This is a genomic window from Bradyrhizobium sp. MI1.11 (assembly GCF_055811255.1).
The window spans coordinates 1-56,040 of record NZ_JBVVPM010000007.1; the positions used below are offsets into that span (position 1 = coordinate 1).

Genomic DNA, 56,040 nt, shown 5'->3' on the forward strand with positions numbered 1-56,040 from the left:
ACCGCGCCGATCTGCGCCTTACAACGTTCATCGCAACCTCCAAACTCCTGGTGTTGCGACGACCGTTTGAATCCGCCCTGTGTCCCGCGGGAGGTGTGGTGTGACCGCCACAGCCCAAGGCCATCGATCGGCCACGAAAACAAGACCGTCTGCGTTCGCGCGCCATCCGAGGCCGCACAAAAAAATACCCCATATCGAGCCTCACTCCCGCTCGGCCAATTAAGCAAAGCCCTCGCAAGCGGGCGAGGCGACGCACCTGAGTCTTGGCAACATCCGGGCACGCCCGAACTGAATTCGGCTCCTCACGCCGGCTTCAACTCCCGCGCAACCCCATTTTATGGTGGTCGCGGCAGGGCGGCTTTTCGTTTCATCACAGACGTTTAAGATCGGCACGAACCTGCATTCACTTCCGGAGATCATCCGAATGACCGAGACCATCCACATCAGGCGCTTCCATGCGCGGCCCGTGATCGTGCCGATGAAACTGCCGCTCCAGACCTCGACCGGGGCGGTCGCAAGCGCACCGCTGGTGCTGATCGACTGCGAGACCGACCAGGGCGCCGTAGGACACGCCTATCTGTTCTCGATCACGCCCTCGGCCTTGAAGCCGTTGGCGGCGATGGTCGCGGAAATGTCAGAGCTGCTTGCGGGCGACGAGCTGCTGCCGTTCGAGATCGAGCGCAAGCTGACCCAGCGCTTCACCCTGCTCGGCCTCGCCGGCCTGCAGCGGCTGGCGCAATCCGGCATCGACATGGCGGCCTGGGACGCGTTGGCACGCGCACGCGGCCTGCCGCTGGCGCGGCTGCTCGGCGGCGCGCCAAAACCGGTCAAGGCCTACAATTCGAAGGGGCTCGGCATCATGCCGGCGGATGCCGCGGTGGAGGAAGCCCACAAGCTGCTGGCCGAGGGCTTTCAGGCCGCAAAGATCCGCGTCGGCCGCCCCGATGCGCGGGAAGACCTGAAGGTGGTGCGCGCGGTGCGCAAGGCCGTCGGCGACGACGTGACGCTGATGTGCGACTACAACCAGGCGCTGACGGTGACCGAGGCGATGCGCCGCGGCGAGATGCTCGACGACGAGGGGCTGACCTGGATCGAGGAGCCGATCCGTCACGACGATTATGAGGGCAACGCCCGTATCGCGGACGCGCTGCGCACGCCGGTCCAGATCGGCGAGAATTTCGACAGCGCGTTCGCGATGCAATCCGCGCTCTCCGCCGAGGCCTGCGACTTCGTGATGCCCGACGTGCAGCGCATCGGCGGCGTCACCGGCTGGCTGCGCGCCGCCGCGCTGGCGCACGCCGCCGGCATCGAGATGTCGACGCATCTGTTCTCGGAAGTCAGCGCGCATCTGCTCTGCGTGACGCCCACCGCGCACTGGCTGGAATATGTCGATTGGGCCGACGCGGTGCTTTCGACGCGGCTGACGATCAAGGACGGCTTTGCGCTGCCGAGCGAGGAGCCCGGCAACGGGATTGCATGGGACGAGGCGGCGGTGAAGAAGTATCTCGTGAGTTAATCGTTGAAAGCGATGCCTTTCGCGGCCTCGCCCGGAGCACCGGGCTCGGCAATTCCCACGCAATTGCCCTGCGGCTTTTGTCCGGCGAGCATGCCGCGGAAAAACGCGAGCGCATCCGGGAAGGCCGCGTTCAGGCCGCCATTGTGCGTCGCGCCGGGATAAGTCTTCCAGACCACCTCGTTGCCGGCCGCGCACAGCGCCGCGACTTCGGCATATTGCCGTGTCGGGACCAGCGTGGAATCGGCAAGACCGGTCCCGAGCAGCACCGGCACCTTCAGCCGCACGGCCTTCATGTCCGTGATCGGCGTCAACCGCGCCAGCACATTGGCGATGGGCTCGACATAGACGTTCTCGGCGGTAATGCCGTCCTTGCGCGCGACCTCGCGCATCTCAGGCGTGCAGCTTTCACGCGCCGCTTTCAGGACCGGCTTGCCCTTGTCGGAGACGAGATCGTCGGCGGACGGCGCGCCATCCGGCAACGAGCCGCCGAGCATCATCAGCGACGTATAGATCGGCGAAGCGATCGCGGTCGTCTGCGGCGGCTTATAGGGGCCATCGGGGAACGTGGACACCAGGCCCGTCGCCACGGTGGCGATCAGCGGCACGTCGGGCGCGTAGCTTTCCGCGATCACGGTCGCGCCCATTGCCGCGCCCGAGCCTTGCGATTGTCCGGTGACGAAAACCTTTGAAGCGAGCTTGTCGCGATACGCGGCGAGCGCAGCACGCGCGCCGTCGAGCACGGAGCGCCCTTCCGCCTCCCAGATCAGATACGGATGCGGCCCCGCGCCGCCGAGCCCCTGATAATCGGTCGCCACCACCGCAAACCCGTTCTCGAGCCAGCGCTGGATGTAGGTGGCATCGCGCGGCTTGTGTCCGGTCCAGGACGGCGCACAGGAATCCGACACGCCGAGCGTGCCGTGCGCCCACGCGACCAGCGGCCAGCCTCCGGCCGGCGGCTCGCCCTTGGGCAGATAGACCGTACCGCTCACCGGCACGATACCGGCGTGCCAGCGCACATCCGTGGACGTGTAGAGGATGCGCTCGGCGACACCGGCGCTCGTGATCTCCGGCTGCGCAAGCATCGCCTCCCTGCGCAGCATCACGCCGGGGCTTTCTGGGAGGGCTTGGGGCCAGCGATAAAAGCCGGACAGGTCCTGATCGCCGACTTTCGGTCCCACCGGCAGCGACGAATCCGCGTGGGCTTGCGCCATCGCGAGGCCTGTGACGACGGCGAGCGCCATCACGAATTTCGGACTCGGGGTTTTGAACATCGGCGTCTCCAGTTCCCTTGCAGTGTGCCGCATTTTTGTTGGCGGGTTGATTGCCGCAGCAATGCACTTTCCGCGTCGATTATGGAGACGATCGTGCGCGGGTCCAGGTCTATTTGAGGCAAGTCTATTTCAGGCAAGTTTTTTGCAGACACGTCTTTTCGGACACGTCTGTTCAGAGATGGGCAGATGCCGGTCTGCGTAGCTACCAGGTCTCCGCGCCGGGGATTTTCTTGCGCACCGCCCGGCGCTGGATCCAGATGCAACGGCGCACGGCCGTATTGGAGCGGCCGACTGCGGATATTCCTTGGCCGGCCTGCAGCAGTGGCGCCACGTTTTCGCGCAGCGCGCGGCAGCGCTGGAGCTCAGCCTGCCAGTCGATGATGGCTGCGTCGGCCCGCGACGCCATCAGCGACAATATCGCCACGGCAAGACAGCTCCCTCGCATGGTGCGCATTCCCTTCACCGTGATGTGGCCGGATCGCGCCAGGCGGCATCGTGGCCCGGATGTCATCCGAGCTAATGACACTGCAAGACGATAACTCAACTTGACGCCGGCGGCGAGAGCTTGCCGGTTACGTCCCGCGGCATCCGACAGCCTGATCCAACGCATCTGTGATGCAGCTGTGAGCTCTGATCGCGCGATCCTGAAAAATCAGCGAAGCGATCAATGGTATGACAACGAGCATTCAAAACGCCAGCCGGCAAACAACGAGGTGAACATGATCCTTCCGAGGAAGTTTTTGGCCAGCGCCGGGTCACGACCGATTGCGCGACGCCCCCATCTTGCCGTGATGACCGCAGCGCTGTTTTTCGCCGCAACGTTCTGGCCGGTCGGACCTGCGCGCGCTGCCGCAAATGATGCCGAGGCGCGAGCCATCTTCGACAAGTTCATTGCCGCGCAGAATGCGCATAGCGCAAACGATGTGAAGGCCATGCTCTGGAATTCGCCGAGCACGCTGTTGTTTGCGAGAGGGATCGAGACCAGAGGCCGTGATCCGATCGCCGACCGCTTCAAGGCGTATTACGAAGGCACCTGGCACCTCGAACCCGACATGTCGAAATTCCACGTCGCCGTGATCTCGAACGAGGTCATGCAGGTCCTCGTGCCGATCGTCTTTACGCGCGGCCTTCCGGGCAAGCCGCCACAACAGAACACGTTTCTGATCAGCCAGACCTACGTTCAGGACGCGGACGGCTGGCACGTCGCCTCCATCCTTCCGGTCGCGAATACGGAACTGAAATAGGGGGATTTAGCGGCGGTATGTCGGCTGAGGAGGCTGCCGCTCCAGTCCGTCTCCGCTCTTCGAGCTACGCCGGACACGCTTCGCCGTGATTTTCCAGGCTGTGCCACGCGAAGCCGAAGGCGAAGCGTGGTGGGCGCGACAGGGATCGAACCTGTGACCCCTACCATGTCAAGGTAGTGCTCTCCCGCTGAGCTACGCGCCCTAGATGTCGTCTAGATCGGGTCGGGTCCCTATAACGGCTCAGGGGAGCCGGTGCAAGGACGGAAGGCGGCCGATTTAGGCCGCCAGCATCTTGTTCACTTCGCTGACCAATTCGCGCAAATGCACAGGCTTGGACAGCACCTTGGCGTTCTTGGGGGCGTCCGAATCCGAGTTCAGGGCGACCGCGGCGAAGCCGGTGATGAACATGATCTTGATGTCGGGGTCGAGTTCCGAGGCCCGGCGGGCGAGCTCGATGCCGTCCATCTCCGGCATCACGATGTCTGTGAGCAGCATTTCGAACGGCTCTTCCCGCAGCCGCTGATAGGCGGCCATGCCGTTATCGTGGGACGAGACCTGAAAACCGGCGTTTTCCAGCGCCTTGACCAGGAAACGGCGCATGTCGTTGTCGTCTTCGGCGAGCAGGATCTTTGGCATGGCGGAAATGTCGAATCCCCAGAGGATATCAGCAGAGGTCACTAAGCCCGACGGAGGGTAAATTTGGGGTGAAAATCTTTACCCTCAGCCGGCTGTGCTTGCCGGCCCCTTGTGAACCTGAAAGCAGTTCGAAGCAATCGAGCCGTACCTGCCGGTCCCCACCTCGCTGCCCGCAGGGTTAAGACATGTTCCAGCACAGATCTCATCTTTTCGCTTGGCAGGATGGTTGCGATTCCGGACAATGACGACACATAAGAGCCGCCCGATCGGCCGAATCAATGCGTTGAGGCCGGTGCCGGGCTTGTTGGATCGTGCGGCGCCAAGGGCGAAGCCTGATACCAACGGGCAAAGCCTGATTGCCAAGGGACGAAGCCTGACACCAAGGGACGAAGCCTGAGAAGATGACCCGGTTTGACGGCGACAAGTCGCCAGCCTTCGAGATCGTTGAGCCCGCGCAATGGCGCGCGCCAGTAATCTTCAACTCGCCCCATTCCGGCTCGACCTATCCGGACGAATTTCTCAGCGCCTCCAGGATCGACCTGCCGACGCTGCGGCGTTCCGAAGATTCCTTCATGGACGAGCTGATCGGCCATCTCAGCGAGCGCGGCTTTCCGACCGTGCGGGTCAACTTTCCGCGCTCCTATGTCGACGTCAACCGCGAGCCCTATGAGCTCGATCCCCGGATGTTCACCGGGCGCCTGCCGAGCTTTGCCAACACCCGCTCGATGCGGGTTGCCGGCGGACTTGGCACCATTCCGCGCGTGGTCGGCGACGGCCAGGAGATCTATCGCGAGCGCATCCTGGTCGACGACGCGCTGGGGCGGATCGAGACGTTGTACAAGCCCTATCATCGCGCGCTGCGCCGGCTGATCAACAGGGTGCACCAGATGTTCGGCACCGTCGTGCTGGTCGACTGCCATTCGATGCCCTCGGTCGGCGTCTCCCGCGACGAGCCGCGCCGGCCCGACATCGTGATCGGCGACCGCTACGGCACGAGCTGCACGCCGCTATTGCCCGACCGGGTCGAGGAGACCATGGCCGGCCTCGGCTATTCGATCGGCCGCAACAAGCCCTATGCCGGCGGCTTCATCACCGAGCATTACGGCAACCCGGCCAGTGGCCTGCACGCCGTGCAGCTCGAGCTCAACCGCGCAATCTACATGGACGAGCGGCGGCGCGAGCGCAGTCCACGCTTTGCGCAAGTGGCGTCGGACTTCGGCGTGCTCGCCGACGTGCTGGCGACTACGGTCCCGTTCGGCGATCTCGGCCCGTTCCAGGCCGCGGCGGAATAGGCGCAACGTTTTTCTTCTAACGATTGTGTTGGGTGCGATCAGCGCGAACGCGTTTCGCGGCGCGCATTGAAATGAAAGCCGATGCTGAGAGAAAGCAGAGGCTGAAAGAAAAAAGGGCCGCTTCTAATGAAGAAGCGGCCCAAGTCTAGGGAGGAAACGCCCAAGGAGGGCAGCAGTAACGCGAGAAGCGCTACCGCACCGCAACAATATGCGGCCGCGACGCACAAAGTGCAAGGGCTTTCGAGCGATTTCCCATGCAATGAGGACATAGCTCGGTTGCTTCCAGAGAAACCCAGATTCAGTTCCTTTGATAAGGAAATTCAATGGGTTGATAGTCATTTGCATACGAACAAGGCAGGCCCGGAACTAAGGTTTCAACTCAATGATCGATATTTGCCCAGCGGGTGTCTTCGACGAGGCGAATGCTTCCCGCATCCAAAATACCAGGGTGCAAAAGCAAGACAGCGCTGCACGATTCTTCCGATTTGAGCTAGGCAGGAGTGAGCTTCACCCGACTTTCGCTTTTTGAGGATACGCCGTGACGGTGATCGATTTCTCCGCCTTCATCGGACGGCTCGCCACCGCCTCCGGCGAAACCATCCTGCCGTTCTTCCGCACCTCGCTGTCGATCGAGGACAAGAGCAAGACTAGGGAATTCGACCCCGTGACCGAGGCCGATCGCGCTGCGGAGGCGGTGATGCGGCGTCTGATCAAGGCCAACTTTCCCCAGCACGGCATCGTTGGCGAGGAATTCGGCAACGAGCGCGAGGATTCGGACTATGTCTGGGTGCTCGACCCCATCGACGGCACCAAATCCTTCATCGGCGGCTTTCCGATCTGGGGCACCCTGATCGCGCTCCTGCACAAGGGCACGCCGGTCTACGGCATGATGCACCAGCCCTTCATCGGCGAACGCTTTTCCGGCGACAGCGGCTCCGCTCATTATAAAGGCCCCTCCGGCGAGCGCCGGCTCCAGGTCCGGCGCTGTGCTTCGCTGTCGGAGGCGACGACCTACACCACCAGCCCGCTGCTGATGAACGAGCGCGACCGCGCCATCTTCGGCCGCATCGAGCAGGGCGCGCGGCTGTCGCGCTATGGCGGCGACTGCTACTCCTATTGCATGCTGGCGGCAGGTCACGTCGATCTCGTGGTTGAGACCGAGCTGAAGCCTTACGACATCGCAGCCCTGATCCCGATCGTGACCGGCGCCGGCGGCGTCGTCACCACCTGGGAAGGCAAGCCGGCGCAGGGCGGCGGCCGTATCGTCGCGGCCGGCGACGCCAGGGTTCACGAAGAAGCACTGAAACTGCTCAACGGATAGGCGATATAGGAGCCTGCATGACCAACCGGCGCACGCTCCTTCTCGCCGCCTTGCTTCTGGTTCCGACACTGGCCTGCGCCCAGAACTTCCCGGCCAAGCCGATCAAGCTGATCGTGCCGTTCCCGGCCGGCGGCCCCAACGACATCATCGCGCGGGTGATCGGCCAGCGCATGTCGGAGCTGTCAGGACAGCCGGTGCTGATCGACAATCGCGGCGGCCAGGGCGGCGTGCTCGGCACCGATGCCGTCTCCAAGGCTGCACCCGACGGCTACACCATCGCGATCTCCAGCGCCGGCGCGCTGGCGATCAGCCCGAGCATGGAGAGGGTCGCCTACGATACGCTCAACGACCTCACACCAGTGACGCTGGTGGCGACCGTGCCGGAAATGCTCGTTGTCGCCACCAACGTTCCCGCAAAGGACATCGCGGAATTGATCGCGCTCGCCAAGGCGCAGCCCGGAAAGCTCAACTTCGCCTCCTCCGGCCCCGGCAGCCTGCCGCATCTCGCCGGCGAATTGTTCAAGCTGACGGCGAAGATCGGCATCGTGCACGTGCCCTATCGCGGCGCGGCGCCCGCCGTGAACGATCTGCTGGGCCAGCAGGTGCAGATGACGTTCCTGGATCTCCCCGTGCTGCTGCCGCAGGTCAAGGCGGGCGCCCTGCGGCCGATCGCGGTGGGCTCCGCCGAGCGTTCGCCGACGGCGCCTGACGTGCCGACCACGGCGGAAGCCGGCTTTGCCGATCTGCGCATCGAGAACTGGTACGGCATGGTGGCGCCGAAGGGCACGCCGAAGGAGATCGTCGCGGCGCTGCATGCCCTCGCCACGAAGGCGATGGCGGATCCCGCGGTGAAGGAAAAGCTCGCCGCCCAGGGCGCGACGCTTGTCGGCGATGAGCCGGAGCATTTTCGCAGCTTCATCGCGGACGAGACCAAGAAATGGGCGAAGGTGATCAAGGACGCTGGCGTGGAGACCGCGAGGTAGCGCAGAGCTCACACTGCCGCAGACCGCAAATGCTCCACCAGCATCTTTGCCGGGCGCGGCAGCGTCTTGAAGCTTCGCGCGCAGATCACGAGTTTGCGGTTGGCCCAGGTATCGCGCAGGCGGACCATGGCAAGCGGCATCAGTTTCGCGCAGCGGCGGGCCGCGGCTTCGGGCACCAGGGCAACGCCGACATCGGCGGCGACCATCTGGCAGATCGCGTCGAAATCGCGCAGGCGTGCGCGGTAATGCGGCCGCATGCCGAGCCTGGCGGCGTGCTTCGAAATATGCACCTGAAGCGCGGTGGCGCTGGTGAGCCCGACGAAGTCGCAAGCGCCCGCCTCCTGGAAATCGATCGCGCGGCGGCCGGCGAACGGGCCGCGCCTGGACGTCACCAGCGTCAGGCGATCCTCGCTGAAGGCGAATCGCTCGATATGATCGGGCAGCGCGTGCTCGGCTGCGAAGCCGAGATCGGCCGCGCCCGCAGTGATCGCGGCCGCGATGTCGGTGCTCTCGCGCTCCTCGATGTCGATGGCGACGTCGCGATGCTCGCGCAGGAAGCCGGCAAGCGCCTTCGGCAGATGCTCCGAGAGGCCGGAGGTATTCGCGAGGAAATGCACGCTCGCGCGCACGCCGCTGGCAAAGCCGGCGAGATCGCCCCGCATGGCGTCGATCTGGTGAATGACGAGACGGGCGTGATCGAGCAGGCTCTCGCCGGCCGAGGTCAACTCAACGCCGCGGCGCCCGCGCTTGAGCAGCGCGACGCCGAGCGCATCCTCCAGCCCCTTGATGCGCGCGCTGGCCGAGGCCAGGGCCAGATGCGACCGCTCCGCGCCGCGGGTGATGCTGCGCTGGTCCGCGACCGCGATGAACAGCTGGAGGTCGACGAGGTCGAAGCGCATCCCGGGTCCCTCCAGCCTTCGCTCCAGACGAAGGCTTTCTCCGTAAGCTAGAGATTGTGCCGACGCGCGGCATCGGTCAATGTGCAGATATGATCGACCCGCTCCTCATTCTCATCGCCGCCATCTTCCTGCTCGCCGGCTTCGTCAAGGGCGTGGTCGGGCTTGGCCTGCCGACGGTGTCCATGGGACTGCTCGCCGTGAGCATGGCGCCGAGCCGCGCGATCGCCATCGTGATCGTGCCCGCCATCGTCACCAACATCTGGCAGACTTTCGTCGGTCCCCATTTGCGCGACATCCTGCGGCGGCTGTGGCCGCTGATGATCGGCACCGTGATCGGGTGCTGGCTCAATGCCGGCGCGCTCACCGGCCCGCATGCGCGCTACGGCACGATCGTGCTCGGCGTGCTCCTGGTCGTCTACGCGATCATCGGGCTGAACAAATTCCAGTTCCACGTTGCGCCAAAGAACGAGAAATGGGTCGGCGGCGTGGTCGGCGTGGTCACCGGCGTGATCTCGGCCTCGACCGGCGTGCAGGTGATCCCCTCGATGCCGTTCATGCAGGCGATCGGCATGGACAAGGACGAGCTGGTGCAGGCGCTCGGCGTGTTCTTCACGACGGCGACACTGGCGCTCGCCTTCAACCTCACCGCGGGCGGATTGCTGACGCCGGCCAATGCGGTGCCGGGCGCCGTCGGCATGGCATGCGCGTTTGCCGGCATGTACATCGGCCAAACGGTGCGGGCGCGGATGCCGGCGGAAGCGTTTCGCCGCTGGTTCCTGATCGCGATGATCCTGCTCGGCCTCTATCTCGCCGGCAGCGCGCTGCTGAAGGAACTCGCGTAAAAAACGTTACCGCGTCTCCAGCATGGCGACGCGGATGCCGAGATAGATGAAGAGGCCGCCGAGGGCACGGTTGACCCAGGCGACCGCGCCTTCGGAGCTCCGCAGGCGGTGGGCGGCCTTTGCCGCGAACGCCGCCAGCACCAGGCACCACAGCGTTCCCGTGCAGATGAAGATCAGTCCGAGCGTCAGGAAGGCGAGCGGCTTGTGCGCCGAGTCGGCTGCGACGAATTGCGGCAGGAACGCCAGGAAGAACAGCGCGACCTTTGGATTGAGCGCGTTGGTGAAGACGCCCTGGAGGAAAACCCGCCGCAGCGAGCTCTGCACCGGCTCGTCGATGGCCGAGGCCGGCACCGGGCGCGACCACAGCATCTGAAGCCCGGTCACGACGAGATAGGCCGCTCCAACCAGCTTCAGGATCGAGAACGCGGTCGATGAGGCCATCAGCAGGGCCGAAAGCCCGATCGCGGCGCCCGCGACATGGAAAAAGCAGCCGCAACCGATGCCCAGCGCGGCCGCGGCGCCACCTCGCCAGCCCAGCTGCATGCTGCGGCCGATCACATAGACCGTATCGGGCCCCGGCGTGATGTTGAGCAGCACGCCCGACAGGACGAAGAGCCAGATTTCGTGAATGCCCAGCATGTGTGACGTACCTCCGCCGCCCAACCGTGGCCCAAGAGGCCGGCTTAGTGGGTTCGCTCGTCCCCGTCCACTGCCGGGATTGCCGAGGATTTACCTCGAATTTGCAATGCGGTTCGTACTTTCGCTCGGCCTCATCTGCTCTATAAGGAACGGGTTCTTTGAATGCGGGATTCGAGGCGACTGCCACGCCGTGGCCGGTCCTCGATCTCTTCCAAGTCTCTTGCAAGTCTCTTGGAGCTCCGGAATATGGAAAGACGTCTGGCTGCCATTGTCTGCGCCGATGTCGCCGGCTATTCGCGCATGATGGGCACCGATGAGGCCGGCACCCATGCCGCCTTCAAGGCCCATCGCAGCGCGATCCACCCCATCATCCTCAATCACGGCGGCCGCGTCGTCAAAAACACCGGCGACGGCTTCCTGCTGGAATTCCCCTCGATCGTCGGCGCCACCGAGGCCGCGATCGCGATGCAGACGCTGATGGCGGAGCGCAATCACCATCTGCCCGCCGATCGCGCCATGCAGTTCCGCCTCGGGATCCATATGGGTGATGTCATCGCCGACGAGGACGAGGTCTTCGGTGACGATGTCAACATTGCCGTCCGCCTCGAAGCCGTGGCGAGCCCCGGCGGCTTCGCGATCTCGGCCAAGGCCTACAAGGAGGCCGGCAAGCATCTCACCGTGCCGCTGGTCGATGCCGGCAACCACCGCTTCAAGAACATCAAGGATCCGATCGGGGTCTGGACCTGGACGCCTGAGGGTGCACCGGCGCTTGCGCCCGCGCTGAGGGAGGCATCCGCCCTCTCGCAGCAGTACCGCACCGCGATCGTCGGCGTGCTGCCTTTCGCCAATCTCAGCGACGCCCAGGACGAGTATTTTTCCGACGGCCTGACCGAGGATTTGATTCACGCGCTGTCGCTGCAATCCTTCTATCGCGTGCTGAGCCGCAACTCGACCTTCGTGTTCAAGGGCAACAACGTCAGCACCCGCCTGATCGCGCGGGAGATCGACGCTAGCTATCTGATCCAGGGTTCGGTGCGGCGTGCCGGAGCCAAGATCCGCGTCACCGCAGAGCTGATCGCGCCGGAGACCGGCGAGCAGCTCTGGACGGGCCGCTACGACCGCGACATCGGCGATCTCTTCGCCATGCAGGACGAGATCACCACCAACCTGTCCGCCGCCATCGCCACCGAGATCGTCCGGGCCGAGGCCTCGGCGCCGGCGCGGCTGTCGACCGACGTCACCGCCTGGGACCGCTTCCTCAAAGGGCTGTCGCACTATTATCGGCAAACCAAGGAAGACCTGGCCATCGCCGTCGACCTGTTCCGGGAGGCCATCAGGCTTGAGCCCAAGCTGTCGATTGCGCATGCCTATCTCGCCACGATCCAGATCCAGAGTATCCATTTCGGCTGGGTCAAGGGCACGCGCGAGATGTGGGCCGAGGCGATGAAGCTTGCCGAAACCAGCGTCCGGCTCGACCCGCGCTCGTCATTTGCGTTCTCGATCCTGTCCTGGACCCACGCGCTGGAGGGCCATTACGAGGCCGCGATGGATGCCGCCAAACGCGCCGTCGCGCTCAACCCCTACGACAACGGCGCGCGCGGCGTGCTCGGCATCTGCCATTTCGCCGTCGGCGAGCACCGCGAGGCGATCGAGCTGTTCTCGATGGCCGCACAGCGCGACAACAGCGATCCGCGCTACCAATGGGCCGCACTGAACGCCTTCAGCCATTATTTGCTGGGCCAATATGACGCGACCCTGTCATGGGCTCGAGAGCAACTCTACATCAACCCGAACCATTTGCAGGCGCTGGCAATCCGCGCCGCGGCGCTGGCGCAATTGGGGCGGGGCGACGAGGCGATCGAGGCGACCCGCGTGCTCATGGCTAATTACCCGACACTCAATGTCGACCGCCATTTGCGCAATTTCCACTGGAAGCGGCCCGAGGACCTCGCCCATTACCGCGCCGGACTCTTGAATGCGGGCGTGCCGCTCGGCAAACTGACCCTGGTCTTGAGCGACGTCAAACGCGTCGCCGAATCCTGAGGGCCAGCCGCGGCCACCCGGCAATGTCCCCTCCGCCTTTATTGACACGACAGTGAATTCAGCCACACTCCGCTACACGCTGAAGTAGTATAACGTGTTGTCGGTTTGTCAGGACTTTCCGCGCTCTATCGCCGCGTCTGTATTTCACGATTCGCCGTTTTCAGGATTTTGGGCCATGCATGACTCCGCTCCGAAGCCCCCCTTCGCCCCCTCGATCCAGGTCTCGCCGAACAATCCGTGTCCATTCCTCCGCGGCCTCGTCGGCGAAGGGTTTGTTGACGGCGGAACCGTCCCGCTCGGCACGCTGTCGCAAACGATCGCGAATGCAAGCGGCGAGACCGGGCTGAAGAAGGTCTCGGCCCGCATCCAGGTCCGCGGCGTCGCGCTTATCGCCAACGGTCTTGGTCACGTCCTCAAGAGCATATTTTCGGGCGCGCAGCTCGACGCGTTGCGTGGCGGCCCTCTCGACAAGCGCAGTGCCGGCTCGCGCGTGCTCGGCGTCGACGGCAAGGTCGATGAGGACGAGCTTGCGCGGTTTGCGAGCTTCGGCCGGACCTACCAGGATCCGAACGGCGGCGGCTCCGAGCCCGGTCTCAACGCCTCGGAAATCGGCGTCTTCATGCGCGACAACCTCAAGCGCGCCGGCAGCGCCGCGCGCTGGTACTACCCCCTGCTGATGAAGTTCGAATGGCCGATCCTCCTGAAGATCGTGGGCAAGGGCGCGGGTGAGGACCGCTATCTCAGCGTGGCCGACGTGCGCACTCTGTTCAACGAGCGGCAATTCCCTGCTCGCATCAATCAGCGGCTCGTCTCGCAGCCGGTGCTGTCGACCTGCCAGCGCGTGGTGCGGGGCGCCCTCAAGGTTGCGGCCCTGCTCGTCGCCCTCGGTCTCGCCTTGCTCGTTGCGGTCGCCGAATTCCCCGACCAGGTGCGCGCCATGCTGCCGCAAAAGGGAATTCTCGTGAATCTCCTGCCGCCGCCCTTGCCCGCGGTCCCCGAGACGAAGGCGGCCTTTTGGCTCGAACAGAACTGGTCGCTGAAGGACAGGCACTGGTTTCACCATGCCAGCCAGGGCACCGCGACCTTCCCGGTGCCCTATGAATGGTTCATGGCCCTGGAGCAGCCGCGCCTGCATCTGTTCTCGCGGCCGGGCATGATGACGGACAGCGCCTATCTCGAGCGCTTCGGGTTCATCCCGAGCCCGCAGTCGATCCAGACCGACGCGACGTCACTGCGCCGCTTCGGCTACGCCAATGTCTACGAGACGACGCAGGTGCCGGACTGGTCGACGAGGTGGACGCCGGCGGAGAACGTCGACGGCCTGCCGGTCGGCTTCGCACGAATGACCGGGGTCAGCGATCCCGCGACGGGCCGTCGCGAAGAGGACAAGATCGGACTGACCTGCGCGGCCTGCCATACCGGCCAGATCCACTACCAGGGCGTGGACGTGCGTTTCGACGGCGGTCCGGCCATGACCGATCTGAAGAAGCTCGAGCTCTCCACCGGCCTGTCGATCGCCTACACGCTTTACGTGCCGTTCCGCTTCCAGCGCTTCGCTGATCGCGTGCTCGGCCCCGATGCCAGCAAGGCTGACCGCGCCGCGCTCAAGCAGAAGCTCAGCGCGATCGGCAACTTCCTGATCGACTGGGCGCAAACTCAGCAAAAGACGATTGAAGGCAAGAAGACCTGGAACGGCAGACAGCAGAGTGACACCGAGGAAGGGTTTGGTCGCCTCGACGCCCTCAATCGCATCGGCAATCAGGTCTTTTCACAGGATCTCGCGCTGAGCGGGATCAAGGGATTCGAAAAGAACCTGCACGCCCAGGACGCCCCGGTCAGCTATCCCCCGATCTGGACCGTGCCCTGGTTCAAGTTCGCCCAATACGACGCCTCGATCGAGCAGCCGCTGATCCGCAACGCGGGCGAAGCCCTCGGCGTGACGGCGCTGCTCAACCTGTCCGACGCCTACCCGGAGGACAGGTTGTGGCGCTCCTCGGTTCATATCAACACGCTCGGCTGGATCGAGGACATGCTCAGGGGGCCAGATCCGTTCAAGACGGCAAATCCCTCCACCGGTCCGAAGTTCGCCGGCCTGCTGGCGCCGAAATGGCCCTCGCAAATCCTCGGCGACAATTGGAGGCTCGATCAGAAGAAGGTCGACAATGGCCGCAAGATCTACGCTGAGATGTGTTCCGGATGCCATTTGCCGGCGATCGACACCCCGGCTTTCTGGTCTTCGGGACATTGGGAGCCGAGCGGCGACAGCAAGGTGCTGAACGCGGTGACGATCCCCCTCGACGAGATCAAGACGGATCCCGAACAGTCGCTCGTGCTCAGCAACAGGATCGTCGATTTGCCCGGCTTCCTGAAGGTGAATACGGCCGACCTCCAGAAATGGTGGCAATGCGATGTCTCGACCGCGAGTTCGCCGACCGAGATGGTTTATGCGCTGGGGCTCATGACGGTGGTGGATCTCGTCGCCCGCAAATGGATGGACGACGAGAAGACTCCGGACGCCGAGCGGGCGAAATTGTGGAATCTCGCGCGCAAGAACTGCCTCAATCCGGTGGGTGGGGCACGCTATCGGGCACGGCCGCTGAACGGCATCTGGGCCACGGCGCCCTATCTGCACAACGGTTCGGTGCCGTCTCTCTACTGGTTGCTGAAGCCTGCGAGCGAGCGCCCGCAAAAATTCTGCATGGGCCGCCACGACTATGATCCCGTGACCGTCGGCTTTGCGGTCGCGGCCAACGAGAAATGCAAGACGGGTGAAACCGAGTTCTCGGCGGGGTCGGACAAGGATCCGATCCAGGGCAACAGCGTGCTCGGCCATTCCTTCGAGCGCAAACCGGGCGAGGAAAAACGTCCCGGCGTCATCGGCCGCGTGTTCAAGGACGACAACGAGCGCTACGATCTGATCGAGTATCTGAAGACGCTGTAGTCGAGCTCTGTCCCAAGCAGGCCGCCCTCATCCTGAGGAGCCCGCGCAAAGCGGGCGTCTCGAAGGATGGCCGCGGGCGAGAGCCGGGCCTTCATGGTTCGAGACGCGCGTTCCGCGCTCCTCACCATGAGGGTCTTGCGAACTAAGCGGGGCGAGGGAGCGCACCTCGCGCGCAGCAGCCATTCACTTCAAATCCTCACTTGAACAGCGGCGTGCCCGGCACGAAGGCGTCGAAGGCGGCCCAGAATTGGGAACGGTAGCGGTCCTGCTCCTGGAGGATCTCGTGCTTGGCGCCGGCGATCACGAGATGGGAGCCGGCGCGCAAATGATAGGCGAACTCCTCGATCGCCGCGATCGAGACCACGGTGTCGCTGGAGGCCGCCAGCATCAGGATCGGCTGACGGATCTCGGACGGGTAGTTTTTGCCCCTGAAGGTGTTCATCGCGCGGAAAGCGGTATCGGCCCAGGCGACCGTCGGTGACGCCAGCCCGAGGGTCGGATCCTCCTCAAGGATCGCGGCATTGCGCGCATAGCGCACGGGATCGCTGGTCAGCGGATTGTTGATGAAGGGATTGAGCCCGGTGATCTGGTCGCTGCCGCCGGGGACATAGCGGCCGCCCATTCCCAACACGCGCATCGTCTTCAGCAGAGCCCGCGCCGGAAACGAGGTGGCGCGGCCGGGCAGGTCGATCATCGGCGCCGACAGCACCATGCGGTCGAACCAGCGCTTGCCCGCATGCGCCACCCGCAGCATCACGGTGCCGCCCATGGAGTGGGCGAGCGCGAAGAAGGGCGGCGGGCAATCCGGCAGCACCACCTGCTGCACGAAGGTCTCGACGTCGATCTCGAAATCGGCGAAGTCGCGGACATAGCCCTTGCGCGGATCGCGCAGGCGGCGCGAGGAGTGGCCCTGCCCGCGCCAGTCGATCATCGCCACCGCAAAGCCGCGGTCGCGCAAATCGCGCACGGTCTCGAAATATTTCTCGATCTGCTCGCTGCGCCCGGTGAAGACGCAGACCGTGCCCTTGCGGTTCGCCGGTGGCGCCCAGCGCGCAAAGCGCAGCTCGACGCCATCGGGGGTCTTGATGGTACCGCTGACGACGTCTTCGGGAACGGGATTGGATGGTATCGAGACCAGCGTCATGATGGGGAGGGCTTGGGCACGAAGTGCTGCAAATCAGGGGGCGGGAGCGCCGAAAAGGCTAAGTATCCGCCCTCTTGAACGCCGTTCTCCTCAACCCATATCACCTTGGTGCAGGCCGCTACCAGTGTTTCGGAACCGGAACATCAGGCTGCACACAGACGAAAGCCCGGCCCGATTGGCGGGCGGGTTACCAACAGTCGCTCAATGGAGGACTTGACCATGCGTACCTACGACCTGACCCCCTTCTACCGTTCCACCGTCGGCTTCGACCGCCTCTTCAACCTGCTTGACCAGGCCGGTTCGGACGGCAGCCCCGGTTATCCCCCCTACAATATCGAGCGCACCGGCGAGAACGACTACCGCATCACCGTTGCGGTTTCGGGCTTTGCCAAGGATGAGCTCTCCATCGTCGCGAAGGAAAACACGCTGACGATCAAGGGCGAGAAAGTCGCCAACGAGAACTCGAAGGCCGAAGTGCTGTACCGCGGAATCGCCGCGCGTGCCTTCGAGCGCGCCTTCCAGCTTGCCGACTTCGTGCAAGTGAAGAACGCCTCGCTCGAGAACGGGCTGCTTCACGTCGACCTCGTCCGTGAGATTCCCGAAGCGAAGAAGCCCCGCCAGATCGCGATCAACACCGGTGCGCAAGGCGCACAGGTGATCGAGAACTCGGTAGCCGCGTAAATCACGTCGGCCACTTCCAAGTTGCGAAAACGCCCCGGTGCCCCGGGGCGTTTTTTTATGTCGTCCCGGCGAAGGCCGGACCCATAACCACAGGGAGTAGTGTGGCGAAGACTTGCCGTTCGGTACTCCTACCACGAATAACCGAGGGACCTCGCGGTATGGGTCCTGGCCTTCGCCAGGACGACACCGTTGGTGTGACGCGGGCCATCGCATCAAACGCCACGCTTAGTCCAGCCCTTGTGCCGCCGGCATCTCCTGTGTCGGCAGGATCGTCGCGGCAGGCTTGGCCTGACCTACGGTCGGCGCGGCGGCTTGCGGTGGGACCTCAGCGGGCTTTGCCGGCACGGCCGCCACGGTCTGCGTGGTAGGTTGAGCCTGCGCTGCCTGCGCCGCCGCGGGTTCGGCTGGCTTGGCGGCGACCGGCGCCTCGCGTGGCGGAGCCGCCTTCGGGAGCGGGACGGAGCGGCTGGCGACATGTGGGATCGGGGCCGGTGGGCGTGGCGGACCATTGCGGATCATGGTTGGCGGCGGTAGCGCGCTTTGCGGGCGGTAAGGCGCAACCGCAGGCTGCTCGTAGCCCGGCGCCATACCGTAGGCGTCGGCAGCCGGCATGAAGCGCAAAATCCTTCCGTCGCGGGCATCGATCACCAGCCGGCCGTCCTCGCCGCGACGGTCGATCACCGCGATGGTGTAGACGCTGCCGCGCAGGCGCGGGATGCCCAGCGGAGAAAAGCCGTTTTCGCGCAGCACCGCGTAGACCTCGGTCGATGGCAGCAGCACCGGGGCCGGCCCGCGTTCTTCGTAGCCATAGCGCGGCGGCGGGGGCGGCGCGGCCTCCGGCGGCGCATAGGGCCCGTCGAAATCCGAGACCGCGATCATCGCCCCTCGCGCTGGAACTTGCGCTTGTGCGGCGGTCGCGGCCAGCGCCAGCGCGGCGGCAGCCATCCATCCTGTGAAAAACTTCATGATCGAGACGCTCCTGTCAGGCCCCCGGATGGATCGCACTCTTTCGCTTCTTGCGGCGTGGCGCGGCTTCCGAAGGGTTGATCAGAAGCTTCATTGGGGATTCCGGCGTCGGCGGGGCCGGATCAGGGCGCGTTTGCTTCAAAAGCGGGGCCGCGCAACTTTTGGAAAGGGATCGATTGATCTATGGGGAATCGGGACTTGCGCGCGCTTGTGTGATAGACAAAAATTTGGCAAGGTGGCGGTTAGGACAGGAAGACTGTCTCAATTTTGCTTGCGGTTCCGGCATAGGGATTGCAACGAAAGTCGGTGCTTTCGAGCGCCAAGAAGGCAACAGGCAAAGCCGTTCTCGGGGACGAAGAACGCCTTGGCCTGAATTTAAGAAAATGCGGCTCGCGAGCGGACGAGCGGTGACCCAGAAGCGGGTGCCGCGGGACGCCCAAGGTGCGCCGAAGATGGCGGTGAGGCAGCTTGCCGCATGGAGAGGACGAGGACATGAACGGGTCGCAAGTCGAGCGCGGAAACATCGTGGCAGAGCAACTGTCGGCGACGGTCGCCTCGAAAACGACTGATCCGATTCAGGAACACAATTCACGCCCGCCGGCCGTAGGCTTGTACGATCCGAGCCTGGAAAAGGATTCCTGCGGCGTCGGCTTCATCGCCAACATCAGGGGCAAGAAGTCGCACGAGATCGTCGCGGACGCGCTCAGCATCCTGTGCAACCTCGAGCACCGCGGCGCCGTCGGCGCCGACCCGCGCGCCGGTGACGGCGCCGGCATTCTGGTGCAGATCCCGCATGCTTTCTTCAGCCGCAAGGCGAAGGAACTCGGCTTCGCGCTGCGCAATCCCGGCGAATACGCCATCGGCGCGCTGTTCATGCCGCGCGACACCGCCTGGCGCAACGTCATCAAGAGCATCATCGCCGACCAGATCAAGGAAGAGGGCCTGACGCTGCTCGGCTGGCGCGACGTGCCGACCGACAATTCCTCGCTCGGCGTCACCGTGAAGCCGACCGAGCCCGCCTGCATGCAGGTGTTCATCGGCCGCAACGGCACCGCCAAGACCGAGGACGATTTCGAGCGCCGGCTCTACATCCTGCGCAAGTCGATTTCGCAAGCGATCTATCAGCGCCGCGACCGCGGCCTCGCCGGCTATTATCCGTGCTCGATGTCGTGCCGCACCGTGATCTACAAGGGCATGTTCCTCGCCGATCAGCTCGGCAAGTACTATCCCGATCTGCACGAAAAGGATTTCGAGAGCGCGCTGGCGCTCGTTCACCAGCGTTTCTCGACCAATACCTTCCCGGCGTGGTCGCTGGCGCATCCCTACCGCATGATCGCGCATAACGGCGAGATCAACACGCTGCGCGGCAACACCAACTGGATGGCGGCGCGCCAGGCCTCGGTGAGCTCCGAGTTGTACGGCAAGGACATCAACCGGCTCTGGCCGATCTCCTACGAAGGCCAGTCGGACACCGCCTGCTTCGACAACGCGCTCGAATTCCTGGTGCAGGGCGGCTACTCGCTGCCACACGCCGTCATGATGATGATTCCGGAGGCGTGGGCCGGCAATCCCTTGATGGATGAGAAGCGCCGCGCCTTCTACGAATATCATGCCGCCCTGATGGAGCCGTGGGACGGCCCCGCCGCGATCGCCTTCACCGACGGCCGCCAGATCGGCGCCACGCTCGACCGCAACGGCCTTCGTCCCGCGCGCTATCTCGTGACCAAGGACGACCGCATCGTGATGGCGTCCGAGATGGGCGTGCTGACGATTCCCGAGGACCAGATCATCACCAAGTGGCGCTTGCAGCCCGGCAAGATGCTGCTGGTCGACCTCGAACAGGGCCGCCTCATCCCCGACGACGAGATCAAAGCCGAGCTCGCCAGGAGCCATCCCTACACCGAGTGGCTGGAGCGGACCCAGATCGTGCTCGAAGAGCTGCCGAAGGTGCCGACCACCGGCGTGCGCTCCAACCTGTCGCTGCTCGATCGCCAGCAGGCGTTCGGCTACAGCCAGGAAGACATCACCATCCTGATGACGCCGATGGCCTCCACCGGCGAGGAAGCCGCAGGCTCGATGGGCAACGACACGCCGATCTCGGCGCTGTCGGCCAAGGCCAAGCCGCTGTTCACCTATTTCAAGCAGAACTTTGCGCAGGTCACCAACCCGCCGATCGACCCGATCCGCGAGGAGCTGGTGATGAGCCTCGTCTCCATCATCGGACCGCGGCCGAACCTGTTCGACCTGCAAGGCCTTGCCACCACCAAGCGCCTCGAAGCACGCCAGCCGATCCTGACCGACGCGGACCTCGAAAAGATCCGCTCGATCTCCGAGGTCGCCGAGTCGCATTTCAAGTCGCGCACGCTGGACACCACCTTCCACGCCGGCCTCGGCGCGGCCGGCATGGACCAGGTGCTGGACGAGCTCTGCGCGCGCGCCGAGAGCGCGGTGCGCGAGGGCGTCAACATCATCATCCTGTCCGACCGCATGGTCGGCACCGACCGGGTTCCGATCCCGTCGCTGCTGGCCTGCGCCGCCGTGCATCATCATCTGATCCGCACCGGCTTGCGCACGTCGGTCGGCCTCGTCGTCGAATCCGGCGAACCGCGCGAAGTGCATCACTTCGCCTGTCTGGCCGGCTACGGCGCGGAAGCGATCAATCCGTATCTGGCGTTCGAGACCATCATCGCGATGAAGGACCGCCTGCCCGGCTCGCTCGACGACTACGAGATCGTCAAGCGCTACATCAAGTCGATCGGCAAGGGCCTGCTCAAGGTGATGTCCAAGATGGGCATCTCGACCTACCAATCCTATTGCGGCGCGCAGATCTTCGACGCCATCGGCCTGAAGGCGGAATTCGTCGGAAAATTCTTCGCCGGCACGCATACCCGCGTCGAGGGCGTCGGTCTTGGCGAGATTGCCGAGGAGGCGGTGCGCCGTCATGCCGACGCGTTCGGCGATGCGCTCGTTTACAAGACCTCGCTCGATGTCGGCGGCGAATATGCCTATCGCAGCCGCGGCGAGGATCATGCATGGACCGCCGAGTCGGTGGGGCTGCTGCAGCACGCCGCGCGCGGCAATTCGCTGGAACGCTACCGCGCTTTCGCCAAGATCCTCAACGAGCAGTCGGAGCGTCTCCTGACGCTGCGCGGCCTGTTCCGGATCAAGAACGCGGACGAAGAGAAGCGCAAGCCGGTGCCGCTCGACCAGGTCGAGCCGGCCAAGGACATCGTCAAGCGTTTCGCCACCGGCGCGATGAGCTTCGGCTCGATCTCGCGCGAGGCGCACACCACGCTCGCGATCGCCATGAACCGGATCGGCGGCAAGTCGAACACCGGCGAGGGCGGCGAGGAAGCCGACCGCTTCAAGCCGCTGCCGAACGGCGATTCCATGCGCTCGGCGATCAAGCAGGTCGCCTCGGGCCGCTTCGGCGTCACCACGGAGTATCTCGTCAACTCCGACATGATGCAGATCAAGATGGCGCAGGGTGCCAAGCCCGGCGAAGGCGGCCAGCTGCCCGGCCACAAGGTCGATGCGACCATCGCAAAGGTCCGGCATTCGACGCCGGGCGTCGGCCTGATCTCGCCGCCGCCGCACCACGACATCTACTCGATCGAGGATCTGGCGCAGCTCATCTACGACCTCAAGAACGTCAATCCCGACGGCGCGGTCTCGGTCAAGCTCGTCTCGGAGATCGGCGTCGGCACGGTGGCCGCGGGCGTGGCCAAGGCGCGCGCCGACCATGTCACCATCGCGGGCTTCGAGGGCGGCACCGGCGCTTCGCCGCTCACCTCGATCAAGCACGCGGGATCACCGTGGGAGATCGGCCTCGCCGAAACCCACCAGACGCTGGTGCGCGAGCGGCTGCGCAGCCGCATCGTGGTCCAGGTCGACGGCGGTTTCCGCACCGGCCGCGACGTCGTGATCGGCGCGCTGCTCGGTGCCGACGAGTTCGGCTTCGCCACCGCGCCCTTGATCGCGGCCGGCTGCATCATGATGCGCAAGTGCCACCTCAACACCTGCCCAGTCGGCGTCGCGACCCAGGACCCGGTCCTGCGCAAGCGCTTCACCGGCCAGCCCGAGCATGTGATCAACTACTTCTTCTTCGTCGCCGAGGAGGTCCGCGAGATCATGGCCTCGCTCGGCTTCCGCAGCTTCAACGAGATGATCGGCCAGGTGCAGCTGCTCGACCAGACCAAGCTGGTCGCGCACTGGAAGGCCAAGGGCCTCGACTTCTCCAAGCTGTTCGTCAAGCAGAAGGAAGAGAAGGGCCAGAAGATCTATCACTCCGAGCGCCAGAACCATCATCTGGAAGCGGTGCTCGACCGCACGCTGATCGAGCAGGCGACGCCTGCGCTCGACCGCGGTGCGCCGGTGAAGATCGAGGCCAAGATCAACAGCACCAACCGCTCCGCGGGCGCGATGCTGTCGGGTGCGGTCGCCAAGATCTACGGCCATGCCGGCCTGCCGCATGAGACCATCCATGTCAGCCTCAAGGGCACCGCCGGCCAGGCCTTCGGCGCGTGGCTGGCGCAAGGCGTCACCTTCGAGCTCGAAGGCGAGGCCAACGACTATGTCGGCAAGGGCCTCTCGGGCGGCAAGATCATCGTCAAGCCGCCGGCCAACAGCGGCATCGTGCCGGAAGAGAGCATCATCGTCGGCAACACCGTGATGTACGGCGCCATTCAAGGCGAGTGCTACTTCCGCGGCATCGCGGGCGAGCGCTTTGCCGTGCGCAATTCCGGCGCCGTGGCGGTGGTCGAGGGCGCGGGCGACCATTGCTGCGAATACATGACCGGCGGCATCGTGGTCGTGCTTGGCAAGACCGGGCGCAACTTCGCGGCCGGCATGTCCGGCGGCATCGCCTATGTGCTGGACGAGACCGGCGACTTCGACAGGCTGTGCAACATGGCGATGGTCGAGCTCGAGCCGGTGCTGTCGGAAGAGCTGATCAACGCCGGCACCTATCACCACTCCGGTGACCTCGAGGCGCACGGCCGGGTCGACGTGTTCAAGGACCTGCTCGCCTCCGACGTCGAGCGGCTGCATGTCCTGATCACCCGCCATGCCAAGGCGACCGGCTCCAGGCGCGCTGCCGACATCCTGGCCAACTGGAAGGACTGGCTGCCCAAATTCCGCAAGGTGATGCCGGTCGAATACCGGCGCGCGCTGCGCGAGATGGCCGCCAACGCGGACGCCGAGCCGAAAATCGCGATCGGGGCTTAGCTAAGAAAAGCCTCATGGTGAGGAGCGCGAAGCGCGTCTCGAACCATGAAACCACAGCGGGGGCCTTCATCCTTCGAGACGCGGCGCCAAGCGCGCCGCTCCTCAGGATGAGGGGAGAGAAAGCAAACGAATTTAAGCGGCAGGGACTTCGGGTTTAATGGGCAAGATCACGGGTTTTCTCGAAATCGAACGGCATGACCGCAAGTACACCCCGGTCGCCGAGCGCGTGAAGCATTTCCACGAGTTCGTCGTTCCCCTCTCCGAAAAGGAAACGCGCGACCAGGCCGCGCGCTGCATGAACTGCGGCATTCCCTATTGCCACGGCACCGGCTCGGTCTCGCCCGGTACACCGGGCTGCCCGGTCAACAACCAGATCCCGGACTGGAACGACCTCGTCTACCAGGGCAACTGGGAAGAGGCCTCGCGCAATCTGCACTCGACCAACAATTTCCCGGAGTTCACGGGGCGCATCTGTCCGGCGCCGTGCGAAGCCTCCTGCACGCTCAACATCGACGACAACCCCGTCACCATCAAGACCATCGAATGCGCGATCGTCGACCGCGCCTGGGACAATGGCTGGCTGAAGCCCGAGGTCGCCGCCCACAAGACCGGCAAGAAGGTCGCGGTGATCGGCTCGGGTCCGGCCGGCATGGCCTGCGCGCAGCAGCTCGCACGCGCCGGCCACGACGTGCATCTGTTCGAGAAGTTCGCCAAGGCCGGCGGCCTGCTGCGCTACGGCATCCCCGACTTCAAGATGGAAAAGGGCGTCATCGACCGCCGCGTCACGCAGATGGAAGGCGAAGGCGTCACCTTCCACTACAACAGCCATGTCGGCGTCGACGGCAATGTCGATCCGCGCGAGATGCTCAACGAGTACGACGCCGTCGCGCTGACCGGCGGCGCCGAAGCCCCGCGCGACCTGCCGATCCCCGGCCGCGACCTCGCCGGCATCCACTACGCGATGGATTTCCTGCCGCAGCAGAACCGCCGCGTGTCCAATGAACCGTTGAACGGCGTCCAGGAGATTCTGGCCGGCGGCAAGCATGTCGTCGTCATCGGCGGCGGCGACACGGGATCCGACTGCATCGGCACCTCGCTGCGCCAGGGCGCGCTCTCCGTGACCCAGCTCGAGATCATGCCCGCTCCGCCCGAGCACGAGAACAAGGGCCTGACGTGGCCGAACTGGCCGCTGAAGATGCGGACGTCCTCGAGCCAGGCCGAAGGCGCGGTCCGCGAATTCGCCGTGCTGACGCAGAAGTTTTCGGGCGATAACGGCAAGGTCAAGAAGCTGCATTGCGTGCGCGTCGATGACAAGTTCAAGCCGATCGCCGGCACCGAGTTCGAGCTCGACGCCGACCTCGTCCTGCTCGCGATGGGCTTCGTCCATCCCGTGCACGAGGGCCTTTTGAAGCTGCTGTCGGTCGAGCTCGACCCGCGCGGCAACGTCAAGGCCAACACGCTCGACTACCAGACCTCACGCCCGAACGTGTTCACCGCCGGCGACATGCGCCGCGGCCAATCGCTGGTGGTCTGGGCCATCCGCGAGGGCCGGCTGTGCGCCAGGTCGATCGATACGTTCCTGATGGGGAAGACGGATCTGCCGCGCTGAACTTTGCGCGAGCCGCGCAAGCTCGGAGTCAGGCAATAAATCCGCTGTCGTCCTGGCGAAAGCCAGGACCCATACCGCGTGATCCCTCGATCGTTGGCCGGTCGCAGTACCAAACGACGAGTCTTCGCCAAACTACTCCCTGGGGTAATGGGTCCTGGCTTTCGCCAGGACGACACCTCGGGCTTGGTATCGCCAATGGCAACGGCCACACGCGCTAATTCTGCAGCCTCACCCCGACCATCGCCACCGTGCCCTGCGAGCTTGACCCCGCCTGGTTCGAATCCAGGATGTCGTGGCGCAGCGTGCCCTTGATCCAGATGTTGCGGTTGAGCTTGTAGATCAGGTTGCTTTCGAACGAGTAGGTCTTGTCGTTGCGATTCTGGCCCTGGTAGTCGTAGGTGCCGTAGGTGAATTTGCCGACTGCCGTGAGCCAGCGGCGGAAATCGTGATCGACCTCGGCGGCGTAGGTATGCACCAGCACGCCGGAGGAGCCGGGGATAGTGGTCTCGGCGATCTGCGTGTCGGTGGCGAATTTCACCGTGGTGAGGCCGCTTGCGTTCCAGATCAGCGAGCCTGAGGTCAGGAAGCCGGAGAGCTGGCTCAGGCGCGGATCGACATAGTTGCGTGCGGAATAGCCGACCGAGACCTCGCCGGTCAGGATGCGCGAGAACTCGAAGGACGTGCCGACCTTGGCGTAGCCGCCGTTTGAATCGCGGAAGAAGCCGTTGCGGTCGGCGGCCTGGTCGTGCACGCGGGTGTCGCCCTGGATCTCGACGAACGGCTTCAAGCCCGGCTTCAATTCGTAGGAGAAACGCCCCACGCCGCCATACTGGTTGAAGTCGCGGTCATCGTTGCTGAAGGTCGAGCCGTCGGTGAGTTTCGAGTTGGTGTAGGCGGTGCGATCGACGGTCGCGCCAGCCGCGACCTGGAAGCGGTTGAAGGTCTGGTCGAAGCCGACGGTCGTGCCATAGGTGGCATAAACAGGAAATTTCTGCAGGCCGGCCTGCACGTTCGGGCTGCCGGGATTATCGGTGGCGAGCCGCAGGCGCAGCTGCGAGGTCAGCTTGAGATCGCGATTGACGTCGATGCGGCCGTCGACATGGCCGGTGAAATCGGGGCGGTCGACCTCGACCGGCGAGGGCGAGGCAAAGCCGTCGATCGTCGCCGGCATGTTGTTGGTGTAGCCCGAGAACGAGCCGCGCAGATCCGCGACCAGCGCGTGGCGCTCCCAATCGGACGCCACGAGCAGGTCGGGCGCGACGACATAGGCCGGCGAGCCGACCGGCTTGTTCAAGCGCGCCGGGTTGGTGTCGTAGCCTGTGGAGAGCTCGAGCCCGCCCTTGATCAGGAAGCTGCCGGCATAGTCGCCGACCGCGCCGAATGCATCCTCGTCGAGCTTGAGGCGGCGGCGCAGCGGCTGGCCGGGCACGTTGCCGGCCAGCGCCGGCGGCACCGGTGTCTTGTGCGCGGTCTCGGAGGGCGGCGGCGCGATGCGCGGCGGGCCGAGCGTTCGCTCCGGCGTTGCCGGCGGCACCGGCGAGCCGGGGCCGACCGGGCGCTTCGGCTTCGGCTGTCCGGGATAGAGCTTCGGCTGCTGTCGCTTGCGGTTGAGCGAATCGTAGCCGGAGGCGCTGGCGCCATTGGCGGCAGGCAGGCCGTAGATCGGGACCTGGTTGGTCGGGTTTGGGTTGGTCGGGTTTTGGCTGTTCGGGTTCTGGCCTGGGCGCGCCGGCGCCTGCTGGCGCTTGCGCAAATCGGCATTGGGATCTGGCAGCGTCGGCAGTGCATCCGAGGGTGCCTGCGGCACGCCCGCGGTCCGGCGCGTCGGCAGCGTGTCGGGCGATGCGAAGCCACCGCGGTTAGGACTGAACAGATCGGGGGTGAGGCTCTGGGCCGCCCCGGGGGCGCTTCCGAGGACCGTCAGCGCAAAGCACGGCAAAGCCGCGCGCAGAAAATGCGCGCGCTTGCTCCGGCTCGTGCCTGGAGACGACCCCACGATGGAAGAACTCCAACGAAATCAAACACTTTCGCGATCATCCCAGCCGATCGGCGGGAACTATCGTTAATGGAGTTAAAACAATTATGGTTAACGACCGGTTGAGGGTTGGGGCGCCCTCGTCGCCTCGAAGGCCGTGGCGTGCTAAGCAGGCGCCAACGGACGAACGCCCCTCCTCCCTGGACCAGAACATGCCGAGTTCGAAACCGCTGATGACCCAATCATCCGGCCCCATTCCCGACAGCGTCGAATCCGCACTCCGCACGCTGGAAACGGAGAGCGGCGGTATCAACGCGCTCGCCGCCGCCCTGCGCGGCCCGCTTGGCGCGAGCTTCGCCCAGGCGGTCGATCTGATCCGCAACGCGAAGGGCCGCGTCATCGTCACCGGACTCGGCAAGTCGGGCCATATGGGCCGCAAGATCGCGGCAACGCTGGCCTCGACCGGCACGCCCGCCTTCTTCGTGCACACCGCCGAAGCCGCCCATGGCGACCTCGGCATGATCACCACCGACGACGTCATCATGGCGCTGTCCTGGTCCGGCGAGCAGCCGGAGATGAAGACGCTGGTGAACTATTCCGCGCGGTTCGCGATCCCCATGATCGCGGTGACGTCGAACGCGGCGTCCTCGCTCGGACAAGCGGCCGACATCGTGATCGAGCTGCCGAAGGCGCGCGAGGCCTGCCCGCACAATCTGGCGCCGACCACCTCGACCCTGATGCAGGCCGCGATCGGCGATGCGCTCGCGATCGCCCTGCTCGAAGGCCGCGGCTTCACCGCGCTGGAGTTCGCGCATTTCCACCCCGGCGGCAAGTTAGGGGCGATGCTGAAGTTCGTCCGCGACTACATGCGCACCGGCGCGGAGATCCCGGTCAAGCCGCTCGGCACCAAGATGTCGGACGCGGTGATGGAGATGTCGGCCAAGGGCCTCGGCTGCGTCTGCATCGTCAACGATGCGGCCGAGGCTGTCGGCATCATCACCGACGGCGACCTGCGCCGTCACATGCGGCCGGACCTGCTGACGGCATCGGTCGATGACGTCATGACCAGGCAGCCGAAAACCGTGCCGCCCTCGATGCTGGCCACCGAGATGATCGAGGTGCTGAACACCCGCAAGATCACGACGCTGGTGGTGACCGAGGCGGACAAGGTGGTGGGCATCGTGCACCTGCACGATCTGCTGCGGGCGGGCGTGGCGTAGGGGGCCCATCTCCTCCGTCATTGCGAGCGTAGCGAAGCAATCCAGACTGCCTCCGCGGAAAGACTCTGGATTGCTTCGCTACGCTCGCAATGACGACGGTTAAAGCTACGCCGGAAATCTTGCCGCCGTCTCCTCCAGCGGCAACCGCAGTCCGTTCGCCAGATACGAGACCGTGCGGTAGAAGCCGCACAGCAGCATGATCTCCAGGATCTGCGCCTCGTCGTAATGCGCCGACAGCGCGGCGAACTCGGCGTCGTCAAGCGACGCACGGTGATGCAGCGCGTCAACGGCTGCGATCAGCGCCTGCTCGGCCGGGGACCAGCACGATGACGCCGCATCGCCCTGCACGGTCGCACGCACCTCGTCATTGGTAAGCCCCGCCGGCGCGCCGAAGATCGCGACGTGCACGCCCCATTCATATTCGCATTTGTTCAGCGCGCAGGTGCGGTCAATGACGATCTCGCGCTGGCGCAACGAGAGCGGGCCGGGATCGAGCAGGCCGGCGGCGCGAAATTTGTCCCAGGCGCGGGTTTGGCCCGCCATCACCCGGAACAGCAGCAGCGGCGGCGCACCGCGCATGATGCGGTCGAACTGCGCCTGGATCTCCGGGGGATAAGGCGGGGTGAGCGGGGCAATGCGCGGCGTGGCCTGGGACATCGGCCGTCTTCCTTGCTACATTTACTGTAGCATTACGCTACCCTATTTGTAGCGACACGCAAGAGGCCGACAATGGCGAAACAGACCACTTCCAGATCGCGCGGCGTCCGTGGCTCGCGCACCGGGCGGCCGATCATGGTGCTGCTCGACCTCCTGGGACGACGCTGGAGCCTGCGGATCCTGTGGGAATTGCGCGATGCCCCCCTCACCTCGCGCGCATTGCGCACCGCCTGCGACGAGGCCTCGCCGACGGTGCTGCAGGCGCGGCTGGACGATTTACGCGAGGCCGGGTTCGTGGCGCTCGGCGAAGCCAGCGGTTACGGGCTGACGGCGCTCGGACGGGAATTGTGCGAGACGTTCATGCCGCTGCATAGGTTGGCGGAGAGGTGGCGCAGCAAGAGCGGCGCGTAAGTCTGGCGATGCCGTCCCGACAAGCTCGTCATTGCGAGCGAAGCGAAGCAATCCAGAATTTTTCCGCAGAGGCAGTCTGGATTGCTTCGCTTCGCTCGCAATGACGGGGAGGCAACAGCTACGCCGCCGCCACCGTCAGATTCGCGCCATCCACTTGCACCACCTTCACACGCGTGCCCGCCGGCGTATCGGGGCCTGCGACGCGCCAGACCGTGTCGCCGATACGCATGGTGCCGTTGCCGTCAACGATCGGCTTCTCCAGCGTGAACTCGCGGCCGAGCAACGCGTCCGCGCGCTTGTTGAGGAAGGGACTGGCGGCAATTGCATCCGGCTTCGGCCGGGCGAGGCGGCGCCACACCGGCACGGCCGCTGCGGCGAAGATCGCGAACATCACGAGCTGGATCTGCCAGGATATCGCCACTCCGAACGAGATCAGGCCGACCAGCAACGCGGCGAGCCCGAGCCAGAACAGGAAGACTCCGGGCGCCAGCACCTCCAGCGCCATCAGGATGAAGCCGAAGATCAGCCAGTTCCAGGTGCCGAGCGATACGAACATGTCGGTCATGACACGACCTCTTTGAAATGACGCATGCCCTTGTCGGAAAACCGGTGTCCACTTTTCCGGGGCATGCGCTTTACCCCTGACGCGGCGGCACCGCGGGTGGCGTGCTGCCGGTCGTCGGCACCGAGCCGCGGCGGGCGGCAGCGGCCGCGGACGCCGCGCTTTCACCGAACGTTGCCTTTGCAATCTCGCCGATGCCGGCGAGCGAGCCCAGCATGCTCATGGCTTCGACCGGAAGCATGATGACCTTCTGGTTCGGCGATTCAGCCAGTTGCCCGAACGCCTTGATATACTTGTCGGCGATAAAATAGTTCAGCGCCGCGACGTCGCCCTTGGCGATGGCTTCACTGACCATCTGCGTCGCCTTGGCCTCAGCTTCCGCCGACCGCTCGCGTGCTTCGGCGTCGCGGAAGGCGGCCTCGCGTCGACCTTCCGCCTGGAGAATTTGGCCCTGCTTGGCACCCTCGGCGCGCAGGATCTCGGACTGGCGTGCACCTTCAGCCTGAAGGATGTCGGCGCGTTTGACGCGCTCGGCCTTCATCTGTCGGCCCATGGCTTCGACGAGGTCCGCCGGCGGCACGATGTCCTTGATCTCGATACGATTTACCTTAAGGCCCCAGGGCGAGACGGCGGCATCGACCACACGCAGCAGGCGCTCGTTGATTTCGTCGCGATGCGACAACACCTGGTCGAGATCCATCGACCCCATCACCGAACGGATGTTAGTCATGGTCAGCACGGTGACGGCTTGGGTCAGGTTTGAGACCTCGTAGCTCGCCTTGGCGGCGTCGAACACCTGAAAGAAGGCGACGCCGTCGACGGTCACGGTGGCGTTGTCCTTGGTGATCACCTCTTGCTCGGGAATGTCGATCACCTGCTCCATCATGTTGATCTTGCGTCCGACGCGATCGAAATAGGGCACGATCAGATTGAGCCCGGGGCTCAGCGTCTGGGTGTATTTGCCGAACCGCTCGATGGTCCAGTCATAGCCCTGCGGCACCGTCTTTACGCCGGCCACCAGCGTGACGATGACGAGCAAAACCAGGACAATCGCGAAAATGTCGAAACCGCTCATATTTCCTCCAAGGCGGAAAAGATTGTTGGAAAAGGCCCTTTTCCGCGCTGTCATTGGTCGGGATCACGACCCCAAGGGTTCAGTAAAGCGTTCGGTAAAGGATCCAGTGTTCAGCGGTCGTAGATGATTTCGGCATCGGCAGGATTCTACACAAGACGCCGGGAGAGGGAATGGTCGCGATTATGTATTTGCGAGGCGCTCTTGAAAGCGTGCTGGAGCAGACCTAGCGACGACGTTAACGAATCCGGCCGTGCCGGCGGTCGCAGCCAAATCCTACTCGATGACCTCGTTCGCGGTTGCGAGCAGGCTTGGCGAAAGCGTGACGCCGATCGCCCTGGCCGTCTTCAAGTTGATCGCCAGCTCGAACGTGGTTGGATTTTGGACCGGCAGGTCGGCCGCCCGCGCCCCCTTCAGGATGCGATCGATATAGGAGGCGGCGCGGCGGAGCTGCTCGGCGCTGTCGGTGCTGTAGGACATCAAGCCACCCTCGTCGACGAAGGTACGGCTCCAGAACACCGCCGGCACGCGCGCTTCATTGATGGCCGCCAGCAGAAGCGCACGGTTGGACATGGTGAAGAAGTCCGGCAGCACCAGCAGGCCGCCGTCTTTCCGCGAAGCCAGGGCGACGGTCGAGGCCGTGTCATGGATCGGCGCCGGCTCCACCGTCACATCGAGCGCGCGGCCAGCGTCCTCGATCGTACCCAGCATCAGCGGCGCGAACGGCGCGGTGGCGGGATTGTAGACCACGAAGACACGGGACGGTCTTGGCACGACCTGCGTCAGCATCTCGAGCCATTTTCCGGCCAGCGGGCCGTCGTAATCGGTGAAGCCGGTGACATTGCCGCCGGGATGGGCGAGATTCTGGACAAAGCCCTGGCTGACCGGATCGGTGACGACGGCGAAAACGATCGGGATCGTCGTCGTGCGCCGGCGCAGCTCCTCGACCGAGGGCGTGCCGACCGCAAGCAGGATGTCGGGCTTGAGCGCCACGAGTTCGTCAGCGAATTGCGCGATCCGTGCGCGGTCGCCGCCGCCGTTGCGCCAATCGATCTTGAGGTTGTCGCGCTCCTTCCAGCCATGGCCGGCAAGCGCCTGGACCAGGACCGCGCTACGCGTCTGCCCGATCGCATCGTCGGCCGCCGTGACCGAGAGCACGCCGAGCCGGCGCGTCGGCTGCTGCGCCAGCACTGAGGCCGGCAGCGCAGCGGCCACCCCAAGAAGCGCCAGAACCTCGCGGCGGTTCATGGGGCGCTCCTCGGATCCAGGCTCACTCTATCCAGCCCTGGAGTTCGCGCAGCACCAGCGTTCGGATCACATCCATGCCGGGGTTGCTGTCGTTGAGGCAGGGGATCGCGGAAAACTGCTCGCCACCATTGTGCTCGAAGATCTCGGCATTCTCCTGCGCGATCTCCTCCAGCGTCTCGAGGCAGTCGGCGGAAAAACCCGGCGTGATCACCGCGATGCGGCGCACGCCCTCTTTCGCCAGACGCTCCATGGTCTTGTCGGTGTAGGGCTGCAGCCACTCGTCGAATCCGAAGCGCGACTGGAAGGTCAGCAGCAACTTTGTCTCGTCCATCCCCAGCCGGCGGCGCAGCGCCTCCGTCGTGGCCACGCATTGGTCCTGATAGGGATCGCCCTTGTCGACATAGGCCTTCGGCATGCCGTGGAAGGAGGCGACGATCAGCTCCGGCTTGAACGGCAGGCTCGCCAGATGCGTCTCGACCGAGGTGGCGAGCGCCTCGATATAGGCTTCGTCCTCGTAATAAGGCGGCGTCACCCGCAGCGTCGGCTGCGCGCGCAGCCGCGCAAGCACGCGAAACACCTCGTCGCAGACGGTGGCCGACGTCGCAGCCGAATATTGCGGATAGAGGGGTACGGCAAGAATGCGATCGCAGCCCTTCGCAATCAGCGCATCGACGCCCGACTTGATCGAGGGGTTACCGTAGCGCATCGCCCATTCCACCGTCACCTGCTCGCGGTCCGACAGCATGGCTCCGAGCTTGTCGCTCTGCGAGCGCGTGATGGTCTTGAGCGGCGACTCGTTCTTCTCGGTGTTCCAGATCTTGAGATAGTCGCGCGCCTTGGCGCGGGGGCGGGTGCGCAGGATGATGCCGTTCAGCACCAGCTTCCAGATCAAGCCCTGATCCTCGATGACACGGGCGTCCGAGAGGAACTCCTTCAGATAGACCCGCACGCCGCGCGCGTCGGCGGTATCGGGCGTGCCGAGATTGACCAGGAGCACGCCGACGCGCGAGGGGGCGGGCTGCGTGGCCGGCATCGCGGTCTTGAGAGGGGCTAGGGTTGTCATGCCTCGTTGGGTCGCGCGTTGCCCCGAGCTTGTCAAGATCAGGCCGGTTTCGCTAGGGTCGCACCGGGGCGGGGGAGGAAAGATGACACTCGCGGAATGGTGCGTCTTCGGAGCATTGCTGCTCTATTTGGTGACGATCGTCTCGGTCAAATGGATCAGGTTTCGCGGGTTCGACAATTCACGCCCGCGCGATCCCGCCTTCTACGAAGACGCCATCGCGCAGCGCGCGCTCGGCGCCCACCAGAACGGTATCGAGACCTTTCCGTTCTTCGCCTTTGCGGTGCTGCTGGCCGAATTCCGGGACTCGCCGCAGCGCCTGATCGACGAGCTCGCGGTGCTGTTCCTGATCGTGCGGATCGCCTACGTGCTGACCTATCTCGGCAACCGCCCGACGCTGCGCTCGATCCTCTGGAGCATCGGCTTTGCGATCAATCTCGGGATATTCTTCATGCCGGCGTTGAAGCAGTTTCTGCCGGTGTGAGTTCGTGAAACCGTAGCCCGGATGGAGCGAAGCGTAATCCGGGGTCCCCTCCACGGCGGCACTGTCCCGGATTGCGCTTCGCTCCATCCGGGCTACAACACCTGCCGCTCAAAAACACGTCGTCCGTTCGGCCGCGACGTAACCCAACAACAGGCCTGCGCCGAACAGCAGCACGAGGCCGGCGGCGGCGAATTCGATGCCGCGCATGAACAGTGCGCCGCTGCCGTCGCGTCCGGCGCTCAGGCGGGCGGCGATGTCCTTGGCGGAGACGGCGACCACCGCAATGGCCGCGACGGTGATCGCGGTGCCGAGCCCCATCAGCAAGGTCGCGGCGATGCCGGCCCAGAACAGGCCTTGGGCCAGCGCGAACACCAGCACCAGGATCGCGCCCGAACAGGGACGGATGCCGACGGTCAGGATCGCGGCAAAGCCGCGTCCCCAGCCACCCGGGCCGCCGAGTTCGCTCGGGGTGGGGCCGTGGGAATGGCCGCAATGCTCGTCATGGACGTGGTCATGCTGGTGGTGATGATGGGCGTGCGCATGATCATGGCCATGATGATCGTGCACATCATGATGGTGGTCACCGTGATCATGATGGTCCTGCGGCACGCCCGCGATCGCCGGTACCGGCTGAACCGCCTGTAGCGCACGGATGAAGGTGCGGCCCTTGACCCAGACCAGGCGCAGGCCGAACAGCGCGATCAGCGCGTAGCTTGCGATCTCGATCACGCCTTCGGCCTGGCACATGGTCTTGGCGGTCGCATTCAGCACCCAGGCCGAAATGCCGACCATCAGGATCGCCACCAGCGACTGCATCAGGGCCGAGGCAAACGACAGCGCGATGCCGCGCCGCGCGGTCTCGCGATTGGCGACGAGATAGGAGGCGATCACCGCCTTGCCGTGGCCCGGGCCGGCCGCGTGGAAAATGCCATAGGCAAAGGAAATGAACAGCAGCGTCCACACCGCGGAGCCATCGGACTTCGCGGCGCGGATGGTCGCCGACATCTGCCGATAGAATTCCGACTGTTTTGCCAACAGCCAGCCGATCAAGCCGCCGGCCTCGGGCTGGGCAGCTTGTGGCGAACGCGGCGCGCCGAACGGGTTCTGCGCGAGGAGATCGTGGAGCGCCGCATCGGTCACGCCCACGACGAGAAGAACGCCGGCGCAGACAGCGAGCCCGCGTGCCATGGGCGTGAGTTGCGGCTTCAAGGGCAATCCACCGTGATCTTGTTGGCGAACATCATGCCGAAATTGGTGTTCTCGCCGCTCATGAAAGTCTGCTCGTTGAGCTTCTGCGCACTCGCGGTGCCGTCGCTCGGGCGCTCCAGCTTCATCTGGCAGCCGGCGGGCGCGCCGACCAGCTTGACCGGATCGTCCTTGGCCATCTGGAAGTCGATGAAGAAGGAGCGGTCGAACACTTCGAGCATCAATTGCTTCGGCTTGACCGGGTTCTTCAGCGGCAGCGTGAAGTGCAGGGTCAGCACGGTATCCTTGTAGTCGAGGAAATAGTCGACCGGCTCCTGGAACCGCTCCTTCTTGCCGTCGGCTCGCGCGAAGGTGAAGTAGGCATATTCCTTCAGCGACTCGACATTGGTCTGCGCCAGCGGCCCCAGCTCCTCGCTTGTATAGGCGCCCTTGGTCTTGCTCTCGAGCCCCTGCACCGCATAGGCCGAGAACATGTCGTCAAAGGTCCAGGCGTGGCGCACGCCGGTGATGCTGCCGTCCGCGGCATAGAGCAGCTCGCTCATCGCTGTGATCCAGACATGCGGGTGCGCCTGCGCCGCGCCCGAGGTGAGCGACAGGGCGACACCGAGCAGCAGCCCCAACAGGGCCCGCATGCCCATCAGGCCGCCTTCGGAGCGTCGAGCAGGCCGCGGCGACGCAAGAGCGCGTCGGGCTCCGGCGGGCGGCCGCGGAAGGCCTCATAGGCGGCTTCCGGATCGACCGATCCGCCGCTCGAGTAGATGTCGTCATGCAGGCGTTTTGCGACGGCGGGATCGAAGATGTCGCCGGCTTCCTCGAACGCGCCGAAGGCGTCGGCATCCATCACCTCCGACCACATGTAGCTGTAATAGCCGGCGGCATAGTGATCGCCGGTGAAGATGTGACCGAATTGCGTGGGACGGTGACGCAGCGAGATCTCCTCGGGCATGCCGATCTTTTCCAGCTCGCGTCTCTCGAAGGCGCGGACATCCTGCGCGGCGGAGGCCGGCTGGGTGTGGAATTCGAGATCGATCAGCGCCGAGGAGACGAACTCGACGGTGGCAAAACCCTGGTTGAATTTTCGCGCGGCCAGGAACCGTTGCAGCAGATCGTCCGGCAGCGGCTCGCCGGTCTGGTAGTGGCGGGCGAATTGCTGCAGCACCTCGGGCCGCTCCTGCCAGTGCTCGTAGAGCTGCGACGGCAACTCGACGAAATCGGTGAACACGGAGGTGCCCGACAGCGACGGATAGGTCACGTTGGAGAGCATGCCGTGCAGGCCGTGGCCGAACTCGTGGAACAGGGTGCGGGCGTCGTCCGGCGACAGCAGCGAGGGTTCCCCATCCGCGCCCTTGGAGAAGTTGCAGATGTTGAGGATCAGCGGCGCGACCTCGCCGTCGAGCTTCTGCTGGTCGCGCAGCGAGGTCATCCAGGCCCCGGAGCGCTTCGACGGCCGGGCGAAGTAGTCGCCATAGAACAGCGCCTTGTGCTTGCCGTCCTGCCCCTTCATCTCCCAAACCCGGACGTCCGGATGCCAGACCGGCACGTTCTTGCGCTCCTCGAAGGTGACGCCGAACAGGCGCGTGGCACAGTCGAAGGCGGCGGCGATCATGTGATCGAGCGCGAGATACGGCTTGATCGCGGCATCGTCGAAATTGGCGCGCTGAAGGCGCAGCTTTTCGGCATAGAAGCGCCAGTCCCAGGGGGCGAGCTTGAAATTGCCGCCCTCCTCCGTGATCAGCGCCTGCATGTCGTCGCGGTCGGCGAGCGCCCGCGCCCGCGCCGGCTTCCAGACCCGCTCCAGAAGGCCGCGCACCGCTTCCGGCGTCTTGGCCATGGAATCCTCGAGCCGGTAGGCCGCGAAGGTCGGGTAGCCCAGGAGATTGGCGCTTTCCTCGCGCAGCTTCAGGACCTCGACGATGGTCGCGTTGTTGTCGTTGGCATTGCCGTTGTCGCCCCGCGCGGTGAAAGCCTTGTAGACCTTCTCCCGCAGGTCACGCCGGGCCGAGCTCTTCAGGAACTGTTCCACCGAGGAGCGCGACAGCGTGACGATGGCCTTGCCGGCCATGCCGCGTTCTTCTGCCGCAGCCCTGGCGCTGGCGACAAAACTCTCCGGCAGGCCCTGGCGGTCGGCTTCGCCGAGCTCCATGAACCATTCCTGCTCGTCGCCGAGCAGATGATGACTGAAGCTGGTGCCGAGCTGGGCGAGCCGCTCGTTGATCTCTGCCATCCGCGCCTTGGCCTCTTCGGAGAGGCCCGCGCCGGAGCGGTGGAAGCGGGTGTAGGTACGCTCGAGCAGGCGGAGCTGTTCCGGTGTCAGACCGAGATTGGCGCGGTTCTCGTGCAGCTGGGCGATGCGACCAAACAGCACGGCGTTCATCATGATCGGATTCCAGTGCCGCGCCATCCGCAAGGAAACCTCCTTGTCGATCTCCAGGATGGCCGGGTTGGAATGCGCCGAGACGAGGTCGTAGAAGACCGACGCGACCTTGCTGAGCAGCTTGCCCGAGCGCTCCAGCGCCGTGATGGTGTTGGCGAAGTCGGCCGCGGTCGGGTCGTTGGTGATCGCAGCGATCTCGGCGGAGTGGTCCGCGAAGGCCTGCTCGAAGGCCGGCAGGAAGTGCTCCGGCTTGATCTCATCGAAGGGCGGGGTCGCAAATGGCGTCACCCAGGCCTTCAGCAGCGGGTTGGTCTCGGAGTCCGTAGTTTGGCGGGTTTCTGACATTACAAGTCCCGATTTGTAGCTCGATTGTTGCGGCCAGCTATAGCACGCGATGGGGCTTTTTTGGGCCATTTGCCCTTGCTCCCGGCGGCCTTTTCGGGGAGATTGCGGCCCTTCAAAGCCTAGGACCCCTGAGCTCATGAACGCGACTTCCTCGTCTTCCCGTCGGATCGTCTGGCCGAGCGTCATCACCGTCATCAGCGCCGCCATCCTGATCGGCGCCGAGGTGTTCGGCGCGGCGTTTGCCGGCGGCTGGGCGCTCGCGATCCTGTTCGGGCTGGGCGAGCAGGGCACGCACATCCTTCAGGCCGCGCTGTTCGCGCTCGGCGTGCTCGTCATGACTGCCTTCATCCGCGCCGCTCAGCGCGTCGAGCCGTTCACGAAGCGCGGCTGAAGCGCGCACGCGCGCGAGTGACGCGCGCCGCACAGAAAACTTAACGCGCGTTCATCTTCCGCGTCGCTCGCGCAACACTGCGCAAGCAGATGTTAGGCAATTCTGTTCGCAGCCTAAAAAATCTCTTGCGAAGCAGAGTCAAAACACTTATGTGCGGATTGCCCAATTTCGCACGTGCCTGTGGTCGTGTGTCAGTCGGTAGGTATCCGGACAAGAGGCCGGACAGCCGCCAAGGGGCGAAGAAGCCGAGGGGCTCTTCGGAAGTGTGGAAGTCGGAAGGCTCATAGCCGGAAGACGAAAGCAAACCCGGAGCGTCCAGCATCTCTCTCAAAGAGATGCCTTGTCGAAGGTGACTTTGCTCTTTGCAACCGTGACTGGCAGCCGGAGGCGAACCGGCGCACCCCGCTCTCAACGGGGGACGCGACTTAAAGCAACGACGGATCGGGCTTTTTTGGTCTCTACCGGCAGTCCAACGCCGGCGCGGGCTACTGAAAAGGCTTGTCCTTCATTGCCAGGTGTGCGGGCGGGAACATTCCCAACCAATCCACGGCAGCACAGTCTGATCTGAGTCTTTGGCTCGTCGCGCCTCCATCGCGCGATCTGGCCGGAGCGCTCTTATCCGACGTCATTTTTTGAACGGATCCCCGTCGCTGGGCCGTTTGGGAGAGTGCTATGACCGACCGTATCCAGGAATTCCTGCGCAACCGCCGCAGCGAGGGCCTCGACACCGAACCGTGCCTCGTGGTCGACCTCGAAGTCGTGCGCGACAATTACCAGACCTTTGCCAAGGCGCTGCCCGACAGCCGCGTGTTCTATGCCGTCAAGGCGAACCCGGCGCCGGAAGTGCTGGCTTTGCTCGCCTCCATGGGCTCCTGCTTCGACACCGCCACGGTCGCCGAGATCGAGATGGCGTTGGCCGCCGGTGCGACGCCCGACCGCATCTCCTTCGGCAACACGATCAAGAAGGAGCGCGACATCGCGCGTGCCTTCGCGCTCGGCATTCGGCTGTTCGCGGTCGATTGCGCCGCCGAAGTCGAGAAGGTCGCCCGTGCCGCTCCCGGCGCAAAGGTGTTCTGCCGCATCCTCTATGACTGCGCCGGCGCCGAATGGCCGCTGTCGCGCAAGTTCGGCTGCGATCCAGAGATGGCCGTCGACGTGCTCGACGTTGCCAAGCGTCTGGGCCTGGAGCCGTGCGGCATCTCCTTCCATGTCGGCTCGCAGCAGCGCAAGGTGAAGGCGTGGGACCGTGCGCTGGCGATGGCCTCGCAGGTGTTCCGCGACTGCGCCGAGCGCGGCATCAACCTGACCATGGTCAACATGGGCGGCGGTTTCCCGACCAAGTACCTGAAGGACGTGCCGCCGGTGGTCACCTACGGGCGCTCGATCTTCCGCGCGCTGCGCAAGCACTTCGGCAACCAGATTCCGGAGACCATCATCGAGCCGGGCCGCGGCATGGTGGGCAACGCCGGCATCATCGAGTCCGAGGTCGTGCTCATCTCCAAGAAGAGCGACGAGGACGAGGTGCGCTGGGTCTATCTGGACATCGGCAAGTTCGGCGGTCTCGCCGAGACCATGGACGAGTCGATCCGTTACGCCATCCGCACCCCGCATGACGGTGCGGACATGACACCGTGCGTGCTCGCTGGGCCAACCTGCGACAGCGCCGACGTGCTGTACGAGAAGAACCCGTATCCGCTTCCGGTGACGCTCGAGATCGGCGACAAGCTGCTGATCGAAGGCACCGGGGCCTATACGTCGACCTACTCGGCGGTGGCGTTCAACGGCATCCCGCCGTTGAAGACCTACCACATCTGATCCGCCTCTCGTCTGAGGCCTGACGAACCCGGGAGCCGGCTTGCCGGCTCCCTCCCTGACATTTCGATTTCTGACGACGCCTTGGACCGGCGTGCTTTGCGCACGTCGGCTTCAAGCGGGGACTGACGCGCCATGACTGCTCTTCGGAAGACACAGGTTGACCCCACCTCGAAAGCCGCTCCGTTCGCGATCCGTGCGGAGCGTGCTGGCGACGTTGCGATGCGTGAAGCGCTGCTCGATGCGTCCTTTGGCGATAACCGCCATGGCCGCACCTGCCAGCGCCTGCGCGACGGACGCGCACCCGCAGCCGGCCTTGCGCTGGCCGCGATGCGCGAGGGGAAGCTCGTGGGAACCGTGCGGCTGTGGCACGTCAGCGCCGGAGGCAGGCCCGCTCTGGTCCTCGGACCGCTGGCGGTGGACCCTGCTTGCCGCGAGCTCGGGATCGGCGCCGCGCTGATGCAACAAGCGCTGGCTGCCGCCCGGGCGCGCGGGCATGCCGCCGTGATCCTGCTTGGCGATGCCCCTTATTACGCCCGCTTCGGCTTCTCAGCCGCCAACACCGGCGAGCTGTCGCTGCCCGGTCCGTTCGAGCGCGACCGCCTGCTGGCGATCGAATTCGAAGCGGGTGCGCTGGATGGCGCCGCCGGGATGATCGTCCCGGCTGGCGCGGCCCTACCCAAACGGAGGCTAGTTCGCGGCCTCGAGGCGCGCGCGGCGTAAGGGATTGCCATGATCGCGATGACCAAAGCCGCGGCGAGCGGAGATGCTCGCGCGACCCTTTGCTTTAGGGTTGCGCGGGCCTGAGAAACGCCCTTTAACCCGCCAAACGCCCCCTTCAGTCGAGGCCCAAGACCATGTCCCGCCGCCTGATTTCCACCGGCTCTCCGCTTGAGAAGACCGTCGGCTACAGCCGCGCCGTGATCGACGGCGAGTTCGCCTTCGTCGCGGGCACCACCGGCTATGACTACACGACGATGGCCATGCCGGCCGATGTCACGAGCCAGTCACGCAACTGCTTCAAGACCATCGAAGCCGCCCTGCAGGAGGGCGGATTCGAGATGGCCGATATCGTCCGCGCGACCTATTACGTCACCGACGCTAGCTATATCGATGCCCATTTCGCCGTCTGCGGCGAGGTTCTCGGTGACATCAGGCCGGCCGCGACCTTGGTGGTCGTCAGCGGCCTCGCCAAGCCCGAGATGAAGGTCGAGATCGAAGTCACCGCCAAGCGCCGTAGCGCTTGATCCACCCACCCTTTGTCCGCCAGCACGTTCCGGAGAAACCATCCCATGAGCCCCGCCTCGCAGATCTACGCGAAGATCACTGGTCCCATCGTCATGGTCGGCTTCGGCTCCATCGGGAAAGGCACGTTGCCGCTGATCGAGCGGCATCTCGATTACGACAAGTCGCGCGTCACCGTGATCGATCCCAAGGACGAGGGCCGCAAGGCGCATTGCGAGAAGCACAATGTGCGTTTCATCCAGAAGGCCGTGACCAGGGACAATTATCGCGAGTTGCTGACCCCGCTGCTCACTGAGGGCGGCGGCCAGGGCTTTTGCGTCAATCTCTCGGTCGATACCGGTTCCACCGACATCATGGAGCTCTGCAACGAGCTCGGCGCTCTCTATATCGACACCGTCAACGAGCCCTGGCTCGGCTTCTATTTCGACTCCTCGAAAGGCCCGGAAGCGCGCTCCAATTACGCCCTTCGCGAAGCGACGCTGGCTGCCAAGAAGGCGCGCCCCGCCGGCTCGACGACGGCCGTCTCCTGCTGTGGTGCCAATCCCGGCATGGTCTCGTTTTTCGTGAAGCAGGCGCTGCTCAATGTCGCCGCCGATCTGAAGCTCAATGCCCCCAAGCCGAAAACCAAAGCCGAATGGGCGGACTTGATGCGACAGGCCGGCATCAAGGGCATCCACATCGCTGAACGCGACACCCAGCGCTCCAAGAAGCCGAAAGAGCCGGATGTCTTCGTCAACACCTGGTCGGTGGAAGGTTTTCTGTCGGAAGGCGTGCAGCCATCAGAACTCGGCTGGGGCACCCATGAAAAATGGATGCCCGAAAATGCGCGGACTCACGAAGCCGGCTGTGGCGCTGCCATCTATCTGATGCAGCCCGGCGCCAACACGCGCGTGCGCACCTGGTGCCCGACCCGCGGCGCGCAGTATGGCTTCCTCGTCACCCACAACGAGTCGATCTCGATCGCCGACTATTTCACCGTGCGCGACGCATCGGGCACGGCGGTGTACCGTCCGACCTGCCACTATGCCTATCATCCGGCTGACGATGCCGTGCTGTCACTGCATGAAATGTTCGGCCGCGCCGCGAAGATGCAGGAGAAGCACCACATCCTCGACGAGAACGAGATCGTCGACGGTATCGACGAACTCGGCGTGCTGCTGTTCGGCCATGACAACAATGCCTATTGGTACGGCTCGCAGCTCTCCATCGAAGAGACCCGCAAGCTCGCGCCCTACCAGAACGCCACTGGCCTGCAAGTGACCTCCGCCGTGCTCGGCGGCATGGTGTGGGCGCTCGAAAAACCGAAGGAAGGCATCGTCGAAGCCGACGAGATGGATTTCGATCGCCTGCTGGAAATTCAGCTGCCGTATCTCGGCCCGGTGAAGGGGTTTTATACCGACTGGACGCCGCTGACGGATCGTCCGGGACTGTTTCCGGAGGATATCGATACGTCAGATCCGTGGCAGTTCCGGAACGTTCTGGTGCGGTGAGAGCCGTCACCCAACTCTCCGTTCGTCATTCCGAGGCGCGCCACTTGGCGCGAGCCCGGAATGACAGGGGAGCCTACTTCCTCTCAATCGGCGGCGCGATCTTCTCGGCTGGCGCTGGCGGCAATGCTGGTTTAGCCGCACCGGCAGCCCCTTGCGTCTGTGGGTCGGGTCGCGCCGGCTCTGGGGCGGGCGTGGTCGGCCGGTCGCCGCCGGGCTTGGCTTCCGCGGGCTTGTTCTGATCGTCGGACGGCGTGCCCTGAAGGGGTTGCGTCGCCTGGGCCGTCTGCATCCGGGTCTCGGCGCGGATTTGCGCCAGCGACATGCCTGACACCACGACGCCTGCCGCGAACAGCGAGCAGGCAACCATCAGGTCGAGCTTCAGTCTGCGCTTGTCATATTGGCCGGGCATGTCGATCACCGCCTTTGTCCAGGGGATCAACGAAATCGCCGGTCTGCGGTTCCCTGCCCGTGACGGCCGGAACTCGACGCCTGCGCGCTCAATCCGTGGTGCTGACTTCCCAGGTGGCGTGGCGGACGCCGGGCAGGTGCTGGAGATCGGTCGCCACCGCATTCAGCTCGTTCGGATCGACGGCGCTCGCGACCAGCTTTGCCACGATCTCGATCAAATCATCCCCGGTTTCGACCATTTCGATATCGGCCACCAGATATTTTGCGCCCTCGAGCTTCTCGACCAGCCGGTCGCGCATGTCGGGCAAGGCGTCCGGTGCGACCGCGAGCTTGAAGTAATAGGTCGCCTCGGAGGTCTTCTCGTTCAGCGGAATGCGGTTGATGGCGTTGACCAATGGCCGCAACATGGTGTTGCCGGCAATCACGAACACCGTTAGCGCCGCCGCCTGGGCGATCATGTCCGCGCCGGCGCAGGAGCCGACCGCGGCCGAAGCCCATAGCGTCGCCGCGGTATTGAGCCCGCGCACGTCCATGCCCTGCTTCATGATGACGCCGGCGCCGAGAAAGCCGATGCCCGAGACGACGTAGGAGATCACCCGCACCGCGCCGTCGGCGCCGGTCAGGTGCATGGCGAGATCGACGAAGGCGGCGGCGCCGACCGCGACCAGCACGTTCGTACGCAGGCCCGCGGTGCGCTGGCGGTACTGCCGCTCGGCACCGATCAGCGTGCCCAGCACGAAGGCCGTGAACAGACTGACCAGCGTGTCCGCAAAGTCAGCGATCTGGAAGGTCGTCAGAAACCGCATGGCCCCATCTACGGCCGGAACGATGACAGATCAAAGCTCCAGCAGCCCGCCATCCCCATTTTCGTCGGCGAACGCCAGCAGCGTCCCCTTGGCGTTCCAGGCGAGCGCGGCCACCGGCGGCGTGCCATTGCGGCGGACAAGGATCTCGGCGCCGTCCTCCAGACGCACCATCAGCACGGTGCCGTCGCTATAGCCGGCGGCGAAGATGTCGTTCCTGGGATGGCATGCGACGACCGACACGCGCGCCTGGAGCGGCGCGAGCATCGCGGGCTCCTTGCCCATCGGGCCGTCCTTGCTGGCAAACGGCCACAGGATCACCGTGTCGGCGCCCGAGGTCGCCAGCGCCTTGCCGCCCGCGCTCCACGACATCGAGCGGACGCGGCCGGGATAGCCGGTCATACGCATGTGCCTGTTGTCGGCAAGCCGCCACCCGTGCAGCGCGGATTCGTGCATCGTGGTGACCAGGAATTTGTTGTCCGGGCTGAAGGTGACGCCGAGATGCGAGCCAGCCCAGGGCAGGAATTCGGCCGATCCCGCCATGTTGGGAAACCACAGCGTTGCGCCGTTGTAATGGGCGATCGCGAGACGCTGGCCCTTCGGCGCAAACGCGAGGCCGCCAACGGTTGAGGGCACCTCAAGCGACTTCTCCTCGCTCTTGCCGCTCTTGAAGAAAGCGGTCTTGCCGGCCGACCAGGCGTAGGCACCGTCCGGATGCAGCGCCACCGCATCGATCCAGCGCCGTTTCGGGTCGCTCGCAAGCAGCGTCACCTCGCCCTTGGCGTCGAGCGACACGACTTTTCCATCGTCGCCGCCCATCACGAGGCGCTTGCCATCGGAGGCGGCCGAGAGAATGCCGCCGCTGTGCACGGCGACCTTGCTGATCTCGCCCTGGCCATCCACGAACGCGACATTCTCCTCGCCGCCGACGAAGGCAGCGCGGGGCCCAAGGAAATGCACGGAGGTCACGACCATGCCGAGCGCGAGCGGCTTGACGCGCTCGGTGACGGAGACGATCGAGGCGGAATCGGCGGGCGGCGTAAACTCTTTCATCACGAGACGATGCAGCTCTCAAAACCCTGGCGAATGAGATCTTGCGGCAATTCGCGGCCGATGAAGACGAGGCGGCTCTCGCGCGGCTCGCCGTCCTTCCACTTCCGCTGGTGGTTGCCCTCCAGCATCATGTGGACGCCCTGGAAGACGTAACGGTCGTCGTCGTCGTGGAAGGCGAGGATGCCCTTGGAGCGCAGGATCTTGCCGCCCTCCACCTGCACCAGATTCTGGAGCCAGGGCATGAACACGTTGGGATCGAGCGGCTTGTCGGTCTTGAGCGACAGCGATTGCATATCCTCGTCGTGATAGTGCTTCAGGCCGTGGCCGTGATCATGATCGTGATGATGGTCGTGGCCGTGGTGATGATGATCATGGTCGTGGTCATGATCATCGGCATTCAGGAAGCCCGGCTCGATGTCGAGGATGCGATCGAGGTCGAAGGCGCCGCGGTCGAGCACGTCGGCCAAAGCCACCGAGCAGCGCTCGGTGCGGTGCAGCTTCGCATAGGGGTTGATGGCACGGATGCGGGCCTCGACCTCGGCAAGCTCGCCCTTGGTGACGAGATCGGTCTTGTTCAGCACGATGACGTCGGCAAAGGCGATCTGGTTCTTGGCCTCGGGCGCGTCCTTGAGACGGTCGGACAGCCATTTTGCGTCCGCAACCGTGACCACCGCATCGAGACGCGCGTTCTTCTGCACGTCCTCGTCGACGAAGAAGGTCTGGGCCACCGGTGCCGGATCGGCAAGACCGGTGGTCTCGACGATGATGGCGTCGAACTTGCCCTTGCGCTTCATCAGGCCTTCCATGATGCGCACGAGATCGCCACGCACGGTGCAGCAGATGCAGCCGTTGTTCATCTCGAACACTTCCTCATCGGCGCCGATGATGAGGTCGTTGTCGATGCCGATCTCGCCGAATTCGTTGACGATGACGGCGTACTTCTTGCCGTGGTTTTCCGACAGGATGCGGTTCAACAGCGTGGTCTTGCCGGCACCGAGATAGCCGGTCAGGACGGTCACGGGAATTTTTGGGGCGGTCGCTTCAGACATAACAACTCCGGACTTCGGGCTTTTCGCGCGACGCGAGGCGGGGTGGCCCCTGCCCTAGTGGTCAAGCGCGCTGGTCAGGGCCTTTATATTGTGCCTGACCATATCAATGTAAGTGGGTGCAGGCCCCTTTTCGCCGGTCAAACCGTCCGAAATCAGGGTCCCGCCGACTTTTGAGCCGGTCTCCGCCGCGATCCGCCGGATCAGCCGGTCGTCGCTGATATTTTCCAGGAACACGGCTGGGATTTTCTGGGCCTTGATCTGGCCGATGATGGTGGCGATGTCCCGCGCGCTGGGCTCGGTTTCCGTGGAGACGCCGAGCGGCGCGATGAATTGGACGCCGTATTCGGCGGCGAAATAGCCGAAGGCGTCATGGGTCGAGATCACCTTGCGCCGCTCCTGCGGGATTTTGGCCACGGCATCGCGGACCTCGCGGTCAAGCGTTTCGAGCTTTTCCAGATAGGCCTTGGCCTGGGCGCGGAAGAGCTCCGCGTCATCAGGGTCGGCCGCGGCCAGCGCATTGGCGATGTCGGTGACGTAGATTTTGGCGTTGGGAACGGACTGCCAGCCATGCGGGTCGGCGGCCGAACCAAGCTTGAGCGGCGCGATGCCGGCGCTCGCGGTGATCACCTGCGCCTTGGATCCGGAGGACTGCACGAGGCGCGGCAGCCAGCCCTCGAGACCAAGGCCGTTGACGATGACCAGCTTTGCGTCCGCGATCCGCTTCGCATCGCTGGGCGCGGGCGTGTAGACGTGGACGTCGCTGTCGGCCCCGACCAGCGTCGTCAGATTGATCCGGTCGCCGCCGACATTACGGACGAAATCGGCGAGGATCGAGAAGCTCGCAACGACCTTCAGCTGCTCCGCAGCGTGCAGCGGCGAGGCGATCAGCAAGAGCACACAAAGCAGGATGCGCCGCATCGCTGTCACGCTTCCAGATGCCGGCCGGGAAACAGCTGCCTGACGACGCCGCCGACCCGGCCGAACAGGACGGAGACGGTGTAGAGCGCGCTCGCCACCAGAATGATCGCAGGGCCCGAGGGCACACGGGTCTGGAACGACAGCACAAGACCTGCATAGCCGGAGACGGCGGCAGCGACGACCGCGATGCAGATCATGACGGTGAGATCGCGCGACCAGAACCGCGCGATGCCGGCCGGCAGGATCATCAGGCCGACCGCGAGCAGCGTGCCGAGCGCCTGAAAGCCGTTGACGAGGTTGATCACGACCAGCGCAAGGAAAGCGAGATGCGCAGGCCCGCCAGCCCGGCTCACGGTGCGCAAGAACAAGGGATCGACGCTCTCGATCACCAGCGGGCGATAGATCACGGCGAGCACCAGCAGCGTCACCGTGGCGTTGAAAGCGACGACCAGCAGCGTCTGATCGTCCATCGCGAGGATATTGCCGAACAGCACGTGCAGCAGGTCGATATTGGTGCCCTTGATCGAGACGATGGTCACGCCCAGTGCCAGCGAGGCCAGATAGAAGGTCGCGAGCGAGGCATCCTCCTTCAACCCGGTCGAGCGTGCGACGAGGCCTGCGAGGATCGCGACGGCAAAACCCGCGATCAGGCCGCCGGCCGTCATCGCGAACAGGTTGAGACCGGAAAGCAGGAAACCGACAGCGGCGCCGGGGAGGATGGCATGCGCCATGGCGTCGCCGACCAGGCTCATTCGCCGCAACATCAGGAACACGCCGATCGGCGCGCCCGCGAGCGACAGCGCGATGACGGCCGCGAGCGCACGTCGCATGAACTCGAATTCGGTGAACGGGCCGATCAGCGCGTCATAGAGCATCGGATATCAAGCCGCCCGTGAGCGGGCATCATCGGCCGAGCAGGCGGCGGCGCTGTCGTCGAAGGCTTCGCACATCCGCATCGCGACCATAAGGTTTTCCGGCGTCAGCACCTCTGCCGTCGGGCCCCACGCCACGGGCCCGCGCGCCAGCACCAGCGTCTCGCTGAAATGGGTGCGCACCATCTCCATGTCGTGCAGCGCGGCGAGGACGGTGCGGCCCTCGCCATGCCAGTGCTTCACCAGCGCCAGCAGATCGGCCGTGGTCTTGCTGTCGATGGCGTTGAAGGGCTCGTCCAGCACGATCAGCCGCGCGTCCTGGAGCAGCACGCGCGCAAACAGCACGCGCTGCATCTGGCCGCCCGAGAGTGTGCCGATCGGGCGGTTTTCGAAACCGTTGAGACCGACGGAAGCGATCGCGCGGAGGATCTTTTCGCGCGCCGCCTTGCCGATGCCGCCGAACAGGCCGGTCCCGCGCCATAGCCCGGTGGCAACGAAGTCCAGCACCGAAATCGGGAAGCTGCGGTCGATCTCCGCACTCTGCGGCAGATAGGCGATATCGCGGCTGTCGAGCCCGCCGAGATGGATGCTGCCGTCGAGTGGTCTGAGGATGCCGACAATGCCGCGCAGCAGTGTCGACTTGCCGGCCCCGTTCGGGCCGATCACGGCCAGCAACGCGCCCGGGGCGACCTCACCATTGAGGTGGTGCACGGCCGGGTGACGGTCATAGCCGAGCGTAACGTTGTGGAAATGCAGCGCCGCCATGGTCACCTCATCGCCAGGAAGACCACGCCCCAGAGCACGGCGCAGACCACGAGCGCGGCCGCGAGGCGGGCGGCCATCGTCATGCGCAGGATCGACCAGTGCGCCGCCTGAGCCGGATGCGGAGAGGCCGCACCATGGATGTGTGCGTGGGTGTGATCGTGTCCATGCGAATGCCCGTGGTCATGGGAATGATCATGGGAATGGCCATGAGCATAATCGTGATGATGGGCTTGGGAGGCGGCGGGAACCATGCCGAAACGTTATATTATAACATTACCTCTGTCCACGCCGGGCTCTAGGGCTTCCCGATCACCATGGCGATGGCGGCGGCGACGAACGGGAACGGCACCGAAACCGCACAGCGGAACCAGACGAAACGGGCCGGCATGAACGGAATCTCCCACAAAATCACCCGTTGGAAGGCAAACAGGGCCCAGGCGACGACATAGGCGACCACCTGCGGCACCCCACCGCCCGATTTCAACGCCACCGTACCGATCGAGAACCCGATCACCGGGCCACCGGGCGTCGCGGCCCCGGCGACCACGGCAGTCGCGACCCCGAGCCAGCCGCTGTCCGGGCCGAGCCAGCCGCTGATCACCTCCTGCAGGATGATGGCGGCGATGTAGCCGGAGCCGATCACCCCCAGCGCGATCCGGGGCACGATATTGATGAAGTCCATGGAGCCTTCGCGCAGCGAGGACTTGAACACCGGTGGGCCGCGGCGAAAGGCGATCAGGCCGACGCCGAACACCGAGCCCCACAACAGGATGTCGATCAGAAGCGCGGCGCTCAATTCTCGTCGTCCTTCAGGGCTGGCTTCGGATAGAGCCGCACATAGACAAATCGGCCGAGCGCGCCTGCGAGCACCGGCAACGGCAGCGAGATGATGATGCGCCACAGCGTGAAGTCGGTACCCATGATCGGGATTTCCCAGGCCACCGCCCGGCCATAGCCGATCAAGGTCCAGCTCACGACCATGGCGATGGTGGCACCGAAATCGGCACCGACCGCCAGCAGCGCACTCGCCACGGGATAGGCGGTGAAGGGACCGCCGGGCAGGATCGCGCCGAAGGCAGTGCCGATCAGAAGGCCTTTCAGGCCCGATTTCGGCCCGAGCGCGCGCGAGACTTTTTCGTGCGGCAGGATTTCCGAAATGAAGGCGCCGAGCAGGCACCCGGCCAGCACGCGCGGCAGGATGCCGCCGAACAGCGAGAGATCGTGGGTCAGGATCTCGAGAACACCGTCGGTGCCGTCACGCCGCCAGACCAGACCCGCGCTCACCGCCACCAGCGCTGCGATGATGATGGTCGACCAGCCGATCGGCTTGCGCACGCGCCCCGGCCGTGGCTCGGAGTCCGCGTCCGCGGCGGGCGCCGGGTCTTTCGGGGAGGGTTCTGACAACGGGCGCGTTCGGCTCGAGGGTGATGCCCGTCCTGATTAAGGGCGCCGCAGATGCGATGCAAACAGTACGATGACGGGAGCGATGCGCACCTCGCGCAGGGCCATGCGGGGCCGAATTCCGCACAGCAAAAAGGCGGCCGCACGTGCGACCGCCTTCCGTTGTTTCCGTCATTCCGGGGCGGCGAAGCCGAACCCGGAATCTCGAGATTCCGGGTCTGGTGCTAGCGCACCATCCCGGAATGACGGCGTAAAATCTTACGCCTTGTCGAACAGGGACTCGACGTATTCCCAGTTCACGAGGTTCTCGACAAACGCCTTGAGATAGTCCGGACGGCGGTTGCGATAGTCGATGTAGTAGGAGTGCTCCCAGACGTCGCAGCCGAGGATCGGGGTGGCGCCGTGCACCAGCGGATTCTCGCCGTTCGGGGTCTTGGATATCTCGAGCTTGCCGTTCTTGACTTGGAGCCAGCACCAGCCGGAGCCGAACTGGCCGACGCCGGCCGCCTGGAAGTCGGTCTTGAACTTCTCGAAGCCGCCGAGATCCTCGTTGATCTTCTTCTCGATCTTGCCCGGCAGCTTGGTGCCGCCGCCATTGGGCTTCATCCAGCTCCAGAAATGGATGTGGTTGTAGTGCTGGCCGGCATTGTTGAACACCGCGGGGTTCTTGCCGAACGAGCCCTTGACGATCTCCTCAAGGGACTTGCCTTCCCATTCGGTGCCCTTGAGCGCGTTGTTGCCGTTGGTGACATAGGCCTGATGATGCTTGTCGTGGTGGAATTCGAGCGTTTCCTTCGACATGAATTGCCCGAGGGCGTCATAGGCGTAGGGGAGTGGGGGCAGCGTAAAGGTCATGGGTGTTGTCCGCGACTGATGGGGGAACGAGACTTAACGGTCACCCCTTATAGAAGGTTCCGTGGCCGTTAAATACCGCGAATTTTCCAGAAGGCATGGTGCAGCGGCTTGGCCGGATTGCATAAAATCGTCGCAAGGATGTCGGTCGTTTCAACCGGGCCGTAAAATATCATTGCCTTTGAGGTGCTTATGGCAGAACGAAACGCACCCACGGCACGGAGATGCGAAAGAGAGAGCGATGAGCATCGAGATCGACATTTTGAACGGCGACGCCTCATGGCCGATCGCACAGCCCCTGCTCAGCGCCGTCTGGGGACGCGACGCCGTCGAGAAGCCCTCCTGGGCTCACGTCAAATGGGCCAATGCCGGTTTGCGCGTGCTGATCGAGACGCCCGAGGATGGTCTCGTCTGCCATGTCGGCATCTATTTCCGCACCGTCACCTGGAACGGGCAGAAGGTTCACATCGGCGGCATCGGCGGCGTCTGCACGCGGGAGGACCGGCGCGGCCGCGGCTATGCCACCATGGCGATCGACGCCGCGCTGCATACCATGCGTGCCAACGAGGCGGTCCGCTTCGCGCTGCTGTTCTGCGAGCCGCACAATGTCGCGTTCTACCAGAACCGCAGCTGGCTCCCCTTCAAGGGCGAGGTCTATTGCGAGCAGCCGGAGGGGCGGATCCGCTTCACCCACATGGCGCCCTATGTCTGCAACATCGTCAGCGCGCCGACGCTGGGCACCATCGACCTCTGCGGCCTGCCCTGGTGAGCCCTGCGTGAAGCGAGGCTGGCGCCGGCGCCGCACGCCATATAATATGTCGGTCATCATCCAATATTCCGCGCGGTGACACATGACGATCGACGCCTCGATAGACGCCGTGCCGCCGCCTGCCCCGGTCGCCTCCCCCATCGCCGGCTTGCTGACGGCACCGATCCTGCCCACACTGCTGCGGCTTGCGATCCCCAACATGATCGCGATGGTCGGCAGCACGCTCGTTGCGGTCGCCGAGACCTCCTATATCGGCCGGCTCGGCACCATCCCGCTCGCAGCGATCGCGCTGGTGTTTCCGTTCGCCATGCTGACGCAGATGATGAGCGCGGGCGCGATGGGCGGCGGCGTCTCGTCTGCGATCAGCCGCGCGCTCGGCGCCGGCGATCGGACCCGTGCGGCGACGCTGGCGCTGCACGCCGCCATCATCGGCCTCTGCGGCGGGCTTTTCTTCACGGTGACGATGCTCGTCTTCGGCCGCTCGTTCTTCATGCTGCTGGGCGGGCGCGAGCGTGTACTCGAGGAAGCCAGCGGCTATTCGCAAATGCTGTTCTCCGGCGCGGTCGCGATCTGGCTCGTCAACACGCTGGCCTCGGTGATCCGCGGCACCGGCGACATGCGTCTGCCCTCGATGGCGCTGATCGGGACGAGCGTGCTCCAGATCGCGCTCGGCGGCACGCTGGGGCTTGGCCTATTCGGCGTGCCGCAATTCGGCATGCCCGGCGTCGCCGCCGGTCAGTTGATCGCGTTCACCTGTGCTGCGATCTTTTTCCTCTGGTATCTCTGGTCCGGCCGCAGCCGGCTGCCGCTGGATTTCCGCGCCTTCCATTTCGATCGCGCGTTGTTCTTCGACATCCTCAAGGTCGGCGCGGTCGCCTGCCTGTCGCCGCTCCAGACCGTGCTCACCATTTTGATCTTCACCAAGATCCTGGCGACCTTCGGCACCGAGATGTTGGCCGGTTACGGCATCGGCTCGCGACTGGAATTCTTGCTGATCCCGATCACCTTCGCCTTCGGCATCGCATCGGTGCCGATGGTCGGCATGGCGATGGGCGCCGGACAGGTGAAACGCGCGCGGCGCGTGGCCTGGACCGCGGCCGCGGCCTCGGGAATTACGGTCGGCCTGATCGGCCTCGTCATCGCGCTCGATCCGTCTCTGTGGGTTTCGCTCTTCACCAGGGATGCCGGCGTCGCCGCCGCCGCGCACAGCTACTTCCACTGGGCGGGCCCGACCTTTGTGTTCTTCGGCATGGGCGTGTCGCTGTATTTCTCCTCGCAAGGCGCGGCGCGGGTCGGCGGTCCCGTGCTCGCCTCCACCGCGCGCCTTCTGATCGTCGCGATCGGCGGCGGCACCCTCATGATGGCGCAGGCTCCAGCCTGGACCCTGTTCGCACTGGTCGGCGGCGCCATGGTGGTGTTCGGGCTGTCGACCGCAGGCTCGGTCGCCTTGGTGCGCTGGGGCAAATGAGCGCAGGTCAATGCACGCAGGCAGATAAACGCAGGAATGTGATTCCATCCCGCGTTGCACTATCCTGCTGGGCTGCTATGGAGGCGCTCCACTTCGGGGCTCTCTCCATGACTTCCAAATTCGCTGCTCTCATCGTCCTGGCTGCGCTCCTTGGCGCGACTGCCGCCCGTGCGCAGAGCGCCGACGGGACCTGGCTGACCCAGGCCGGCGATGCCCGCGTCAAGATCAGCAAATGCGGCGGCGGCATCTGCGGCAATGTCGTCTGGCTGCGTGAACCCCACGACACCGCGACCGGCCAGCCCGCCACCGACAGCAAGAATCCCAATCCCGCCCTCGCCAGGCGCCCGATGATCGGCTTGCCGTTGTTCAGCGGCATGCAGCCTTCAGGGCCGAACAAATGGTCGGGCCAGATCTACAATGCCGACGACGGCGGCACCTATGCGAGCAGCGTGACCGTGACATCAGCGGATTCGCTGCGGGTCGAAGGCTGCGTCGGCGCGCTCTGCGGCGGCGAAACCTGGACCCGGGCGGGACGCTAGCGCTTCACGCCGTCATCGCCTTCAGCGCCGTCGCCGCCGAGGCGTAGCCGCCCCGCGCACCGTCGATGAAATGGACGTGGTCGCTGCGGAGCGCCGACGGGGTGAAGCAGGTCATCATCGCGGCGTCCTGCTGGTGGAGACCGTAACGCACGATGCCATCGCGCGCGGCAGCTGCGAGACGATCGCTGAGCGCGCGTTCGAGCTCGGGCGTACAGTCGAGGATCATGCGCAGGCCGTCGTCATATTTCCGGAAATCGGAGTTCTCCACGACCTGTCGTCTATAGAGCTTCGGCACGAAGCCGCCGACCTTGAGGTCGAAGCGCATGATCAGATAGACGAAAAGCGTGTAGGCCAGCACGCGGGCGCGGCGCCCGAGCAGCGGACCTCCGCGCATGGTGCGCGCCTCATATTCCAGCCCCTGCGGCGGCCATGTCAGCGGTGGCCCCTGCGGCGGCACGGGCCGACCGGCATCCGGGCTGCGCTCGACGAGGTGGATGATGTCCTCGATCACGTTGCGGAATGCCGAGGGATCGGCGCCCTGGGCCGGCATGACCAGCACGGACAGGATCAGGCCGCGCGCAGCCGGAATCACCTCGAAGCGGCAGGACAGGCCGGAGAGATCGGGCTGCGTGCCCGCGGGCGCCTCGATGATCGCAAACTCGCCGCACTTCATCGCTGCGTCCGCCCAGGCGAGCCCGCCGCCAGAAAACATCGCATAGGACAAATTGGCCGACGGGCCGAAGCGCGCGACGCGCACGTCGAGGCCCTGCGCGCGAATGGCGCTCACCGGCACCAGCGCGACGCGCATCCGCAAATCGAGATCTTCCCGCACCCAGGTCGCGGTCGCAGCCAAAGCCTCGCGGGCCAGTTCGAGGTCATCAGGCGCGACCGCAAAACTCGCGCCGTCGCCGCCGAACACGAAGGGAAATTCGCGTCCCTCCAATACGTTCGTCACCGCCGCGATCACGGCGGCACCGGCCATGTTCACCGCCTTGTAGCGCTGCGACGCGATGGCCTTGGTGGAATCCACGATGTCGGCAACGCCGACGCTCCAGTCGTCGGGCAGCGGCGAATACAAAGCGGGGTCCATCAGGCTGGTGAAGCCGCGAAAGACTGGAATGCCGCTATAGAACGCTGATGTCATCGGATGATGCCGGATAGTTGGGACGCACGTCCAAAGAAACATACGTGGAAGAATCGATTCGGGTTCGCCGGGGGGCGCGCCCTCGCAACCATTGGCCGAAATGGACCCGGACAACAAGATGAGGGCGCGCTGCAATGCCACAGAAGGTCATTGATCGGCATCAAACAGTTGGCCGTAAATGGCGTCTAGTCTCGATGATCTCACATGGTTGCGCGGGAACATCGACGTGTCCGACTTCGACAGGAAGGACTCCATCGCTCCGGTAAGCCGGCGCACCGGACGTGATCCGATCAGCGCGGTGAAGATGCCGGAAAGCCTGACCGCGGCCGTCGATAGCTGGGCCGAAACCCATCACCTGTCGCGCTCCGATGCCATTCGTACGCTGGTCGAGCTGGGCCTGAAGGTCGCGCCCCCGGCACTCCCGCCAGGGCACTCGCTCGCTTCGGATGCCACCAGGATCGAAGAGCTTGCGGTGCATGAACTCGAGGGACTGCTCGATCCCGCCCTGTCTGAAGACGAACGCGAGCGCCGGATCCGCCGCCTGACCGACGGCCCGCCGGAGTTCTCACAGGAACGGATTGACCTGCCGAAGCACCGGACCTGAAACGTCTAGTGCAGCTTCTCGCCCTCGCGCTTGCGTAGCGCGGATGAGGGTACGTCATGGCAACCGACCAGACGCACGAATTTCTGCGGATACATTTCGTAACCGTGATCACCTGAATTTTGATGAGACATCGGTTGGCAGTGAACGGTCTGGCAGTGGACGTCGCTTTGCTGTGCGGAAGATGGCTTTGCCGACGCCTTGTCCGGGCTCGCAGCGGTCATGGACTGCTCCCTGTCGATTAGGGTAGATCGATTGACGTAAGCCAATCAATTGCGCGGCATCTTACGACCAAATCCGGATGATGTCATTGCGCCGGATCAATGCAATTGTGGCAGTAGAGTTCCGCCTACGCCGTGTTGCCCGCGTCGACCGTGAACACGCTACCCGTCACGTTGCGCCCGCCCTCGCCCAGCAGATATTCCACCATGCGCGCGACGTCGTCGGTCTCCGGCAGGCGCCGCAGCGCGCTGCGGCCGGCGATGCGCTTTCGGCTGTCGCCGGAGAGATTGTGCGTCAGCTCGGTGTCGATGAAACCGGGCGCGATCGCGTTCACGGTGATGCCGAGCTTGCCGACCTCGCGCGCAAGCGAA

At 64.7% G+C, this 56,040-nt stretch carries 53 protein-coding genes and 1 tRNA gene (1 of these 54 only partly in view); 23 read left to right on the plus strand and 31 right to left on the minus strand.

Annotated features, from left to right (window positions below; translation table 11 throughout):
• The first annotated feature begins 424 nt into the window (after nt 1–424).
• Nucleotides 425–1,516, plus strand: a complete 1,092-nt coding sequence (locus tag AC0L30_RS09155) for an enolase C-terminal domain-like protein (RefSeq protein WP_473404148.1) — start codon at nt 425–427, stop codon at nt 1,514–1,516.
• Here the strand turns inward: AC0L30_RS09155 and AC0L30_RS09160 are convergent.
• Together AC0L30_RS09160 and AC0L30_RS09165 are read right to left on the minus strand one after the other, a co-directional pair.
• Nucleotides 1,513–2,787, minus strand: a complete 1,275-nt coding sequence (locus AC0L30_RS09160) for a lipase family protein (RefSeq protein ID WP_473404149.1) — start codon at nt 2,785–2,787, stop codon at nt 1,513–1,515. The two genes, AC0L30_RS09155 and AC0L30_RS09160, sit on opposite strands and share 4 nt — an antisense overlap.
• A 202-nt stretch (nt 2,788–2,989) precedes the next feature.
• Entirely contained in the window at nt 2,990–3,232 is a 243-nt protein-coding gene (locus tag AC0L30_RS09165; protein ID WP_035995285.1) for a hypothetical protein, read from the minus strand.
• Between the two features lie 100 nt (nt 3,233–3,332).
• Here AC0L30_RS09165 and AC0L30_RS09170 point away from each other — a divergent pair, with 100 nt between their 5' ends.
• On the plus strand, nt 3,333–4,031 hold the full coding sequence (locus AC0L30_RS09170) for a DUF4440 domain-containing protein (RefSeq protein ID WP_473404150.1): 699 nt from the start codon (nt 3,333–3,335) through the stop codon (nt 4,029–4,031).
• A 127-nt stretch (nt 4,032–4,158) separates the two neighbouring features.
• On the opposite strand, the gene AC0L30_RS09175 is transcribed toward AC0L30_RS09170, so the two are convergent.
• Nucleotides 4,159–4,233 (minus strand) — tRNA-Val (locus AC0L30_RS09175).
• Between the two features lie 74 nt (nt 4,234–4,307).
• The gene (gene cpdR, locus AC0L30_RS09180) at nt 4,308–4,667 is read right to left on the minus strand and encodes a cell cycle two-component system response regulator CpdR (RefSeq protein WP_007597092.1); all 360 of its coding nucleotides are present in this window, start codon (nt 4,665–4,667) and stop codon (nt 4,308–4,310) included.
• Between the two features lie 401 nt (nt 4,668–5,068).
• Between cpdR and AC0L30_RS09185 the strand changes: the two genes are divergently transcribed.
• From AC0L30_RS09185 to AC0L30_RS09195, 3 genes are all read left to right on the plus strand, one after another.
• Nucleotides 5,069–5,959 carry an N-formylglutamate amidohydrolase gene (locus tag AC0L30_RS09185; protein WP_007597106.1) on the plus strand — a complete coding sequence of 297 codons (891 nt, stop codon included), beginning with the start codon at nt 5,069–5,071 and terminating at the stop codon, nt 5,957–5,959.
• Nucleotides 5,960–6,497: 538 nt separating this feature from the next.
• Entirely contained in the window at nt 6,498–7,280 is a 783-nt protein-coding gene (hisN, locus tag AC0L30_RS09190; protein ID WP_219680659.1) for a histidinol-phosphatase, read from the plus strand.
• A gap of 17 nt (nt 7,281–7,297) precedes the next feature.
• Nucleotides 7,298–8,263 (plus strand): Bug family tripartite tricarboxylate transporter substrate binding protein, encoded by a 966-nt coding sequence (locus tag AC0L30_RS09195; RefSeq protein WP_354201670.1) that lies wholly within the window; start codon nt 7,298–7,300, stop codon nt 8,261–8,263.
• 8 nt (nt 8,264–8,271) lie between these two features.
• Here the strand turns inward: AC0L30_RS09195 and AC0L30_RS09200 are convergent, their stop codons facing one another.
• Nucleotides 8,272–9,162, minus strand: coding sequence for a LysR substrate-binding domain-containing protein (locus AC0L30_RS09200; RefSeq protein WP_007597112.1), 891 nt, complete (start codon nt 9,160–9,162; stop codon nt 8,272–8,274).
• 89 nt (nt 9,163–9,251) lie between these two features.
• Between AC0L30_RS09200 and AC0L30_RS09205 the strand changes: the two genes are divergently transcribed.
• The gene (locus tag AC0L30_RS09205) at nt 9,252–10,004 is read left to right on the plus strand and encodes a sulfite exporter TauE/SafE family protein (RefSeq protein WP_473404151.1); all 753 of its coding nucleotides are present in this window, start codon (nt 9,252–9,254) and stop codon (nt 10,002–10,004) included.
• A 6-nt stretch (nt 10,005–10,010) separates the two neighbouring features.
• On the opposite strand, the gene AC0L30_RS09210 is transcribed toward AC0L30_RS09205, so the two are convergent.
• The gene (locus tag AC0L30_RS09210; protein ID WP_473404152.1) at nt 10,011–10,643 is read right to left on the minus strand and encodes a LysE family translocator; all 633 of its coding nucleotides are present in this window, start codon (nt 10,641–10,643) and stop codon (nt 10,011–10,013) included.
• Between the two features lie 246 nt (nt 10,644–10,889).
• Between AC0L30_RS09210 and AC0L30_RS09215 the strand changes: the two genes are divergently transcribed.
• A complete protein-coding gene (locus AC0L30_RS09215; protein WP_219680650.1) occupies nt 10,890–12,686 on the plus strand; it encodes an adenylate/guanylate cyclase domain-containing protein in 1,797 nt (598 codons plus the stop codon).
• A 175-nt stretch (nt 12,687–12,861) separates the two neighbouring features.
• A complete protein-coding gene (locus AC0L30_RS09220; RefSeq protein ID WP_473404153.1) occupies nt 12,862–15,627 on the plus strand; it encodes a di-heme-cytochrome C peroxidase in 2,766 nt (921 codons plus the stop codon).
• Between the two features lie 196 nt (nt 15,628–15,823).
• Here AC0L30_RS09220 and AC0L30_RS09225 read toward each other — a convergent pair whose 3' ends face one another.
• The gene (locus AC0L30_RS09225; RefSeq protein ID WP_007597126.1) at nt 15,824–16,771 is read right to left on the minus strand and encodes an alpha/beta fold hydrolase; all 948 of its coding nucleotides are present in this window, start codon (nt 16,769–16,771) and stop codon (nt 15,824–15,826) included.
• Between the two features lie 219 nt (nt 16,772–16,990).
• Here AC0L30_RS09225 and AC0L30_RS09230 point away from each other — a divergent pair, with 219 nt between their 5' ends.
• Nucleotides 16,991–17,452 (plus strand): Hsp20 family protein, encoded by a 462-nt coding sequence (locus tag AC0L30_RS09230; protein WP_007597127.1) that lies wholly within the window; start codon nt 16,991–16,993, stop codon nt 17,450–17,452.
• Nucleotides 17,453–17,677: 225 nt separating this feature from the next.
• Here AC0L30_RS09230 and AC0L30_RS09235 read toward each other — a convergent pair whose 3' ends face one another.
• Nucleotides 17,678–18,418, minus strand: a complete 741-nt coding sequence (locus AC0L30_RS09235) for a hypothetical protein (RefSeq protein ID WP_219680642.1) — start codon at nt 18,416–18,418, stop codon at nt 17,678–17,680.
• A gap of 492 nt (nt 18,419–18,910) precedes the next feature.
• On the opposite strand from AC0L30_RS09235, the gene gltB reads away from it, so the two are divergent.
• Together gltB and AC0L30_RS09245 are read left to right on the plus strand one after the other, a co-directional pair.
• Entirely contained in the window at nt 18,911–23,644 is a 4,734-nt protein-coding gene (gene gltB / locus AC0L30_RS09240; protein WP_473404154.1) for a glutamate synthase large subunit, read from the plus strand.
• Between the two features lie 157 nt (nt 23,645–23,801).
• The gene (locus tag AC0L30_RS09245) at nt 23,802–25,253 is read left to right on the plus strand and encodes a glutamate synthase subunit beta (protein ID WP_007597139.1); all 1,452 of its coding nucleotides are present in this window, start codon (nt 23,802–23,804) and stop codon (nt 25,251–25,253) included.
• Nucleotides 25,254–25,467: 214 nt separating this feature from the next.
• Here the strand turns inward: AC0L30_RS09245 and AC0L30_RS09250 are convergent, their stop codons facing one another.
• Nucleotides 25,468–27,249 carry an outer membrane beta-barrel protein gene (locus AC0L30_RS09250; protein WP_007597142.1) on the minus strand — a complete coding sequence of 594 codons (1,782 nt, stop codon included), beginning with the start codon at nt 27,247–27,249 and terminating at the stop codon, nt 25,468–25,470.
• A gap of 191 nt (nt 27,250–27,440) precedes the next feature.
• On the opposite strand from AC0L30_RS09250, the gene AC0L30_RS09255 reads away from it, so the two are divergent.
• Complete coding sequence (locus tag AC0L30_RS09255; protein WP_473404155.1) at nt 27,441–28,448, plus strand: KpsF/GutQ family sugar-phosphate isomerase; 1,008 nt, start codon at nt 27,441–27,443, stop codon at nt 28,446–28,448.
• Between the two features lie 105 nt (nt 28,449–28,553).
• Here AC0L30_RS09255 and AC0L30_RS09260 read toward each other — a convergent pair whose 3' ends face one another.
• Nucleotides 28,554–29,105 (minus strand): carboxymuconolactone decarboxylase family protein, encoded by a 552-nt coding sequence (locus AC0L30_RS09260; RefSeq protein ID WP_007597148.1) that lies wholly within the window; start codon nt 29,103–29,105, stop codon nt 28,554–28,556.
• Nucleotides 29,106–29,177: 72 nt separating this feature from the next.
• Here AC0L30_RS09260 and AC0L30_RS09265 point away from each other — a divergent pair, with 72 nt between their 5' ends.
• Entirely contained in the window at nt 29,178–29,516 is a 339-nt protein-coding gene (locus AC0L30_RS09265; protein ID WP_007597149.1) for a winged helix-turn-helix transcriptional regulator, read from the plus strand.
• Between the two features lie 118 nt (nt 29,517–29,634).
• Here AC0L30_RS09265 and AC0L30_RS09270 read toward each other — a convergent pair whose 3' ends face one another.
• The 4 genes from AC0L30_RS09270 to hemH form a co-directional block, all read right to left on the minus strand.
• Nucleotides 29,635–30,081: an NfeD family protein gene (locus AC0L30_RS09270; RefSeq protein ID WP_007597152.1), complete on the minus strand. Its 447-nt coding sequence runs from the start codon at nt 30,079–30,081 to the stop codon at nt 29,635–29,637.
• Between the two features lie 70 nt (nt 30,082–30,151).
• Nucleotides 30,152–31,153, minus strand: a complete 1,002-nt coding sequence (locus tag AC0L30_RS09275; protein WP_219680333.1) for an SPFH domain-containing protein — start codon at nt 31,151–31,153, stop codon at nt 30,152–30,154.
• Nucleotides 31,154–31,426: 273 nt separating this feature from the next.
• Nucleotides 31,427–32,398: an ABC transporter substrate-binding protein gene (locus AC0L30_RS09280; RefSeq protein WP_473404156.1), complete on the minus strand. Its 972-nt coding sequence runs from the start codon at nt 32,396–32,398 to the stop codon at nt 31,427–31,429.
• Between the two features lie 22 nt (nt 32,399–32,420).
• On the minus strand, nt 32,421–33,461 hold the full coding sequence (gene hemH / locus AC0L30_RS09285) for a ferrochelatase (RefSeq protein ID WP_219680338.1): 1,041 nt from the start codon (nt 33,459–33,461) through the stop codon (nt 32,421–32,423).
• Nucleotides 33,462–33,543: 82 nt separating this feature from the next.
• Between hemH and AC0L30_RS09290 the strand changes: the two genes are divergently transcribed.
• The gene (locus AC0L30_RS09290) at nt 33,544–33,942 is read left to right on the plus strand and encodes an MAPEG family protein (protein ID WP_007597158.1); all 399 of its coding nucleotides are present in this window, start codon (nt 33,544–33,546) and stop codon (nt 33,940–33,942) included.
• Nucleotides 33,943–34,050: 108 nt separating this feature from the next.
• On the opposite strand, the gene AC0L30_RS09295 is transcribed toward AC0L30_RS09290, so the two are convergent.
• The 3 genes from AC0L30_RS09295 to AC0L30_RS09305 are packed head-to-tail and all read right to left on the minus strand — an operon-like array spanning nt 34,051 to nt 37,867.
• Nucleotides 34,051–35,130 (minus strand): nickel/cobalt transporter, encoded by a 1,080-nt coding sequence (locus AC0L30_RS09295; protein ID WP_473404229.1) that lies wholly within the window; start codon nt 35,128–35,130, stop codon nt 34,051–34,053.
• Between the two features lie 17 nt (nt 35,131–35,147).
• Nucleotides 35,148–35,786: a DUF1007 family protein gene (locus AC0L30_RS09300; RefSeq protein ID WP_473404157.1), complete on the minus strand. Its 639-nt coding sequence runs from the start codon at nt 35,784–35,786 to the stop codon at nt 35,148–35,150.
• A complete protein-coding gene (locus AC0L30_RS09305) occupies nt 35,786–37,867 on the minus strand; it encodes a M3 family metallopeptidase (RefSeq protein WP_473404158.1) in 2,082 nt (693 codons plus the stop codon). The genes AC0L30_RS09300 and AC0L30_RS09305 overlap by 1 nt, the downstream gene beginning before the upstream one ends.
• A gap of 136 nt (nt 37,868–38,003) precedes the next feature.
• On the opposite strand from AC0L30_RS09305, the gene AC0L30_RS09310 reads away from it, so the two are divergent.
• From AC0L30_RS09310 to AC0L30_RS09330, 5 genes are all read left to right on the plus strand, one after another.
• Nucleotides 38,004–38,258, plus strand: a complete 255-nt coding sequence (locus tag AC0L30_RS09310; RefSeq protein WP_007597166.1) for a hypothetical protein — start codon at nt 38,004–38,006, stop codon at nt 38,256–38,258.
• A 672-nt stretch (nt 38,259–38,930) separates the two neighbouring features.
• Nucleotides 38,931–40,073 (plus strand): type III PLP-dependent enzyme, encoded by a 1,143-nt coding sequence (locus AC0L30_RS09315; protein ID WP_018453321.1) that lies wholly within the window; start codon nt 38,931–38,933, stop codon nt 40,071–40,073.
• A gap of 132 nt (nt 40,074–40,205) precedes the next feature.
• The gene (locus AC0L30_RS09320; RefSeq protein ID WP_473404159.1) at nt 40,206–40,793 is read left to right on the plus strand and encodes a GNAT family N-acetyltransferase; all 588 of its coding nucleotides are present in this window, start codon (nt 40,206–40,208) and stop codon (nt 40,791–40,793) included.
• A gap of 134 nt (nt 40,794–40,927) precedes the next feature.
• On the plus strand, nt 40,928–41,317 hold the full coding sequence (locus AC0L30_RS09325) for a RidA family protein (RefSeq protein WP_007597171.1): 390 nt from the start codon (nt 40,928–40,930) through the stop codon (nt 41,315–41,317).
• Between the two features lie 45 nt (nt 41,318–41,362).
• Complete coding sequence (locus AC0L30_RS09330) at nt 41,363–42,805, plus strand: homospermidine synthase (protein ID WP_473404160.1); 1,443 nt, start codon at nt 41,363–41,365, stop codon at nt 42,803–42,805.
• Nucleotides 42,806–42,878: 73 nt separating this feature from the next.
• Here AC0L30_RS09330 and AC0L30_RS09335 read toward each other — a convergent pair whose 3' ends face one another.
• From AC0L30_RS09335 to AC0L30_RS09385, 11 genes are all read right to left on the minus strand, one after another.
• On the minus strand, nt 42,879–43,214 hold the full coding sequence (locus AC0L30_RS09335; RefSeq protein WP_007597175.1) for a hypothetical protein: 336 nt from the start codon (nt 43,212–43,214) through the stop codon (nt 42,879–42,881).
• Nucleotides 43,215–43,302: 88 nt separating this feature from the next.
• On the minus strand, nt 43,303–44,019 hold the full coding sequence (locus AC0L30_RS09340) for an MgtC/SapB family protein (RefSeq protein ID WP_219680356.1): 717 nt from the start codon (nt 44,017–44,019) through the stop codon (nt 43,303–43,305).
• A 30-nt stretch (nt 44,020–44,049) separates the two neighbouring features.
• On the minus strand, nt 44,050–45,069 hold the full coding sequence (locus AC0L30_RS09345) for a WD40 repeat domain-containing protein (RefSeq protein WP_354171506.1): 1,020 nt from the start codon (nt 45,067–45,069) through the stop codon (nt 44,050–44,052).
• A complete protein-coding gene (locus AC0L30_RS09350) occupies nt 45,069–46,118 on the minus strand; it encodes a CobW family GTP-binding protein (protein ID WP_473404161.1) in 1,050 nt (349 codons plus the stop codon). The genes AC0L30_RS09345 and AC0L30_RS09350 overlap by 1 nt, the downstream gene beginning before the upstream one ends.
• Before the next feature lie 54 nt (nt 46,119–46,172).
• Nucleotides 46,173–47,036 (minus strand): metal ABC transporter solute-binding protein, Zn/Mn family, encoded by an 864-nt coding sequence (locus AC0L30_RS09355; RefSeq protein ID WP_007597189.1) that lies wholly within the window; start codon nt 47,034–47,036, stop codon nt 46,173–46,175.
• 5 nt (nt 47,037–47,041) lie between these two features.
• Nucleotides 47,042–47,911, minus strand: a complete 870-nt coding sequence (locus tag AC0L30_RS09360; protein WP_007597190.1) for a metal ABC transporter permease — start codon at nt 47,909–47,911, stop codon at nt 47,042–47,044.
• Nucleotides 47,912–47,917: 6 nt separating this feature from the next.
• A complete protein-coding gene (locus AC0L30_RS09365; protein WP_007597191.1) occupies nt 47,918–48,673 on the minus strand; it encodes a metal ABC transporter ATP-binding protein in 756 nt (251 codons plus the stop codon).
• A gap of 2 nt (nt 48,674–48,675) precedes the next feature.
• Nucleotides 48,676–48,924 carry a hypothetical protein gene (locus tag AC0L30_RS09370; protein ID WP_473404162.1) on the minus strand — a complete coding sequence of 83 codons (249 nt, stop codon included), beginning with the start codon at nt 48,922–48,924 and terminating at the stop codon, nt 48,676–48,678.
• 44 nt (nt 48,925–48,968) lie between these two features.
• Complete coding sequence (locus AC0L30_RS09375) at nt 48,969–49,469, minus strand: hypothetical protein (protein ID WP_473404163.1); 501 nt, start codon at nt 49,467–49,469, stop codon at nt 48,969–48,971.
• Nucleotides 49,466–50,077 (minus strand): permease, encoded by a 612-nt coding sequence (locus tag AC0L30_RS09380; RefSeq protein ID WP_473404164.1) that lies wholly within the window; start codon nt 50,075–50,077, stop codon nt 49,466–49,468. The genes AC0L30_RS09375 and AC0L30_RS09380 overlap by 4 nt, the downstream gene beginning before the upstream one ends.
• 255 nt (nt 50,078–50,332) lie before the next feature.
• The gene (locus AC0L30_RS09385) at nt 50,333–50,929 is read right to left on the minus strand and encodes a superoxide dismutase (protein WP_007597204.1); all 597 of its coding nucleotides are present in this window, start codon (nt 50,927–50,929) and stop codon (nt 50,333–50,335) included.
• Between the two features lie 238 nt (nt 50,930–51,167).
• Here AC0L30_RS09385 and AC0L30_RS09390 point away from each other — a divergent pair, with 238 nt between their 5' ends.
• The 3 genes from AC0L30_RS09390 (at nt 51,168) to AC0L30_RS09400 (ending at nt 53,702) form a co-directional block, all read left to right on the plus strand.
• Nucleotides 51,168–51,695 (plus strand): GNAT family N-acetyltransferase, encoded by a 528-nt coding sequence (locus AC0L30_RS09390; protein WP_473404165.1) that lies wholly within the window; start codon nt 51,168–51,170, stop codon nt 51,693–51,695.
• Nucleotides 51,696–51,777: 82 nt separating this feature from the next.
• Entirely contained in the window at nt 51,778–53,163 is a 1,386-nt protein-coding gene (locus AC0L30_RS09395) for an MATE family efflux transporter (RefSeq protein WP_473404166.1), read from the plus strand.
• 107 nt (nt 53,164–53,270) lie between these two features.
• On the plus strand, nt 53,271–53,702 hold the full coding sequence (locus AC0L30_RS09400; protein ID WP_473404167.1) for a DUF2147 domain-containing protein: 432 nt from the start codon (nt 53,271–53,273) through the stop codon (nt 53,700–53,702).
• Nucleotides 53,703–53,706: 4 nt separating this feature from the next.
• Here AC0L30_RS09400 and AC0L30_RS09405 read toward each other — a convergent pair whose 3' ends face one another.
• Nucleotides 53,707–54,846 (minus strand): DUF3095 domain-containing protein, encoded by a 1,140-nt coding sequence (locus AC0L30_RS09405; RefSeq protein ID WP_473404168.1) that lies wholly within the window; start codon nt 54,844–54,846, stop codon nt 53,707–53,709.
• Nucleotides 54,847–55,024: 178 nt separating this feature from the next.
• Here AC0L30_RS09405 and AC0L30_RS09410 point away from each other — a divergent pair, with 178 nt between their 5' ends.
• Nucleotides 55,025–55,450, plus strand: coding sequence for a ribbon-helix-helix domain-containing protein (locus AC0L30_RS09410; RefSeq protein WP_473404169.1), 426 nt, complete (start codon nt 55,025–55,027; stop codon nt 55,448–55,450).
• Between the two features lie 5 nt (nt 55,451–55,455).
• Here the strand turns inward: AC0L30_RS09410 and AC0L30_RS09415 are convergent, their stop codons facing one another.
• Together AC0L30_RS09415 and AC0L30_RS09420 are read right to left on the minus strand one after the other, a co-directional pair.
• Entirely contained in the window at nt 55,456–55,671 is a 216-nt protein-coding gene (locus AC0L30_RS09415) for a hypothetical protein (protein ID WP_473404170.1), read from the minus strand.
• Nucleotides 55,672–55,796: 125 nt separating this feature from the next.
• On the minus strand, nt 55,797–56,040 hold the final stretch of the coding sequence (locus AC0L30_RS09420; protein ID WP_473404171.1) for an SDR family NAD(P)-dependent oxidoreductase. The gene runs 479 nt beyond the window's last position; 244 of the gene's 723 nt are visible here — the last part of the coding sequence; its start codon lies beyond the right edge, outside the window; its stop codon occupies nt 55,797–55,799.

Bases quoted from the DNA above. Each gene is read 5' to 3' on its own strand.
- hemH (WP_219680338.1), bottom strand. From the start codon at position 33,461: ATGACAACCCTAGCCCCTCTCAAGACCGCGATGCCGGCCACGCAGCCC.
- AC0L30_RS09360 (WP_007597190.1), bottom strand. From the start codon at position 47,911: ATGCTCTATGACGCGCTGATCGGCCCGTTCACCGAATTCGAGTTCATG.
- AC0L30_RS09200 (WP_007597112.1), bottom strand. From the start codon at position 9,162: ATGCGCTTCGACCTCGTCGACCTCCAGCTGTTCATCGCGGTCGCGGAC.
- AC0L30_RS09280 (WP_473404156.1), bottom strand. From the start codon at position 32,398: ATGAACCGCCGCGAGGTTCTGGCGCTTCTTGGGGTGGCCGCTGCGCTG.
- AC0L30_RS09230 (WP_007597127.1), top strand. From the start codon at position 16,991: ATGCGTACCTACGACCTGACCCCCTTCTACCGTTCCACCGTCGGCTTC.
- AC0L30_RS09415 (WP_473404170.1), bottom strand. From the start codon at position 55,671: ATGACCGCTGCGAGCCCGGACAAGGCGTCGGCAAAGCCATCTTCCGCA.
- AC0L30_RS09405 (WP_473404168.1), bottom strand. From the start codon at position 54,846: ATGACATCAGCGTTCTATAGCGGCATTCCAGTCTTTCGCGGCTTCACC.
- cpdR (WP_007597092.1), bottom strand. From the start codon at position 4,667: ATGCCAAAGATCCTGCTCGCCGAAGACGACAACGACATGCGCCGTTTC.
- AC0L30_RS09330 (WP_473404160.1), top strand. From the start codon at position 41,363: ATGAGCCCCGCCTCGCAGATCTACGCGAAGATCACTGGTCCCATCGTC.
- AC0L30_RS09290 (WP_007597158.1), top strand. From the start codon at position 33,544: ATGACACTCGCGGAATGGTGCGTCTTCGGAGCATTGCTGCTCTATTTG.
- AC0L30_RS09320 (WP_473404159.1), top strand. From the start codon at position 40,206: ATGACTGCTCTTCGGAAGACACAGGTTGACCCCACCTCGAAAGCCGCT.
- AC0L30_RS09260 (WP_007597148.1), bottom strand. From the start codon at position 29,105: ATGTCCCAGGCCACGCCGCGCATTGCCCCGCTCACCCCGCCTTATCCC.
- AC0L30_RS09215 (WP_219680650.1), top strand. From the start codon at position 10,890: ATGGAAAGACGTCTGGCTGCCATTGTCTGCGCCGATGTCGCCGGCTAT.
- AC0L30_RS09165 (WP_035995285.1), bottom strand. From the start codon at position 3,232: ATGCGAGGGAGCTGTCTTGCCGTGGCGATATTGTCGCTGATGGCGTCG.
- AC0L30_RS09210 (WP_473404152.1), bottom strand. From the start codon at position 10,643: ATGCTGGGCATTCACGAAATCTGGCTCTTCGTCCTGTCGGGCGTGCTG.
- AC0L30_RS09390 (WP_473404165.1), top strand. From the start codon at position 51,168: ATGAGCATCGAGATCGACATTTTGAACGGCGACGCCTCATGGCCGATC.
- AC0L30_RS09335 (WP_007597175.1), bottom strand. From the start codon at position 43,214: ATGCCCGGCCAATATGACAAGCGCAGACTGAAGCTCGACCTGATGGTT.
- AC0L30_RS09340 (WP_219680356.1), bottom strand. From the start codon at position 44,019: ATGCGGTTTCTGACGACCTTCCAGATCGCTGACTTTGCGGACACGCTG.
- AC0L30_RS09205 (WP_473404151.1), top strand. From the start codon at position 9,252: ATGATCGACCCGCTCCTCATTCTCATCGCCGCCATCTTCCTGCTCGCC.
- AC0L30_RS09245 (WP_007597139.1), top strand. From the start codon at position 23,802: ATGGGCAAGATCACGGGTTTTCTCGAAATCGAACGGCATGACCGCAAG.
- AC0L30_RS09315 (WP_018453321.1), top strand. From the start codon at position 38,931: ATGACCGACCGTATCCAGGAATTCCTGCGCAACCGCCGCAGCGAGGGC.
- AC0L30_RS09410 (WP_473404169.1), top strand. From the start codon at position 55,025: ATGGCGTCTAGTCTCGATGATCTCACATGGTTGCGCGGGAACATCGAC.
- AC0L30_RS09185 (WP_007597106.1), top strand. From the start codon at position 5,069: ATGACCCGGTTTGACGGCGACAAGTCGCCAGCCTTCGAGATCGTTGAG.
- AC0L30_RS09270 (WP_007597152.1), bottom strand. From the start codon at position 30,081: ATGACCGACATGTTCGTATCGCTCGGCACCTGGAACTGGCTGATCTTC.
- AC0L30_RS09325 (WP_007597171.1), top strand. From the start codon at position 40,928: ATGTCCCGCCGCCTGATTTCCACCGGCTCTCCGCTTGAGAAGACCGTC.
- AC0L30_RS09385 (WP_007597204.1), bottom strand. From the start codon at position 50,929: ATGACCTTTACGCTGCCCCCACTCCCCTACGCCTATGACGCCCTCGGG.
- AC0L30_RS09235 (WP_219680642.1), bottom strand. From the start codon at position 18,418: ATGAAGTTTTTCACAGGATGGATGGCTGCCGCCGCGCTGGCGCTGGCC.
- gltB (WP_473404154.1), top strand. From the start codon at position 18,911: ATGAACGGGTCGCAAGTCGAGCGCGGAAACATCGTGGCAGAGCAACTG.
- AC0L30_RS09195 (WP_354201670.1), top strand. From the start codon at position 7,298: ATGACCAACCGGCGCACGCTCCTTCTCGCCGCCTTGCTTCTGGTTCCG.
- AC0L30_RS09265 (WP_007597149.1), top strand. From the start codon at position 29,178: ATGGCGAAACAGACCACTTCCAGATCGCGCGGCGTCCGTGGCTCGCGC.
- AC0L30_RS09355 (WP_007597189.1), bottom strand. From the start codon at position 47,036: ATGCGGCGCATCCTGCTTTGTGTGCTCTTGCTGATCGCCTCGCCGCTG.
- AC0L30_RS09400 (WP_473404167.1), top strand. From the start codon at position 53,271: ATGACTTCCAAATTCGCTGCTCTCATCGTCCTGGCTGCGCTCCTTGGC.
- AC0L30_RS09310 (WP_007597166.1), top strand. From the start codon at position 38,004: ATGAACGCGACTTCCTCGTCTTCCCGTCGGATCGTCTGGCCGAGCGTC.
- AC0L30_RS09370 (WP_473404162.1), bottom strand. From the start codon at position 48,924: ATGGTTCCCGCCGCCTCCCAAGCCCATCATCACGATTATGCTCATGGC.
- AC0L30_RS09295 (WP_473404229.1), bottom strand. From the start codon at position 35,130: ATGGCACGCGGGCTCGCTGTCTGCGCCGGCGTTCTTCTCGTCGTGGGC.
- AC0L30_RS09225 (WP_007597126.1), bottom strand. From the start codon at position 16,771: ATGACGCTGGTCTCGATACCATCCAATCCCGTTCCCGAAGACGTCGTC.
- AC0L30_RS09345 (WP_354171506.1), bottom strand. From the start codon at position 45,069: ATGAAAGAGTTTACGCCGCCCGCCGATTCCGCCTCGATCGTCTCCGTC.
- AC0L30_RS09275 (WP_219680333.1), bottom strand. From the start codon at position 31,153: ATGAGCGGTTTCGACATTTTCGCGATTGTCCTGGTTTTGCTCGTCATC.
- AC0L30_RS09300 (WP_473404157.1), bottom strand. From the start codon at position 35,786: ATGGGCATGCGGGCCCTGTTGGGGCTGCTGCTCGGTGTCGCCCTGTCG.
- AC0L30_RS09395 (WP_473404166.1), top strand. From the start codon at position 51,778: ATGACGATCGACGCCTCGATAGACGCCGTGCCGCCGCCTGCCCCGGTC.
- AC0L30_RS09255 (WP_473404155.1), top strand. From the start codon at position 27,441: ATGCCGAGTTCGAAACCGCTGATGACCCAATCATCCGGCCCCATTCCC.
- AC0L30_RS09160 (WP_473404149.1), bottom strand. From the start codon at position 2,787: ATGTTCAAAACCCCGAGTCCGAAATTCGTGATGGCGCTCGCCGTCGTC.
- AC0L30_RS09305 (WP_473404158.1), bottom strand. From the start codon at position 37,867: ATGTCAGAAACCCGCCAAACTACGGACTCCGAGACCAACCCGCTGCTG.
- AC0L30_RS09365 (WP_007597191.1), bottom strand. From the start codon at position 48,673: ATGGCGGCGCTGCATTTCCACAACGTTACGCTCGGCTATGACCGTCAC.
- AC0L30_RS09155 (WP_473404148.1), top strand. From the start codon at position 425: ATGACCGAGACCATCCACATCAGGCGCTTCCATGCGCGGCCCGTGATC.
- AC0L30_RS09220 (WP_473404153.1), top strand. From the start codon at position 12,862: ATGCATGACTCCGCTCCGAAGCCCCCCTTCGCCCCCTCGATCCAGGTC.
- AC0L30_RS09350 (WP_473404161.1), bottom strand. From the start codon at position 46,118: ATGTCTGAAGCGACCGCCCCAAAAATTCCCGTGACCGTCCTGACCGGC.